The sequence below is a fragment of the Dokdonella sp. genome (assembly GCF_051958935.1).
In the GTDB taxonomy this organism is placed as follows: Bacteria; Pseudomonadota; Gammaproteobacteria; order Xanthomonadales; family Rhodanobacteraceae; genus Dokdonella_A.
The window spans coordinates 1-49,890 of record NZ_JBQCFP010000058.1 but is presented as its reverse complement, the minus strand read 5'-3'; the positions used below and the strand labels follow the sequence as shown (position 1 = coordinate 49,890).

At 70.0% G+C, this 49,890-nt stretch carries 42 protein-coding genes, 2 pseudogenes and 1 riboswitch; of the genes and pseudogenes, 21 read left to right on the top strand and 23 right to left on the bottom strand.

Translation table 11 applies throughout. The features are described 5' to 3' along the window. On the bottom strand, positions 1 to 836 hold an 836-nt coding region (pilM, locus tag ACTHK2_RS05545; protein WP_440244702.1), incomplete at its 3' end, for a type IV pilus assembly protein PilM. Positions 837 to 1,071: 235 nt separating this feature from the next. On the opposite strand from pilM, the gene ACTHK2_RS05540 reads away from it, so the two are divergent. Both ACTHK2_RS05540 and ACTHK2_RS05535 read left to right on the top strand, forming a co-directional pair. Then, a complete protein-coding gene (locus ACTHK2_RS05540; protein ID WP_440244701.1) occupies positions 1,072 to 3,558 on the top strand; it encodes a penicillin-binding protein 1A in 2,487 nt (828 codons plus the stop codon). Positions 3,559 to 3,575: 17 nt separating this feature from the next. Further along, complete coding sequence (locus ACTHK2_RS05535; protein ID WP_440244700.1) at positions 3,576 to 4,169, top strand: hypothetical protein; 594 nt, start codon at positions 3,576 to 3,578, stop codon at positions 4,167 to 4,169. A gap of 78 nt (positions 4,170 to 4,247) precedes the next feature. Here the strand turns inward: ACTHK2_RS05535 and ACTHK2_RS05530 are convergent, their stop codons facing one another. The 4 genes from ACTHK2_RS05530 to recG form a co-directional block, all read right to left on the bottom strand. Further along, positions 4,248 to 5,543: a citrate synthase gene (locus ACTHK2_RS05530; RefSeq protein ID WP_440244699.1), complete on the bottom strand. Its 1,296-nt coding sequence runs from the start codon at positions 5,541 to 5,543 to the stop codon at positions 4,248 to 4,250. A 383-nt stretch (positions 5,544 to 5,926) separates the two neighbouring features. Further along, positions 5,927 to 6,169 (bottom strand): type B 50S ribosomal protein L31, encoded by a 243-nt coding sequence (locus tag ACTHK2_RS05525; protein ID WP_440244698.1) that lies wholly within the window; start codon positions 6,167 to 6,169, stop codon positions 5,927 to 5,929. A gap of 77 nt (positions 6,170 to 6,246) precedes the next feature. Further along, complete coding sequence (locus tag ACTHK2_RS05520; protein ID WP_440244697.1) at positions 6,247 to 7,176, bottom strand: nucleoside hydrolase; 930 nt, start codon at positions 7,174 to 7,176, stop codon at positions 6,247 to 6,249. 32 nt (positions 7,177 to 7,208) lie between these two features. Then, positions 7,209 to 9,320, bottom strand: a complete 2,112-nt coding sequence (gene recG / locus ACTHK2_RS05515; RefSeq protein WP_440244696.1) for an ATP-dependent DNA helicase RecG — start codon at positions 9,318 to 9,320, stop codon at positions 7,209 to 7,211. 80 nt (positions 9,321 to 9,400) lie between these two features. On the opposite strand from recG, the gene ACTHK2_RS05510 reads away from it, so the two are divergent. After that, positions 9,401 to 9,967, top strand: a complete 567-nt coding sequence (locus ACTHK2_RS05510) for a hypothetical protein (RefSeq protein WP_440244695.1) — start codon at positions 9,401 to 9,403, stop codon at positions 9,965 to 9,967. 13 nt (positions 9,968 to 9,980) lie between these two features. On the opposite strand, the gene ACTHK2_RS05505 is transcribed toward ACTHK2_RS05510, so the two are convergent. From ACTHK2_RS05505 to rpoZ, 3 genes are all read right to left on the bottom strand, one after another. Then, positions 9,981 to 10,367, bottom strand: a complete 387-nt coding sequence (locus tag ACTHK2_RS05505) for a RidA family protein (protein ID WP_440244694.1) — start codon at positions 10,365 to 10,367, stop codon at positions 9,981 to 9,983. 79 nt (positions 10,368 to 10,446) lie between these two features. After that, the gene (locus ACTHK2_RS05500; protein ID WP_440244693.1) at positions 10,447 to 12,597 is read right to left on the bottom strand and encodes a RelA/SpoT family protein; all 2,151 of its coding nucleotides are present in this window, start codon (positions 12,595 to 12,597) and stop codon (positions 10,447 to 10,449) included. A gap of 79 nt (positions 12,598 to 12,676) precedes the next feature. Next, positions 12,677 to 12,970, bottom strand: a complete 294-nt coding sequence (gene rpoZ, locus ACTHK2_RS05495) for a DNA-directed RNA polymerase subunit omega (RefSeq protein WP_440244692.1) — start codon at positions 12,968 to 12,970, stop codon at positions 12,677 to 12,679. A gap of 214 nt (positions 12,971 to 13,184) precedes the next feature. On the opposite strand from rpoZ, the gene ACTHK2_RS05490 reads away from it, so the two are divergent. Beyond that, positions 13,185 to 14,003 carry an MlaA family lipoprotein gene (locus ACTHK2_RS05490; protein ID WP_440244691.1) on the top strand — a complete coding sequence of 273 codons (819 nt, stop codon included), beginning with the start codon at positions 13,185 to 13,187 and terminating at the stop codon, positions 14,001 to 14,003. A gap of 224 nt (positions 14,004 to 14,227) precedes the next feature. Here the strand turns inward: ACTHK2_RS05490 and ACTHK2_RS05485 are convergent, their stop codons facing one another. The 7 genes and pseudogenes from ACTHK2_RS05485 to ACTHK2_RS05455 form a co-directional block, all read right to left on the bottom strand. After that, the gene (locus tag ACTHK2_RS05485) at positions 14,228 to 14,545 is read right to left on the bottom strand and encodes an STAS domain-containing protein (RefSeq protein WP_440244690.1); all 318 of its coding nucleotides are present in this window, start codon (positions 14,543 to 14,545) and stop codon (positions 14,228 to 14,230) included. After that, complete coding sequence (locus tag ACTHK2_RS05480; protein ID WP_440244704.1) at positions 14,545 to 15,189, bottom strand: MlaC/ttg2D family ABC transporter substrate-binding protein; 645 nt, start codon at positions 15,187 to 15,189, stop codon at positions 14,545 to 14,547. Before ACTHK2_RS05480 ends, ACTHK2_RS05485 begins: the two co-directional genes overlap by 1 nt. 35 nt (positions 15,190 to 15,224) lie before the next feature. After that, positions 15,225 to 15,755 carry an outer membrane lipid asymmetry maintenance protein MlaD gene (mlaD, locus tag ACTHK2_RS05475; protein ID WP_440244689.1) on the bottom strand — a complete coding sequence of 177 codons (531 nt, stop codon included), beginning with the start codon at positions 15,753 to 15,755 and terminating at the stop codon, positions 15,225 to 15,227. Positions 15,756 to 15,847: 92 nt separating this feature from the next. Then, positions 15,848 to 16,615: a lipid asymmetry maintenance ABC transporter permease subunit MlaE gene (gene mlaE, locus ACTHK2_RS05470; protein WP_440244688.1), complete on the bottom strand. Its 768-nt coding sequence runs from the start codon at positions 16,613 to 16,615 to the stop codon at positions 15,848 to 15,850. After that, positions 16,612 to 17,448, bottom strand: a pseudogene (locus ACTHK2_RS05465) (ABC transporter ATP-binding protein). Before ACTHK2_RS05465 ends, mlaE begins: the two are co-directional and overlap by 4 nt. A 93-nt stretch (positions 17,449 to 17,541) precedes the next feature. Then, positions 17,542 to 18,159, bottom strand: coding sequence for a guanylate kinase (gmk, locus tag ACTHK2_RS05460; protein ID WP_440244687.1), 618 nt, complete (start codon positions 18,157 to 18,159; stop codon positions 17,542 to 17,544). Continuing rightward, a complete protein-coding gene (locus ACTHK2_RS05455) occupies positions 18,156 to 19,019 on the bottom strand; it encodes a YicC/YloC family endoribonuclease (RefSeq protein ID WP_440244686.1) in 864 nt (287 codons plus the stop codon). Before ACTHK2_RS05455 ends, gmk begins: the two co-directional genes overlap by 4 nt. 69 nt (positions 19,020 to 19,088) lie before the next feature. On the opposite strand from ACTHK2_RS05455, the gene rph reads away from it, so the two are divergent. The 8 genes from rph to ACTHK2_RS05415 all read left to right on the top strand — a co-directional run bounded on the left by rph (position 19,089) and on the right by ACTHK2_RS05415 (position 27,304). After that, on the top strand, positions 19,089 to 19,832 hold the full coding sequence (gene rph / locus ACTHK2_RS05450) for a ribonuclease PH (protein ID WP_440244685.1): 744 nt from the start codon (positions 19,089 to 19,091) through the stop codon (positions 19,830 to 19,832). Continuing rightward, positions 19,829 to 20,230, top strand: a complete 402-nt coding sequence (locus tag ACTHK2_RS05445) for a VOC family protein (RefSeq protein WP_440244684.1) — start codon at positions 19,829 to 19,831, stop codon at positions 20,228 to 20,230. The genes rph and ACTHK2_RS05445 overlap by 4 nt, the downstream gene beginning before the upstream one ends. 99 nt (positions 20,231 to 20,329) lie before the next feature. Further along, positions 20,330 to 20,932 carry an RdgB/HAM1 family non-canonical purine NTP pyrophosphatase gene (gene rdgB / locus ACTHK2_RS05440; protein WP_440244683.1) on the top strand — a complete coding sequence of 201 codons (603 nt, stop codon included), beginning with the start codon at positions 20,330 to 20,332 and terminating at the stop codon, positions 20,930 to 20,932. Between the two features lie 26 nt (positions 20,933 to 20,958). Beyond that, positions 20,959 to 22,134, top strand: coding sequence for a radical SAM family heme chaperone HemW (gene hemW, locus ACTHK2_RS05435; RefSeq protein WP_440244682.1), 1,176 nt, complete (start codon positions 20,959 to 20,961; stop codon positions 22,132 to 22,134). Between the two features lie 65 nt (positions 22,135 to 22,199). Next, on the top strand, positions 22,200 to 22,388 hold the full coding sequence (locus ACTHK2_RS05430; protein ID WP_440244681.1) for a CPXCG motif-containing cysteine-rich protein: 189 nt from the start codon (positions 22,200 to 22,202) through the stop codon (positions 22,386 to 22,388). A 20-nt stretch (positions 22,389 to 22,408) separates the two neighbouring features. After that, positions 22,409 to 22,623, top strand: a riboswitch (cobalamin riboswitch). A 121-nt stretch (positions 22,624 to 22,744) separates the two neighbouring features. Continuing rightward, entirely contained in the window at positions 22,745 to 24,577 is a 1,833-nt protein-coding gene (locus tag ACTHK2_RS05425) for a TonB-dependent receptor domain-containing protein (RefSeq protein WP_440244680.1), read from the top strand. Between the two features lie 139 nt (positions 24,578 to 24,716). Then, positions 24,717 to 26,960, top strand: coding sequence for a DUF1631 family protein (locus ACTHK2_RS05420; RefSeq protein WP_440244679.1), 2,244 nt, complete (start codon positions 24,717 to 24,719; stop codon positions 26,958 to 26,960). Beyond that, positions 26,957 to 27,304 carry a PilZ domain-containing protein gene (locus tag ACTHK2_RS05415; RefSeq protein ID WP_440244678.1) on the top strand — a complete coding sequence of 116 codons (348 nt, stop codon included), beginning with the start codon at positions 26,957 to 26,959 and terminating at the stop codon, positions 27,302 to 27,304. Before ACTHK2_RS05420 ends, ACTHK2_RS05415 begins: the two co-directional genes overlap by 4 nt. Positions 27,305 to 27,340: 36 nt before the next feature. Here ACTHK2_RS05415 and ACTHK2_RS05410 read toward each other — a convergent pair whose 3' ends face one another. Further along, complete coding sequence (locus tag ACTHK2_RS05410; protein WP_440244677.1) at positions 27,341 to 28,000, bottom strand: TetR/AcrR family transcriptional regulator; 660 nt, start codon at positions 27,998 to 28,000, stop codon at positions 27,341 to 27,343. A 431-nt stretch (positions 28,001 to 28,431) separates the two neighbouring features. Between ACTHK2_RS05410 and ACTHK2_RS05405 the strand changes: the two genes are divergently transcribed. From ACTHK2_RS05405 to ACTHK2_RS05395, 3 genes are all read left to right on the top strand, one after another. Then, positions 28,432 to 28,794 carry a hypothetical protein gene (locus tag ACTHK2_RS05405; protein WP_440244676.1) on the top strand — a complete coding sequence of 121 codons (363 nt, stop codon included), beginning with the start codon at positions 28,432 to 28,434 and terminating at the stop codon, positions 28,792 to 28,794. A gap of 124 nt (positions 28,795 to 28,918) precedes the next feature. Continuing rightward, complete coding sequence (locus tag ACTHK2_RS05400) at positions 28,919 to 29,578, top strand: protein-L-isoaspartate O-methyltransferase family protein (protein WP_440244675.1); 660 nt, start codon at positions 28,919 to 28,921, stop codon at positions 29,576 to 29,578. 36 nt (positions 29,579 to 29,614) lie between these two features. Beyond that, the gene (locus ACTHK2_RS05395; RefSeq protein WP_440244674.1) at positions 29,615 to 31,009 is read left to right on the top strand and encodes a TolC family outer membrane protein; all 1,395 of its coding nucleotides are present in this window, start codon (positions 29,615 to 29,617) and stop codon (positions 31,007 to 31,009) included. A gap of 33 nt (positions 31,010 to 31,042) precedes the next feature. Here the strand turns inward: ACTHK2_RS05395 and waaA are convergent, their stop codons facing one another. After that, entirely contained in the window at positions 31,043 to 32,353 is a 1,311-nt protein-coding gene (waaA, locus tag ACTHK2_RS05390; protein WP_440244673.1) for a lipid IV(A) 3-deoxy-D-manno-octulosonic acid transferase, read from the bottom strand. 182 nt (positions 32,354 to 32,535) lie between these two features. Here waaA and lpxL point away from each other — a divergent pair, with 182 nt between their 5' ends. The 4 genes from lpxL (at position 32,536) to ACTHK2_RS05370 (ending at position 38,413) form a co-directional block, all read left to right on the top strand. Then, entirely contained in the window at positions 32,536 to 33,462 is a 927-nt protein-coding gene (gene lpxL, locus ACTHK2_RS05385) for an LpxL/LpxP family Kdo(2)-lipid IV(A) lauroyl/palmitoleoyl acyltransferase (protein WP_440244672.1), read from the top strand. Positions 33,463 to 33,585: 123 nt separating this feature from the next. After that, positions 33,586 to 36,297, top strand: a complete 2,712-nt coding sequence (locus ACTHK2_RS05380; protein WP_440244671.1) for a DUF2339 domain-containing protein — start codon at positions 33,586 to 33,588, stop codon at positions 36,295 to 36,297. Beyond that, positions 36,294 to 37,655: a DUF3999 domain-containing protein gene (locus ACTHK2_RS05375; RefSeq protein WP_440244670.1), complete on the top strand. Its 1,362-nt coding sequence runs from the start codon at positions 36,294 to 36,296 to the stop codon at positions 37,653 to 37,655. The genes ACTHK2_RS05380 and ACTHK2_RS05375 overlap by 4 nt, the downstream gene beginning before the upstream one ends. Before the next feature lie 170 nt (positions 37,656 to 37,825). Beyond that, on the top strand, positions 37,826 to 38,413 hold the full coding sequence (locus ACTHK2_RS05370) for a phospholipid scramblase-related protein (protein WP_440244669.1): 588 nt from the start codon (positions 37,826 to 37,828) through the stop codon (positions 38,411 to 38,413). A 309-nt stretch (positions 38,414 to 38,722) separates the two neighbouring features. Here ACTHK2_RS05370 and ACTHK2_RS05365 read toward each other — a convergent pair whose 3' ends face one another. Genes ACTHK2_RS05365 through ACTHK2_RS05355 form a run of 3 tightly spaced genes read right to left on the bottom strand, consistent with a single transcriptional unit; the run spans position 38,723 to position 41,355 of the window. Further along, positions 38,723 to 39,964, bottom strand: coding sequence for an O-antigen ligase family protein (locus ACTHK2_RS05365; RefSeq protein ID WP_440244668.1), 1,242 nt, complete (start codon positions 39,962 to 39,964; stop codon positions 38,723 to 38,725). Between the two features lie 47 nt (positions 39,965 to 40,011). Next, positions 40,012 to 41,127 (bottom strand): glycosyltransferase, encoded by a 1,116-nt coding sequence (locus ACTHK2_RS05360; protein WP_440244667.1) that lies wholly within the window; start codon positions 41,125 to 41,127, stop codon positions 40,012 to 40,014. 18 nt (positions 41,128 to 41,145) lie between these two features. Then, complete coding sequence (locus ACTHK2_RS05355; protein ID WP_440244666.1) at positions 41,146 to 41,355, bottom strand: zinc-finger domain-containing protein; 210 nt, start codon at positions 41,353 to 41,355, stop codon at positions 41,146 to 41,148. Between the two features lie 175 nt (positions 41,356 to 41,530). Here ACTHK2_RS05355 and ACTHK2_RS05350 point away from each other — a divergent pair, with 175 nt between their 5' ends. Further along, a complete protein-coding gene (locus ACTHK2_RS05350; protein ID WP_440244665.1) occupies positions 41,531 to 42,796 on the top strand; it encodes a Yip1 family protein in 1,266 nt (421 codons plus the stop codon). Between the two features lie 212 nt (positions 42,797 to 43,008). On the opposite strand, the gene ACTHK2_RS05345 is transcribed toward ACTHK2_RS05350, so the two are convergent. Continuing rightward, complete coding sequence (locus ACTHK2_RS05345) at positions 43,009 to 43,611, bottom strand: YceI family protein (RefSeq protein ID WP_440244664.1); 603 nt, start codon at positions 43,609 to 43,611, stop codon at positions 43,009 to 43,011. Between the two features lie 222 nt (positions 43,612 to 43,833). On the opposite strand from ACTHK2_RS05345, the pseudogene ACTHK2_RS05340 reads away from it, so the two are divergent. Next, a pseudogene (locus tag ACTHK2_RS05340) lies at positions 43,834 to 44,814 on the top strand (mitochondrial fission ELM1 family protein). A 119-nt stretch (positions 44,815 to 44,933) separates the two neighbouring features. On the opposite strand, the gene ACTHK2_RS05335 reads toward ACTHK2_RS05340, so the two are convergent. Further along, positions 44,934 to 46,799, bottom strand: coding sequence for a patatin-like phospholipase family protein (locus ACTHK2_RS05335; protein ID WP_440244663.1), 1,866 nt, complete (start codon positions 46,797 to 46,799; stop codon positions 44,934 to 44,936). Positions 46,800 to 47,018: 219 nt separating this feature from the next. Beyond that, a complete protein-coding gene (glnE, locus tag ACTHK2_RS05330) occupies positions 47,019 to 49,883 on the bottom strand; it encodes a bifunctional [glutamate--ammonia ligase]-adenylyl-L-tyrosine phosphorylase/[glutamate--ammonia-ligase] adenylyltransferase (RefSeq protein WP_440244703.1) in 2,865 nt (954 codons plus the stop codon). Positions 49,884 to 49,890 lie beyond the last annotated feature (7 nt).

Below are 49,890 nucleotides of genomic sequence, written 5' to 3'. Positions count from 1 at the left end.
GCGAAGAAGAACTGCAGCAGGCGGCTGATCTGCTGGACCATCGCTTCCTTGAACGGCTCGAGCACCTCGGATTCGTACGACTCCGGCAGGCCGCCTTGGCGCTTGGCGAGGCCGGCCTCCTCGTAGCTGAGGCCGTAGCGGCGCATGACCTCGTCGGTCAGCTGCTTGCCGCCGAAGACCTGCTCGCGCGAGTAGATCGTGCGCTGGTTCTTCAGCACGATCAGCGTCGTCATCGTAGCGCCGACGTCGACGACCGCGACGACCGCGTCCTTCGGCACCGAGAGCTGGTCGGCGATGAGCTTGAACGCGTTCTCCATCGCGAACGCTTCGACGTCCATGACCTTCGCGCCGAGCCCACCGAGGTCGAGCGCGGCGACGCGCAGGTCGACGTTCTCGGTGCGCGAGGCGGCGAGCAGGACATTGACCATGTCCGGGTTGTCCTTGATCGGGCCGAGCACCTCGAAGTCGAGGCTGACTTCCTCGATCGGGTACGGGATGTACTGGTTCGCCTCGACCTGGATCTGCGATTCCATGTCCTCGTCGGACAGGTCGCCCGGCATCGGGATCACCTTGGTGATCACCGCCGAACCGGCCACCGCCGCAGCCGCGAACTTCGTGCGCGCGCCCGAGCGGTTGAAGGCGCGGCGAATCGCTTCGCCCACAGCCTCGACCTCGACGATGTTCTTTTCGACGACCGCGTTGGGTGGCAACGGTTCGACCGCGTAGTGTTCGACGCGGTAACGGCCGCCCGACTGCCCCAGCTGAAGGAGCTTCACGGCGGTGGAGCTGATGTCGACGCCGATCAGTGGCGGCGCTTTGGGTGTGAACAGGCCCACACTTTTTCCCCTTCCCACGCGCTCTTACGAGCGAAAGATGCGCCGTTACATTAAATACGATGATTAACGGTTTTTCAACAGCTGTCCAGCCCTGTGGCAAACTTGAGGCGAGACAGTGGCTTATCCGAGATTTCCCCAGTAGTGCCGGTTCCGACGCCTGTCCGGCAATACAGCATACGCTCTATACTCTGACACTTACCGCACATACTTTGACTGGCATCACAAGTCCCGCCGCATGACGATCTTTCTCCGCCTGCTGCGCTATGCGCTGTATCTGGCGCTGGCCGGTGTCCTCCTCGGCGGACTCGCGCTCGGCACCGCCTATTGGCTCATCGCGCCCCGTCTTCCATCGGTCGACACGCTCAAGGACGTGCGCCTGCAGGTGCCCCTGCGCATCGACAGCGCCGACGGCAAGTTGATCGCCACGTTCGGCGAGACCAAGCGCACGCCGGTGCGCATCGAGAACGTGCCGGCGCAGCTCAAGCAGGCGTTCCTCGCCGCCGAGGATGCCGACTTCTACAGCCATCGCGGCATCGACCTCGGCGGCATCGCCCGCGCGGTCTGGCTCACCGTGACGACGGGCAGCAAGCACGTCGCCGGCGGGAGCACGATCACGCAGCAGGTCGCGCGCATGTTCTTCCTGAGCCCGGAAGTCAGCTATACGCGCAAGCTGTCGGAGATCTTCCTCGCCTTCCGCATCGAGAACGCGCTGAGCAAGGACGAGATCCTCGAGCTCTACCTCAACAAGAGCTTCTTCGGTCACCGCTCGTACGGCGTCGCCGCCGCCGCCGAGTTCTACTACGGCAAGACGCTCGACCAGCTGAGCCTCGCCGAGTGCGCGATGCTCGCCTCGATCCCGAAGTTCCCTTCGACCGGCAATCCACTCAGCCGGCCGCAGCGCGCGCGCGAGCGCCGCGGCTACGTGCTCGGCCGCATGCTGGAGAACCGCTTCATCGACCAGGCCGCGTACGACGCGGCGATCAACGAACCCGATGTCGCGCAACCCCACGAGGCGCCGGTCGAGGTCGATGCCTCCTACTTCGCCGAACTCGTGCGCCTGGAGGCGATCGAGCGCCTCGGCAACAACGCACTGACCGACGGCTACCGCGTCAGGACCACGCTCGATGCGACCCTGCAGGAAGCGGCCAACAGCGCGCTGCGCAACGGCCTCATGATTTACGACGAGCGCCACGGCTGGCGCGGTGCCGAGGGCCACAAGGACCTCCCGGCCGATGCCGGCAAGGACGCGTGGAGCGAGGCGCTCGACGAGTACCGCCCGATCGGGGGCCTGCCGCCCGCGCTCGTCATCGACGTCGACCGCGAAGCGGCCACGCTCTATCTCGCCGACGGTCAGAGCATCTCGCTCGAGTTGCCCGCCGTTGCCTGGGCGCGCCCGCGCATCGACGAGGACCGCCGCGGCGGCGCGCCGAAGTCGGTCGCCGACGTGCTCAAGCGCGGCGACATCGTGCGCGTCGCGCGCAACGCCGAGGGCGCGTGGCGCCTGGCACAGCTGCCCGGCGCCGAGGCCGCGCTCGTCGCGCTCGATCCGCAGGACGGCGCGGTGCGCAGCCTCGTCGGCGGCTTCAGCTTCCAGCGCAGCAAGTTCAACCGCGCGACGCAGAGTGCGCGCCAGCCGGGATCCGGCTTCAAGCCGTTCCTCTATTCGGCGGCGTTCGACCACGGCTTCACGCCCGCGTCGGTGCTCAACGACGCGCCGGTGCAGTTCCCCGATCCGTCCAAGCCCGACGGCGTCTGGACGCCGAAGAACGACGACGACACGTTCCAGGGCCCGATCCGCCTGCGCGAGGCGCTCGTGAAGTCGGTGAACCTCGTCTCGGTCCGGCTGCTCGACGCGATCGGCGTGCGCTACGCGCGCGAATACATCACGCGCTTCGGCCTCGCGCCGGAACAGATCCCGGAGAACCTGTCGATGGCGCTCGGTACCGCGTCGGTCGCGCCGATCGCGATGGCGCGCGGCTACGCGGTGTTCGCGAACGGCGGCTACCTCGTCGACCCGTACCTGATCAGCGAGATCGCCGACCGCGACGGCAAGGTCGTCTACCGCGCCGATCCCGCCGTCGTCTGCGCCACCTGCCCGGAGCACGCACTCGCCGATGCGCCGGCAACGCCGGTCGCGGATGGCGCGGCGGCGACGAGCGCGCTCAATCCACTCGGCGACGCGCACGCCGCGGCACCCGCCGCCGCCCACGACGGCGGCAACGACACGCACAGCGCGCCGCGTGCGATCGATGCGCGCAATGCCTACCTCGTCACCTCGCTCATGCGCGACGTGGTCCGGCGCGGCACCGGCTCGGCCGCGATGACCCTCAAGCGCAACGACCTCGCCGGAAAGACCGGCACGACCAACGACCACCGCGACGCGTGGTTCTCCGGCTTCAATGCGAGGCTCGTCGCCAGCTGCTGGGTCGGCTTCGACGACTTCGGCTCGCTCGGTCGCGGCGAGTTCGGTGCCAAGGCCGCCCTGCCGATCTGGATCGACTTCATGCGCGTCGCGCTCAAGGACGTGCCCGAGCAGCCGTTCGACATGCCGCCCGGCATCGCGCGCGTGCGCATCGATGCCGCCACCGGGCTGCTCGCCGCGGCAGGTGACCCCGGCGCGATCCTCGAGGTCATGAAGACCGAGGACGCGACGCGCCTCGCTTCCCAGCCGCCGCCGACCGACGAAACCAGCGAGCAGCACGAAGCCTACGACGTGTTCTGATGGGTGGTCGCGGTGCCATGCGTACGCAGGAAGCACGTCGTCGCATCGCGCTCGAAGCGGCGCGCCTGATCAGCGAAACGGGGCTGCGCGATTACCGCCAGGCTAAGGAAAAGGCGGCCGCTCGCCTCGGCATCTTCGACGAAACCTGCCTGCCGAAGAACATCGAGATCGAGGACGCGCTGCGCGAATACCAGCGCCTGTTCCATGCCGAAGACCAGCCGCGCATCCTGCGCGAGCGCCGCGAGGCCGCGCGCGAGGCGATGCGGTTCTTCGCGGGCTTCGAGCCGCGACTCGTCGGTGCCGTGCTCGAAGGCACCGCCGACGAGCACTCGGCCGTGTGCCTGCACCTGTACACCGACCAGCCGAATGCAGTGATGGGCCTGCTGCAGGAACGGCGCATCGCCTACGACGAGGAGTCGCGCCGCATCCGTGTCGACCGCGATACCGCGCGCGAGTATCCGGCGCTGCGCTTCAACGCGGGCGACACGCCGATCGACCTCACGGTGCTGCCTTACGACCTGCTGCGCCAGGCGCCGCTCGATCGCGTCAGCGAGAAACCGATGCGCCGCGCGACGGCGGCGATGCTGGAGGCATTGCTGCAGGAGCCATGAGCGAGGCCGCCGCTGCACGATGCGGCGGCGTGGACTCGCGCGGAGCGGGCTGCGCCGGCGCGAGCGCCGCCTGCAGGGTCAGCGCCCGGCGATCGCCACGTAGTCGCGCTTGGCCGAGCCCGTGTAGATCTGCCGCGGACGGCCGATCTTCGTCTCGGCGTCGTTGTGCTGCTCGAGCCAGTGCGCGACCCAGCCTGCGGTGCGCGCGATCGCGAACATCACGGTGAACATCTCGGTCGGGATCTTCAGCGCCTTGTAGATGATGCCCGAGTAGAAATCGACGTTCGGATACAGCTTGCGTTCGACGAAGTAGGAATCCTTGAGCGCCGCCTGCTCGAGCTCCATCGCGACGTCGAGCAGCGGATCGCTGACGTTGAGGTCCTTGAGCACCTTGTGGCACATCTCGCGGATGATCGTCGCGCGCGGATCGAAGTTCTTGTAGACGCGGTGGCCGAAGCCCATGAGGCGGAAGCCGGAATTCTTGTCCTTCGCCTTCTCGACCGCCTTGCCGACGTTCTTCGCGTCGCCGATCTCGCCGAGCATCTTCAGCACGGCCTCGTTCGCCCCACCGTGGGCAGGGCCCCACAGCGCGGCGATGCCCGCGGCGACGCACGCGTACGGGTTCGCACCGGTCGAGCCGACCAGGCGCACGGTCGAGGTCGACGCGTTCTGTTCGTGGTCGGCATGCAGGATGAACAGCAGGTCGAGCGCCTTCGCCGCCACCGGGTTGAGGTCGAGCGGTTCGCTCGGCACCTCGAACATCATGTGCAGGAAGCGCGTGACGTAGTCGAGGTTGTTGCGCGGGTAGCGGATCGGCCAGCCGATCGAGTAGCGGTACGCGGCCGCGGCGATCGTCGGCATCTTGGCGATCAGGCGGATCGCAGCGAGGCGACGCTGCTCCGGATCGTTGAGGTCGAGCGTGTCGTGGTAGAACGCCGACAGCGACGCGATCGAGGCGCACAGCATCGCCATCGGATGCGCGTCGTAATGGAACCCGTGCAGGAAGTTCTTCAGCGCCTCGTGCATCATCGTGTGATGCGTGATCTCGTGCTCGAACGCGGCGTTCTGCGCCGCATTCGGCAGTTCGCCGTTGATCAGCAGGTAGGCGACCTCGAGGAAGTTCGACTGCTTGGCCAGCTGGTCGATCGGATAGCCGCGATAGAGCAGCACGCCGGCGTCGCCGTCGATGAAGGTGACCGCGCTGCGCGTCGCCGCGGTCGACATGAAGCCGGGGTCGAACGTGAAGTAGCCGGTTTCCTTGTTGAGCTTGCCGATGTCGAACGCGGGATCGCCGAGCGTACCGGTGACGACCGGCAGGCTGACGGCTTTGTTGGTCGCGGGATCGGTGAGCTGGACGGTCTTGGTGTCTGGCATGGGGAGCTCCTGCTGGCGCCGCAGGCGCGGCCGGCCGATGCGGCGCCACGTCCTGCACGATGGATGCATTCGGTGATCACGATGATGGACCGCGATCAACACGCAATTATTGCATGGAGCACCCACGAGGGTACGCCGCGTACGGCAAACGAGGCGTAAACGATGGTCGTACGACAGGCATGCACGAGGCGCACGAACGCGAACGCCGGCACGAGGCCGGCGTTCGGAACGGATCGAGACATGTCCGGCCGCGCATCAGCGCGTCGTCGGGACACCGGTGCCGGGTGGAGCCGGGCCCCGGATCAACGTGCGGGACAAGGTCGTCCTGGCTGGACCCCGGATCAACGTACATCCAGTACTGTGGGGATAAGGCCATCCTGACCTTACTTGGCGTAGCGGCGGCGGAACTTGTCGACGCGGCCCGCGGTATCCACGATCTTCTGCTTGCCCGTGAAGAACGGGTGCGAGTGGCTGGAGATTTCCACCTTGATCAGCGGATATTCCTCGCCGTCCTCCCACTTGATCGTTTCCTTGCTGCTCATCGTCGACTTCGTGAGGAACGAGAAATCGCTCGAGATGTCCTGGAACACGACCGGCTTGTAGTTCGGATGGATGTCGGCTTTCATGGGCTGGCTCCGCGGTTCGGCCGCGATAAAAGAGCGGTAGTTTAGCCCGCTTCCGCGCGCCGGCGCAAGCCGCGGGCTCAGCCTTGCCCTTCCGCGCCGAGGGCCGCCGCGACCAGCGCCTCGAACCGGCCCTGGTCCACCTCGAGCACGATGTTCGCGTTCGGCCGGCCGCCGAGGCGGTCATGCCAGTCGACGACGGTCGCGCCCCGACCGAGCCCGGATGCGAGTTCGATCGCGACGTGATGGCGCTCGGACTGCACGACGATCGAAGGATCCAGCGCGACCGCCATCGCGAGCGCGTCGGCCGCGATCATGCCGCGGCCACGCGAGCGGTTGAACGCGCGCGCCTTGCGCGAGATCGCCGCGTAGAACCTCGCACGCTCAGCACCGGCATCGAGCATGCGCTCGAACGCATCGAACGTCATCGCGTGGCGCAGGCACGCTTCCCAGTCGACGAGGTCCAACTGCGGCCACTCGGAGAACACGACGTGCGCGGCTTCAGGATCGAAGCCGATGTTGAACTCGACCGGCGCGAGATGGATGTTCCCGCGCCCGGTCACCGCGCCGCCCATGACGACGAGGCGCGCGAAGCGCGACGGCAAGTCCGGATCGAGCCTCAGCGCGAGCGCGAGATTCGTCAATGGCGCGAGCGCGACGAGGGTGAGTTCGCCCGGCCGTTCGCGCGCGAGGCGCACGATCGCCGCCGCCGCATGTTCGTCCGCCGCGCGGCGCGTCGCCGGAAGGTAGGCGGTGTCGCCGAATCCGTCCTCGCCGTGCACGAAACCCGCTCCCGGCGCCGGCACCACGAGCGGCGACGGGCAGCCCGCGAACACCGGGATGTCCACGCCGAGCGTCTCGACCAGCTTGAGCGCATTGCGGGCCGTGTGCGCGAGGCCGACGTTGCCCGCGGCGATGCACAGGCCCGCGATACGCGCGTGCGCATGCGCCATGAGGATCGCGAGCGCGTCGTCGACGCCCGGGTCGGTATCGATCAGCAGTGTCGACATCGCGGCATTATCGGTACGCGCGTGCTCAGCCGCTAGGCCCCGGCGTAGCGCGCGGCTCCGCCGATCCAGCGTGCGACGAGCCGCTCCGCGGCCGGCGCATGGTCGCGCAGCATCGCTTCGCCGACGCGCTGTACCTGCGGCAGGAGGTGTGCGTCGCGCGCGAGGTCGGCGACGCGGAACATGAGCTGGCCGGTCTGGCGCGTTCCGAGCAGTTCACCGGGCCCGCGCAGCTCCAGGTCCTTCTCGGCGATGCGGAAGCCGTCCGCGGTTTCGCGCATCACCTCGAGCCGCGCACGCGCGGTCGGCGACAGCGGCGTGCGATACAGCAGTACGCAGCTCGACACCGCGCTGCCGCGGCCGACGCGGCCGCGCAGCTGGTGCAGCTGGGCGAGGCCCAGTCGCTCGGCGTTCTCGATCACCATGAGGCTCGCGTTCGGCACGTCGACGCCGACTTCGATCACCGTCGTCGCGACGAGCAGGCGCGTGTCGCCGCGCTTGAACGCGTCCATCGTCGCCTGCTTGTCCTTGGCCTTGAGGCGACCGTGCACGAGGCCGATCCGCAGGCCCGGCAGTGCCGCCGTGAGTTCGGCGAACGCCACCTCGGCGGCCTGCGCCTCGAGCTGGTCGGATTCCTCGATCAGCGTGCAGACCCAGTACGCCTGGCGCCCTTCCGCGCAGGCCGCGCGGATCCGCTCGATCACTTCGCCACGCCGCGAAGTGGAAATCGCGACCGTCTGCACCGGCGTGCGCCCGGGTGGCAGCTCGTCGATGACGGACACGTCGAGGTCGGCGTAGGCGGTCATCGCGAGCGTGCGCGGGATCGGCGTCGCGGTAAGCACGAGCTGGTGCGGCACGCGATCGCCGTCGCGGCCCTTGTCGCGCAGCGCGAGGCGCTGGTGCACGCCGAAACGGTGCTGCTCGTCGATGATAGCGAGTCCAAGTTTGCGGAACGCGACGCCTTCCTGCAGCAGCGCGTGCGTGCCGATCACCAGCGGCGCGCCGTCGGCGACCGCGGCGAGTGCGGCGGTGCGCGCGCGACCGAGCACCTTGCCGGCGAGCCAGACCGGCTCGATGCCGAGCGGCTGCAGCCATGTGCGGAACGTGTTGCAGTGCTGCTCGGCGAGCAGTTCGGTCGGTGCGACGAGCGCGGCCTGCGCGCCGGCTTCGGCGGCGGCGAGCGCGGCGAGCGCGGCGACCACGGTCTTGCCGGAACCGACGTCGCCCTGCACGAGCCGCAGCATCGGCTTGCCGCGCGCGAGGTCGCGTTCGATCTCCGCACCGACGCGCTCCTGCGCGCGCGTGAGCGCGTACGGCAGGTTCCCGCGCAGCGCCGCGCGCAGCCGGCCGTCGCCGACGAGCGGCGGCGCACCATGTCGCCGCACCTGCGCGCGCAGGCGCTTGAGGCTCAGGTGGTGGGTCAGCAGTTCCTCGAACGCAAGGCGCTGCTGCGCAGGATGGCGACGGGCGAGCAGCGCGGCGACGTCGGCGTCGGGCGGCGGGCGATGCAGCAGCAGCAACGACGCGCGCAGCGAATCGAGGCCGAGCTGCCCGCGCAGGTCGGCGGGGATCAGTTCGAGCACGTCGTCGCCGGGCAGGCGTTCGAGCGCACGCGCGATCACGCCGGCAAGGCGTTTCTGGCCGAGCCCTTCCGTGCTCGGATAGACCGGCGTCAGCGCCTGCTCCGCCGTCGCGACCGCGTCGGCGGCGAGGCGACGGTATTCGGGATGCACGATCTCCGGGCCGTGCGCGCCGTGGCGCACTTCGCCGTAACAGAGGATCCGTGCGCCGGGCGTGAACTGCTCGGCCTGCGCACGGTTGAAATGGAAGAAGCGCAGCGTGAGCGTCGCCTGCGACGTGTCGACCAGTGCGACGCGCAGCTGCGGGCGATAGCGGAAACCGCGCTCGACCGCATCCACCACGCCCTCGACCTGCGCACTTTCGCCGACGGAAAGCTCGCGGATCGGCGTGATGTGCGTGCGGTCCTCGTAGCGCAGCGGCAGGTGGAACCAGAGGTCCTGCACGCGCGCGAGACCGAGCCGGCCAAGCGCCTGCGCGAGTGCGGGACCGACGCCCGGCAGCGTCGTCAGCGGCGCGAGGCCGCTGTCGGCGAGGGCGACGGAGGAACGGGCGGCGCGCGGCGACATGCGCCTAGGTTAGCAAGGCGTGTCGTGCGCCTGCGCCGGCGCGTGTAGGATCGGCGCGCTTCCCGGTGGCGGAGATCGGCGTGGACGAGTTCGAATACATCTCGGTGTTGCTGTCGATCCTGATCGGCCTCGGCGTCACGCAACTCCTGTCGGGCATCGCACGCCTGATCCGCGATGGACGCGCGCTGCGGCCGGCCTGGTGGATCTTCGTCATCACCGCGACCCTCCTGCTCGGCAATTTCCAGGTGTGGTGGATCGCGTTCTTCTGGCGCGGCGTGGAGGAGTGGACGTTCTTCTCCTACGTGACCTTCATGATCCAGCCGGTGCTGCTCTACCTGCTCGCATACCTCGTCTTGCCGGCCGACCTCCACCTCGACGGCGACGCGCTCGCGCGCGCCTTCATCGCCAAGCGCAAGCCGTTCTACGTGATCGTCGCACTGGTGCCGCCAGCGACGTTCCTGCAGCAGTGGATGCTCGCCCACTCGGCGCCGCAACCGGACCTCGACACCGGCCTGCGCCTCGCCTGGTTCGCGCTCGCGCTACCCGGTTACCTGTCGGAACGGGTGCGCGTGCAGGCCGCGGTCGCGACTGCCTCGTTCTTGCTGCTGTTCGTTTACATCAGCCTCTTGTTCCTGCGCATCCACTGACGCGAGCGAGGCTTCAGCCGCCGAGCACCATGACCGCGTCAACCTCGACATGCGCGCCGCGCGGCAGCGCCGTCACCTGGATGGTGGAGCGCGCCGGATAGGGCTGCTGGCAGTACTCGGCCATGACCGAGTTCACCGCGGCGAAATCGCCGAGGTCGGTGAGGTAGATGCCGACGCGCACGACATCGGCGAGTGATCCGCCCGCGGCCGCGCACACGGCGGAAAGGTTCTCGAACACGCGCCGCGCCTGCCGGCTGATGTCGCCACCGACGAGCTCGCCGGTCGCCGGATCGAGCGGGATCTGCCCGGACAGGTAAACGGTGTCGCCCGCGCGCACGGCCTGCGAGTACGGGCCGATCGCCTTCGGTGCCTGGTCGGTGTGGATGATGGTGCGCGACATGGGGGCTCCGGCTGCAACGAACCGGAAAAGCTTGCGCGAGCGCGCTGCGCGGCGCAAGGGCGCGCGCGGCACGCGACGCTCAGACCGGGTGGCGCTTGACCGCGGTCACGACCTGCAGGCGGCGCACGCGACGCATCACGTCGGCGAGGTGCTTGCGGTTCTTCACTTCGATCGTGAACAGCATCGTTGCGGTGGTGAGGTCGCGCTCCTTGTACTCGACGTTCTCGATGTTCGAGCCCGCCTCGGCGATCGCCGCCGCGACCTGGGCGAGCACGCCGGGGCGATTGGCGACCTCGATGCGCAGTTCGACCTTGTAGTCGCCCTGCACCGCGGTATCCCAGGCGATCTCGATGCAGCGTTCGGGCGACTTGCGCAGCTCCGGCACGTTCGGGCATTCGAGCCGGTGCACGACGATGCCCTTGCCCGCCGAGAGATAACCCATGATCTCGTCGCCGGGCAGCGGGTGGCAGCAGTTGCCGAAGCTCAGCACACCGCGTTCGCTGCCGTTGATGAGGATCTTCTCGCTGCTGCCGCTGCGCGCCACGTGGGGGTGCTCGCCCTGCGCGGCGAGCAGCGCCTGCGCGATCGTCTCCGCAGCGCGGTTGCCGAGCGCGATGTCGGCGAGCAGTTCCTCCAGCCGCTTGTACTTCTGTTCGCCGAGGTAGCGCTCGAGCGCGGCATGCGGAATCGCCTCGAGCGAGGCATCGAGCGCGCTGAACGCGCGGTCGAGCATGCGATGGCCGAACTCGACCGCGTCCTCGTGCTGCAGGCGCTTCAAGTGATGGCGGATCGCCGTGCGCGCGCGACCGGACACGACCCATTCGAGCCATTGCGGACTGGGCGCCGCCGATGGCGCGGTGACGATCTCGACGGTCTGGCCGCTCGCGAGCGGCGTGCGCAACGGCACAAGCCGCTTGTCGACGCGCGCCGCGACCGCGTGGTCGCCGACGTCGGTATGCACGAAATAGGCGAAATCGAGTGCGGTCGCGTTGCGCGGCAGCGCGAGGATCTGCCCTTTCGGCGTGAACAGGTAGACCTCGTCCGGGAACAGGTCGACCTTGACGTTCTCGATGAACTCGAGCGGCGAAGGCATCTCGGTCTGCCGGTCGACGAGGTTGGACAGCCATTCGCGCGCGCGCGACTGCGCGCTGTTCGCCGGCGCGGCATCGGTCTTGTAGGCCCAGTGCGCGGCGACCCCGCGCTCGGCGACGGCGTCCATCTCCTCGGTGCGGATCTGGATCTCGATCGGCGCGCCGAACGGCCCGAACAGGACGGTGTGCAGCGACTGGTAGCCGTTCGCCTTCGGGATCGCGATGAAATCGCGGAAGCGGCCGTCGAGCGGCTTGTACAACGCGTGCACCGCGCCGAGCGCCTGGTAACAGTGCGCGACGCTGTCGACGACGACGCGAAAGCCGTACACGTCCATCACCTGGGTGAACGATTTGTGTTCGGCGCGCATCTTCGAATAGATGCTGTAGGGCGACTTGATCCGGCTCACCACGCGATGGGCGATCTGCTCCGCGCCCAGGCGCGTATGCACCGCTTCCTCGATGCGTGCCATCGCCTCGCGCCGGTTGCCGAACACGGCGCGGATGCGCTCGGCGATCACGCGATGGCGGTCCGGATGGAACATGCGGAAACCGAGGTCCTGGAGTTCCGCCTTGAAGCGATTCATGCCCAGGCGCTGGGCAATCGGCGCGTAGATCTCCAGCGTTTCGCGCGCGATGCGCCGGCGTGATTCCGCTTCCATCGCGCCGAGCGTGCGCATGTTGTGCAGGCGATCGGCGAGTTTGATCAGGATCACGCGCAGGTCGCGCGCCATCGCGAGCAGCATCTTGCGGAAGCTCTCCGCGGCGGCCTCCTGGCGGCTGCGGAAGCGCACCTTGTCGAGCTTGGTGACGCCGTCGACGAGCGCCATCACGGACTGGCCGAACTCGGCCGTGATCTGCTCGGAGGTGAGCGCGGTGTCCTCGAGCGTGTCGTGGAGGATCGCCGCGATGATCGTCTCCGCATCCATGCCGAGCTCGGCAAGGATGCCGGCGACCGCGACCGGATGGGTGATGTACGGCTCGCCGCTGCGCCGCGTCTGGCCCGCGTGCGCGAGCGCGCCGATCTCGTAGGCGCGGCGCACGCGTTCGACCTGCTCGGGCGGCAGGTAGGCGGCTAGTTGCTGTTCGAGTGCCCGCATGTCGGCCGGAGGCCGGTTCGCCTCCGGCGCCTTCGCGCGCATGGACGTGGTCGTGACCATGGCGCCGGCGCAGCCCGTCAGGCTACCCCGTGGTATCGGCTACTCCTGCAGGCAGGTTCCATCAGAGGTCGTCGCCGCCCTTGCTGAGATCGTCGTCGACTTCGGCCGCGGCCCATTCGAGCGCCTCGCGCTCCTTGCGCTCGCGTTCCTGCTTGTCGATCTCGTCGATCATGGTCTGGTCGACCTTGCGGTCGGCGATCTCGCGCAGCGCGAGCACGGTGGGCTTGTCGTTGTGTCCGTCGACGGCCGCCGTCGCGCCCTTCGCGAGCTGGCGCGCGCGACGCGTCGCCATCAGCACCAGCTCGAAGCGGTTGTCGACCACCTCGAGGCAATCTTCCACGGTGATCCGTGCCATTCTTGCTCTCCGCCAAAATTGAAGCCAATTCATGGCTTTACGATCAGTCATTGTAGCGCCACGGATTGCTGCGGTGCAATCTCCCGCTGAACGGTGCGCAAATCGCCCGGCGCGCGCACGGGTTCATGGCAGCAGTGAATTCGCGTAGCCTTGCATCGTGGAAAGGAATACCCACGTGCTGCGGAGCCCTGCGTCCGCGCCCAAGAGACCCGTGATGTCCCCGACTCCGACCCCTGCCCATCTGCGTGCGGGCCTGACGGCCTTGTGCGTCGCCCTCCTCGCCGGCTGCACGATCGCCAAGCCCCGTACGGACGATCCGTGGGAGGGCTTCAACCGCAAGATGTACGCGTTCAACGACGCCGCGGACAAGGCGGTGATCCGCCCGACGGCGATGGCCTACCGCAAGGTCACGAGCGCGAACATGCGGCGCGTGATCGCGAACTTCTTCGCGAACATCCGCATGCCGATCACGATCGTCAACGACCTCCTCCAGGTCGAGCCGAAGCTCGCGCTGCGCAATACCGGCCGCTTCGCGATCAACACCACGCTCGGCTTCGTCGGCCTGTTCGACCCGGCCAGCGAGATGCGGCTGCCGCCGCAGGAGACCGACTTCGGCGTGACTCTCGCCAAGTGGGGGGTGCCGGAGGGTCCCTACCTCGTGCTGCCCCTGGTGGGCTCGACCTCGGCACGCGACGTCTGGCGCTTGCCGGCCGACCACTACGCCGATCCACTCGGCTGGTACGCCGACCATCGCGACCTCAGGTTCCACGCCGAGCAACTGCCGAGCCTGATGTACCTCGTCACCCTGCGCGCACGCGGCATCGAGGCCGAAGGCCTGCTCGAGGGCGTGTACGACCCGTACGTGTTCTACCGCGACGCCTATCGCCAGCGCCGGCTCTACGACATCTACGACGGCCAACCGCCGGCCGAGGTGATCGAGCTGATGCAGGGCACGGACGACGTCGACGTCGACCAGCTGCTCGAGGAGCAGCAGCAGTACGAGAAGAAGAACGGCGGCGGCAACCCGCCGTGAAGCGCGTCCGCCGGGCCCCAAAGAGCCCCGTTGGCCGGTAGGGCGGATCAAGCCGCGCAGCGGCGGATCCGCCTTTGCACCCTCGACGTCTCGCTCCGGCCTTCGGCCTTGGGGCGCGCCATCCCGGACGGTGGCTCCCATGGAAACCGTGCGTGGGAGCAGCTTCAGTCGCGATGCCTTTCGACGAAGGCGCCTTCGCCGCATCGCTCGCTGCGCGCGGCGCCTCAAGCCTTGCGTGAATGCTCGAGGCCGAGCAGCCCTTCCGTGTCGCTGAGGTGCGCGAGCGCGACGAGCCCGGCCGGCACGCCGGTGAGCTTGAGGCGTGCGCCCGTCCGGCGCTCCTGCGCGGCCCAGTCGAGCAGCACCGCGAGCGTGGCGCTGTCGACCTCCTGCAGGCCGGCGAGATCGAGTTCGACGTCGCCACCGTCCGCGGCGAATTCCCGCCAGCGTCCGGCGACGGCCGCGGCTTCGTGGAAGCCGAGGCGGCCGCCGATCCGCACGCGACCCGCGCCGACGCGTTCGATGCTCGATGTGGTCGACATCAGCCGCCCTTCTGGTCCTTCTCCATCGACTCGAGCACCTTCTCGCCCTGCGTCTCGAGGCGGGCGATGAGCGCGTCGAGGCTCGACTTCTGGATCTCGGCGCCGACCTGGTTGCGGTAGTTGGTGATGTAGGAGATGCCTTCGATGATCACGTCGTAGGCCTTCCAGCCGCCTTCCTTGGTCTGGCGGAATGCGTAATCGACCGCGAGCGTCTTGCCGTCGTCGAGCACGACCTCGGTGCGCACGATGGAGCGCTTCTCGCTGAGCTCGCCCTTGGTCGGCAGCACGCGCACGCGGCCGCGCGTGTAGTTGAGCAGGCCTTCCGCGTAGCGGTGCGCGATCGAGTTGTAGAATGCCTTGGCGAAGCGCGAGCGCTGCTCCGGCGTCGAACTGCGCGCGTACTGGCCGAGCACGAGGATCGAGGCGTAGTCGATGTCGAAGCGCGGCAGCAGGATGCCGTCGATGACCTTGATCAGCTTCTCATGGTCGTTCTTGAGTTCGGCCTGGTGGCCTTCGATCGCCTTGCCGAGGTCGTCGGCGATGCCCTGCACGACCGCGTCCGGCGTCGGCGCGTCGGCGCGCGCGGGCGTCACCGCGGCAACGCCGAGCAGGCAGGCGAAAGCAAGACCGAGCGTGCGTAGCAACATGGTGGAACTCCTGGGTGTGGATCAGAACGTTGTCAGGGCTTGGGCGGCTGCGCGGTGCCGCTCTTGTCGTCGGCCGGAGCGTCCTGGCCGCTGGCGGGCTTCTGCGGCGAACCGCTGACGAGGAACTTGCCGATAAGGTCTTCGAGCTGCATCGACGACTGCGTGAGCACGAATTCGTCGCCATCCTTCAGCATGTCGGGCGAGCCGCCCGGCTGGATGCCAACGTACTGGTCACCCAGTAAACCGCTGGTGAATATCGCAGCCGCCGAATCATCCGGGATCTCCGCGTAATGCTTGTCGACCGAGATTCGCACGATCGCATCGAGCTTGGCCGGGTCGAGCGTGATTGAATCGACCGAGCCGATGCGCACGCCCGCGAGCTTCACCGGGGCGCGCAGCTTGAGCTGGCCGATGTTGGTGAAGCGCGCCTTGAGCGCGTAACTCTCGCCCTGGCTGAAGTTCGCCACCGAGGTCGTCTGCGTCGCGAGATAGGCGAGCGCGGCGAAGCCGAGCAGGATGAACAGGCCGGTGCCGATCTGGTACGAACGTCGTTGCTGGGTCATCTGTAGCGTCCTGTCTGTCCCTGTAGGAGCGGCTTCAGCCGCGATTTCCCGGGCGCTTCGCGTGCGCGGTTGCATCGCGGCTGAAGCCGCTCCTACATCAAGAATGCGGTCATGACGAAATCGAGTGCGAGCACGGTAATCGAGGAGAACACGACCGTGCGCGTGGTCGCGTAGGCGACGCCCTCGCTGGTCGGTGCGGTGGTGTAGCCGTTGAATGTCGCGATCAGCGTGCATACCGCGCCGAATGCGACCGCCTTCCAGACGCCATTGATCACGTCGGTGTGCACATCGACCGCGGCCGTCATGTTCGACCAGAAAGTGCCGTTGTCGAGCCCGAGCCAGCTCACGCAGACGACGTGCGCGCCGAGGATCGCCAGCGCGTTGAACACGCACACGAGCAGGGGCACGGCGACGATGCCGGCGAGGAAGCGCGGCGCGACCACGTAGGCGAGCGGGTCGACCGCCATCATCTCCATCGCGGCGAGCTGGTCGGTGGCGCGCATGAGGCCGATTTCCGCGGTGATCGACGTGCCGGCGCGTCCGGCGAACAGCAATGCGGTGACCACCGGCCCGAGTTCCCGATACAGCGCGAGCGCGACGACCGTGCCGCTCATCGCCGCGCTGCCGAAGCGCGACAGCACGTCGTAGAGCTGCAGGCCGAGCACGGCGCCGACAAACAGGCCGCAGGTCATGATGATGACGAGGCTCATCGCGCCGACGAACCAGACCTGGCGCACCGTCTCGCCGAAATGGCGCACGCTGCGCGGCAGCGTTCCGAGTACCTGCAGCAGGAACAGCCCGCACGCGCCGACCTGTGCGAGCGCGTCGGCGGCCATCGACCGCTTGCGCACGGAACTCATGCGGCACCGCCGGCAGGGAAACCGAGATCGAGCGCGAGATCGCGCGCGGGATACTGGAACGGCACCGGGCCATCCGCTTCGCCGCCGAAGAACTGCCGCGTCCACGGCGACTCGCCGCGCGTGAGTTCCGCCGGCGTGCCGCGCGCGACGACCCGGCCGCCGGCGATGAGGTAGACGAGGTCGGCCGCGCGCGCGACCGCGGCGAACTCGTGCGCGACGAGGATGCTCGTGATGCCGAGCGTGTCGTTGAGCGTGCGGATCAGCTTGAGCACCTGGTTCAGCGCGATCGGATCGAGGCCGACTAACGGCTCGTCTTAAAGGATCAGCATCGGGTCGCGCACGATCGCCCGCGCGAGCGCGACGCGGCGCGCCATGCCGCCCGACAATTCGCTCGGCATGAGCCCGGCCGCACCGCGCAGGCCGACCGCCTGCAGCTTGGTCAGGACGATGTTGCGCACGAGTTCCTCGGGAAGCCTGAGGTGCTGGCGCAGCGGGAACGCGACGTTCTCGAACACGCTGAAGTCGGTCAGCAGCGCCGAGTTCTGGAACAGGTAGCCGATCTTCTCGCGCAGTTCGAACAGCTGCGGGCGCGTCAGGCGCGGCACGTCCTCGCCGTCGACACGGATCGTGCCCGCATCGGGCGCGAGCTGGCCGGTGATGTGGCGCAGCAAGGTCGTCTTGCCGGTGCCGCTCGGGCCCATGATCGCGGTGATGCGGCCCCGCGGGATGTCCAGTTCGAGCCCGTCGAAGATCGTCTTGCCGGACAGCACCGTACGCAGGCCGCGCACCTCGACGAGGGCGGCACCGGCAGCGCTGGCGGATGGGATGTTCACGTGGGGGAACCCGGTTCGACGGCGCGGCGATGCCGCGCGGCGCGCTACCTTAGCCGAAGAAGCCCTCGCCGCGCAGCCGGCCGCGGCGCGCGTTCAATCGGCCTTCAGCAGGTCCGCGATGAGCGCCGCGTGGCGCACCGCCTGCGCTTCACGGCGCAGGCGCTGGCAGGCGACGATCGCGCGCAGGTCGGCCAGTGCGTCGGCGAACTGGTCGTTGACGACGATGTAGTCGAAGTCGCCGGCGTGGGCAACCTCGTCGCGCGACTCGGCGAGCCGCCGCGCGATGGTCGGCGCATCGTCGGACGCGCGATTGCGCAGGCGCCGCTCGAGTTCCGCGCGCGACGGCGGCAGGATGAAGACGCTGACGCACCCCGGCATCGCCGCGCGCACCTGGCGCGCGCCCTGCCAGTCGATCTCCAGCAACACGTCGCGCCCCTGTGCGAGCAACGGCTCGACCGCCGCGCGCGAGGTGCCGTAACCATTGCCGAACACTTCCGCGTGCTCGAGGAACAGGCCGTCGGCGACCATCCGCTCGAACACGCCGCGATTGACGAAGTGGTAGTGCTCGCCGTCGCGATCGTTCGGTCGCGGCGGCCGGGTCGTGTGTGAAATCGACAGCGCGATGCCCGGCTCGCGCTCGAGCAGCGCGTTGACGAGGCTCGACTTGCCCGCACCCGACGGCGCCGCGACGATGTAGAGGCAGCCGCTCATTCGAGGTTCTGCACCTGCTCGCGCATCTGCTCGATCAACACCTTGAGCTCGACCGCGGCATTGGTGGTGCGCGGGTCGGCGGCCTTGGAGCCGAGCGTGTTCGCCTCGCGGTTGAACTCCTGCATGAGGAAGTCGAGTCGCCGTCCGACCGCTTCCTTGAGGCCGAACACGCGACGCGCCTCGGCGACGTGCGCGGTGAGCCGGTCGAGTTCCTCGTCGACGTCGATGCGCTGCATCTGCAGCACGACTTCCTGTTCGATGCGACCGGGGTCGAGCGGCAGCTTGAGTTCCGCGAGGCGCGTGTCGAAGCGCGTGCGCAGTGCGTTGCGCACGTCGGGCATGTGAGCGCGCACGTCGGCGACGATGCGCTCGATCGCGTCGAGGCGCTCGCGCAGGAAACCGCCGAGGCGCTCGCCTTCGCGCCCGCGCGCGGCGACCATCTCGTCGAGCGCCGTGTCGAGCAGGCGCAACGCCGCTTGGCGCAGCGATTCCTGGTCGGCGCCGCGGTCGAGCAGCACGCCGGGCCAGCCGAGCAGCGAGGCGAAGTCGACGTGCAGCTGCGGGAATTTCGCGGCGAGCATCTGCGCGGTGTCGGCCAGGCGCGTGACCAGCGCCTCGTCGACCGCGATCTCGGCGGCGCTCGCCGCCGCGGGCTTCCAGCGCAGGCCGAGGTCGACCTTGCCGCGCGCGAGCCTGGCGGCGACGCGCTCGCGCACCGCGGGCTCCAGCGCGCGCAGCTCTTCGGGCAGGCGCAGGCCGAGTTCGAGATAGCGGTGGTTGACCGAGCGCAGCTCGATCGCCAGCGAGCCCTGGCCGGTGTCGGCTTCGGCGCTGGCAAAGGCGGTCATGCTACGCAGCATCGGCGGAACCCGCAGGACGAAAGGGGCGCAATGGTAAACTCCACGGCCCAATTGCCAAAGCGCCCCCGCATGACGGCTCCCGCCCCCACGTCCACGCGCCCGTCCGGCCGCGCCCCCGACCAGTTGCGCCGGGTGGTCATCGAGCGGCACTACACGCGCCATGCCGAGGGCTCGGTACTGGTCGCGTTCGGCGATACGCGCGTGCTGTGCACGGCGAGCATCGAGGAAAAGGCGCCGCCTTTCCTGCGCGGCAAGGGCGAGGGCTGGGTCACGGCCGAGTACGGCATGCTGCCGCGCGCGACCGGCCAGCGTACGCAGCGCGAGGCCGCCCGCGGCGGCCAGGGCGGCCGCACGATGGAGATCCAGCGGCTGATCGGCCGCAGCCTGCGCGCGTGCATCGACCGCCACGCGCTCGGCGAACGCACGATCACGCTCGATTGCGACGTGTTGCAGGCCGACGGCGGCACGCGCACGGCGGCGATCACCGGCGCCTACGTCGCGCTCGCCGACGCGATCGGCTGGCTCAAGGCGCGCCACCTGCTCAAGCGCGACCCGCTGTTCGGCGCGGTCGCCGCAGTGTCGGTCGGCATCGTCGGCGGCACGCCCGTGCTCGACCTCGACTACGCCGAGGACTCCGCCTGCGACACCGACATGAACGTCGTCATGAACGACGGCGGCGGCTTCATCGAACTGCAGGGCACCGCCGAGGGCCACGCGTTCCGCCGCGAGGAACTCGATGCGCTGCTCGCGCTCGCCGCCAAGGGCATCGCGGAGCTGTGCGCGCTGCAGCGCGAGGCGCTGGCGCGCGCATGAGCCGGCGCGTCGCGCAGGTCGCACTCCTCGTGCGCGACTACGACGAGGCGATCGCGTGGTACGCCGACGCGCTCGGCTTCGTCCTGCTGGAGGACACCGATCTCGGCGGCGGCAAGCGCTGGGTGCGCATCGCGCCCTTCGACGATGCCGCGTTCGCGCTGCTGCTCGCGAAGGCCGCGGACGAGCGCCAGCTCGCCGCCGTCGGCAACCAGCACGGCGGCCGCGTCGGCTGGTTCCTGCACACCGACGATTTCGCGCGCGACCATGCGCGCCTCACCGCCGCGGGCGCGCGCTTCGACGGACGGCCTCGCCACGAGGGGTACGGCACCGTCATCGTGTTCACCGACCTCTACGGCAACCGCTGGGACCTGATCGGGCCCCGCACAGGCACCGCCTGAGTCACGCCACGAGGAAGGCTTCCTGGCCCGTCATCCGGGCGCAGGACCGGTATCGGGCGTCCTTGAACCATTCACCACGGACAACCACCCCGCAAGCGCATGAAACCAGCACTCCCGAAGCTCGTCCTCGCCAGCGGCAACCGCGGCAAGCTCGCCGAGATGCGCGAAATCCTCGCCGATCTCGGCACCGAACTCGTCGCGCAGCCTGAACTGCGCATCGAAGACATCCCGGAAACCGGCAGCACCTTCGTCGAGAACGCGCTGCTCAAGGCGCGCCACGCCGCGCGCATGTCCGGCCTGCCCGCGCTCGGCGACGATTCGGGCCTGTGCGTGGATGCGCTCGATGGCGCGCCCGGCCTCTACTCCGCGCGGTACGCCGGCGCGCACGGCGACGCCGCGGCGAACATCGCAAAGCTGCTCGATGCCTTGAGCGACGTCCCCGACGACGCGCGCGGCGCATGTTTCCATTGCACGATCGTGCTGCTGCGCTCGGCCGACGACCCGGCGCCGCTGATCGCCGAAGGCCGCTGGCACGGCCGCATCCTGCACGCACCACGCGGCGGCGGCGGCTTCGGCTACGATCCGGTGTTCTTCGATCCCACGCAGGGCGCCGCAGCGGCCGAGCTCGATCCGGCGACGAAAAATCGCGTCAGCCACCGCGGCCTCGCGCTCGCGCGCCTGCGCGAACTGCTGCGCGGCTGAACGCCGCCGAAGCCTACAATGCGCGCATGCCGCTGATCGCGCCGCCGCTGTCGTTGTATGTGCACATTCCGTGGTGCGTGCGCAAATGCCCGTATTGCGATTTCAATTCGCATGCGCAAAGCGGCGCGTTGCCGGTCGACGAGTACGTGCGCGCGCTGCTCGCCGACCTCGACCGCGACCTCGCCGCCTTCGGCCCCGCGGTCACCGGGCGTCCGCTGCACAGCGTGTTCTTCGGTGGCGGCACGCCGAGCCTGTTCTCGCCGGAGGCGATCGCGCACGTGCTCGACGGCGTCGCCGCGCGGCTCGAACTGCCGCGGGACGCCGAAGTCACCCTCGAGACCAATCCCGGCACGGTCGAGCATGGTCGTTTCGACGGCTATCTCGCCGCCGGGGTCAACCGCCTCAGCCTCGGCGTGCAGAGCTTCGACGACGACAAGCTGCGCCGGCTCGGCCGCATCCACTCCGCCGGCGATGCCGAGCGCGCGGTGAAACGGGCGCAGGACGCGGGCTACGCGAACATCAACCTCGACCTCATGTACGCATTGCCCGAACAGACGCTCGACGGCGCGCTCGACGACGTCGAACGCGCGCTCGCGCTGCGGCCGACGCACATCTCGCACTACCAGCTCACGCTCGAGCCGAACACGCTGTTCGCGGCGAAGCCGCCGCCGCTGCCCGACGAGGACGGCGCATGGGACATGCAGGAAGCGTGTCAGGTCGCGCTCGCCGACGCGGGTTACGTGCAGTACGAGGTCTCCGCCTACGCGCGCGAAGGCCGGTGCGCGGCGCACAACCTCAACTACTGGCGCTTCGGCGACTACCTCGGCATCGGAGCCGGCGCGCACGGCAAGGTCAGCGACGCCGCGCACGCGCGCGTCGTGCGCACGGCCAAGCTGAAGCTGCCGCGCAGCTACCTCGACCGCGCGGCGCGACGCGAAGCGTTCGGCACGCAGGCCGACGTCGCCGCGATCGACCTGCCGTTCGAGTTCATGATGAACGCGCTGCGCCTCGAGGAAGGCGTCGACGCGGCGCTGTTCGGCGAACGCACCGGGCTCGCGCCCGCCTCGATCGCGGTACCGCTCGCGCAGGCACGCCGGCGCGGCTGGATGGTCGAAGACCCTGCGCGCCTCGCTGCGACCGCGCTCGGTCGCCGCTACCTCAACGACGTGATCGGCGCGTTCCTGCCCGAACCGACGGCGTAGGGTGGCCCGCGCGGCGTACCGCCGCGCCACGATGCACGATCGACTACCGACACCGGGAACCCGCCATGCTCGAACCCATCGTCATCCACTGCCCCTACTGCGGCGAAACCTTCGAGACGCGGGCCGACACCTCGGCCGGTTCGCAGCGCTACGTCGAGGACTGCGCGGTCTGCTGCCGGCCGATCGAGATTTCGCTCGAGGTCGGCGACGACGGCGAGCTGCTCCATGTCGGCACCGCGACCGATCGCGATTGAAGCGGCCGCGGGGCGCGACTACACTGCGCGCCGCCTCAGGTGCCCCGCCCGCTCGTTGAGCACGGGGTGAAACGGGAAGCCGGTGTGAAGCCGGCGCTGCCCCCGCAACGGTAAGCGAGCCACGTTCCGGTCTCATGCCACTGTCGCGTCGCGACGGGAAGGCGACCGGAGCCGACGCGTCGGATTCGACGCGCCACTCGCGAGCCCGGAGACCGGCCCGGGGTTTGCGCCTCCGCGCGGAGCGGAGGCGCCTGGCTCCAGGCGTTGCGGCGGGCAACGGACGGGCATGGACGTCTGGACGTCCGTGCGTCCGCCTCGCACGACCCTGGTCACGCGGGTGTGCGAAGGAGATCACGATGTTCCGCCTTTCCCTTGTTTCTGTCGCGGTGTCCGCCGCGCTGTGCGCGAGCGCGCACGCGGACGACGCCCAATTGCAGCCGACCGTCCAGGTGACCGCCTCGCGCGTCGCCGAAACCGTCGACGAGACCCTCGCCGACGTCAGCATCGTCACGCGCCGGGACATCGACGCGAGCGGCGCGCGTGACGTCTACGACCTGCTGCGCCTCGAGGCCGGGGTCGAGCTGTACCGCACCGGCGGCGCCGGCCAGCAGACCTCGCTGTTCCTGCGCGGCAGCAATTCCAACCAGGTGCTCGTGCTCATCGACGGCGTGCGCGCGGCGGCCGCGACGACCGGCGCATTTGCGTTCGAACAACTGCCGCTGGACGCGATCGAGCGCATCGAGATCGTGCGCGGCCCGCGCGCGAGTTACTGGGGCTCCGACGCTCTCGGCGGCGTGATCCAGATCTTCACGCGCAAGCTCGACGGGCCGCGCGTCACGCTGTCCTACGGCAGCTACCGCGATGCCGACGCCAGCGCGGGCATCGGCCACTGGGCCGGCGCGAACGGCTACAGCGTGCAGGTCGGCACGCGCCACGTCGGCGGCTTCTCGGCCACCAACCCCGGCATCTGCAACGGCCCCGACGATCCGTACTGCAGCTACGACCCCGACGACGACGGCTACCGCAACAACAACCTCGTGCTGCGCGGCGCGCACGAGTTCGGCAGCCAGCTGCTGTCGGCGTCGCTGTACCGCAGCCGGGGCCAGTCGCAGTTCGACCAGGGCTACACCGACATCATCGAGCAGACCGAAGGCGTGAACCTCTCCGGTGAGTTGGCCTCCGGCTGGCACCACACGCTCGCACTCGGCCATACGCGCGAGGATCTCGCCACGCCAGCCTACGGCACCGCGTATCGCACGCGGCGCTCGACCCTGCTCTGGCAGAACGAGTTCCGCCTCGACGAAACGCAGCGCCTCGTTGCCGGCGTCGACTTCGTCCACGACGAAGGCGAGACGCGCGACACCTTCGCCGGAACCGCCCGCTACGACGAAAGCCGCAACAACAGCGCGCTGTTCGGCGGCTGGCGCGCGACCTTCGGCGCGTTCGACGCGGAACTGTCGGCGCGCCACGACCACAACAGCGACTTCGGCGGCTCGAACACCGGCTCGCTCGCGCTCGGCTGGCGCGCGAGCGACGCGTGGCGCGCCTATGCGAGCTTCGGCCAGGGTTTCCGCAGCCCGACCATGAACGACCTCTACGATCCCGGCTACGGCGGCTACTTCGCCGGCAATCCGGACCTCGACCCCGAACGCTCGCGCAGCACCGAGCTCGGCCTCGAGTTCACGCCCGCGGCGAACCAGCGCCTCAAGGCGAACCTGTATTCCAACCGCGTCGATGATCTCATCAGCTTCACCGGCCCGCAGAACCAGGCGATCAACATCGCGCACGCGAAGATCGACGGCGCCGAACTCGCCTGGGACGCGAGCTTCGGCGACTGGTCCGCACGCGCGACCTACACGTGGGAAGACGCGCGCGATGGCGACACCAACGCGCGGCTGCTGCGCCGCGCGCGCAACAAGGCCTCGGCCATCGTCGAACGCGCGTTCGGCACGCGTTTCAGCGTCGGTGCGGAGGTGCAGTACGCGAGCCGCCGCGAGGACATCGCCGAGGTCCAGCTGCCTGCCTACACGCTGCTCAACCTGCGCGCGCGCTATGCGCTCGACGATGCGTGGACGCTCGGCGCCCGCGCCGAGAACGTGACCGATCGCCGTTACGAACTCGTGCACGGCTACAACATTGCGGGCCGCTCCGGCTGGATCGAGGTGACCTGGCAACCGCCCGTGCGCTGAACCCGCGCCCCTGTTCGCGCGCACGCACGACGTGCAAGAATGCCCGCGATGCCGGCGCCGCAGCGCCGGCGACCGGGGGAGCCGACCCGCGTCGGCTCGACGCGCGAGGCGCGGCGCAGGCGATGGGGACGTTCGGCGGATGACGAGCGGCGGGCGAGCGCCAGGCAACAAGGTCGGCACGGGCGAGCGGCTGCCCGTCCTCGGGCGGCGTTCGGACCTGCCACCGCGCGTACGCAACCTGCTCGAAGGATTGCAGCAGCATGCGGCGGGCTGGTTCCAGCCGGCGCTCGCGCGCACGATGACCGAAATCGACGGCAGCCTGTTCCGCATGGCGGAGCGCTCCGGCAACAGCGCCGAGCAGCAACGTCGCTTCGAGGCCCTGCGCGCGTTCAAGCAGGGCGGCACGAGCGTCCAGCAACGCTTCCACGATCATCTCGAAGCCGATCTCGCGCGCACGCGCGAGCCGGCGCCGACCCCCGCCGCTGCGGCCGCGTGGGCCCCTGCCTCGCTCGAACTCGTCGATGCCGCCGTGCTCGAGGAAGACCTCGGCCTGCGCGAGATCGCCGGCAAGGCCGATATCCGCAACGGCCAGGCGCTGCATGCCTACACGCATCGCTTCGCGGTCATCGCCGGCAGCCCGGTTCCATCGATCGAAGAGGTGCCCCTCGGGCCGACACGCATCACCGAGGCGTTCCGTCACGCCGTGCGCGACCTCGACCTCGACCTCGAGCATCGCCTGTTCGCCTACCGCCAGTTCGACCGTGCCGTGATGGCGACGCTGGCGCCGTTTTACGATCGCATCAATACCTGGCTCGGCAGCCAGCGCGTGCTGCCGAACCTGCAGCACCCGACCTTCCGCCGACCCGATGTCGCGCCACCGGCCGACGATGCGGCGCCCCCGGCCGATGGCAGTCGCGCGGAGGAAACGGCAGCGCCGGCACCGGCGGCGGAGCAACCGGACAGCGAACTGTTCGGCACGCTGCGCGACCTGCTCGGCGCGAAACGGCGCGCCGAAGGCACCGCCGGGGCGGCATCGGCGTCCTGCACGCCGGCGAGCCGCGACGACCTGCAGAGCGTGCTCGCGACCCTGCAGCGCGCGCCGAGCACGCCCGCGCAGCAGGCGCGCTACGACAGCGAGCATTTCAAGAACACGTTGCTGGTGAAGCTGCGCCGGGCGAGCCCTGAGGGGCGTCCGCTCGGCCTCGGCGACGAGGATCTCGACACCGTCGACCTCGTCGGCATGCTGTTCGACTACGTCGTGCGAAACGTGCGCGAAGGCAGCGGCGCGCGCTCGCTGCTCACGCGGCTGCACGTGCCGGTGCTGCGCGTCGCGCTCGGCGACAAAAGCTTCTTCACGCGCCGCGACCATCCCGCGCGCGAACTGCTCAACACCATCGCGGAAACCGGTACGCACTGGTTCGACGAGTCCGACGCCGACCCCGACCTCTCGCGCAAGATGCAGATGGTCGTCGATCACGTCAGCGCGAATTTCGACGGCGACGTCGGCGTGTTCGACCACCTGCTCGGCGACCTCAGCAAGCACATGCAGTTGCTGGCGCGGCGCGCGGAAGTGGTCGAGCGGCGCAACATCGACGCCGCGCGGGGTCGCGATCGCCTCGAGATCGCGCGCGAAGCGGCGCGCGCCGCGGTGATCCGCATCCTCCAGGCGACCATCCCCGCGCCACGCGTGCGCTCGCTGCTCGAGCAGGCGTGGACGGACGCGCTCGCCCTGAGCGCACTGCGCGAGGGCCCCGAAGGCAGCGAGTTCAAGCGACGCGTCGAAATCGCCGAGAACATCGCCCGGCGCGGCGTGGCGCCACTCGCCGACACGCCGGACGACGAGGCGGTCCGGCAGGAACTGGAAGGCGGCCTGCGCCAGGTCGGGCTGCACGGCGACGACGTGCGCGGCCTCGTCGACAATTTGTTCACGCGCGCCCCGACGCCCGCGGCGACGGCGCAGTTGCAGCGCATCGACGAGGCGCTCAAGGACAAGCCGCGCCTCGGTGGCGAGGCCGCGCCGATCACGCCGCCGCGGGCGGCGCCTGCGCCGCTGACGCCCGCGGAAACCGAGATGCTGCAACAACTCAAGCGCACGCCGTTCGGCACCTGGTTCGAGTTCGTGCGCAACCAGCAGGGCGACACGGTGCGACGCAAGCTCGCCTGGTTCTCGCCGGTGACGGGGCACTGCCTGTTCGTCAACCAGCGTGGTGCGCGCGTCGACGATCACACGCTCGAGCAGGTCGCGCGCGACATGGCGCGCGGCCAGATCCGCCCGGTCGTGATGGAACAGGGTTCGCTGATCGATCGCGCGTGGAAGGCAATCGTCGGCCTGCTGCGCGCGCCCGGCGAAGCGGCGCAGGCCGGCGCGGGAGCACGTCCATGAACGAGAAGCGCAGGCTGCCGCGCAAGCGGCCCGACGTCGCCCTGCACGTTACCGATGCGATGACCGGCGAGGTGGTCGGCCACCTCGGCAACCTGTCGCTCGAAGGCATGCTGCTGCTCGCGCAGCGGCCGATCGCCGACGACGCGCTCTACCAGTTTTCGTTCCACCTGCCCGACGCCCACGGGCGCCTGCATCCGATCGAAGTGGGCGTGCACGAGCAGTGGAGCGCGCCCGGGACGATGCGCGGCCAGAGCTGGGTCGGCTTCCGTTTCATCGACGTCGCGCCCGACGACGCGGGCGTGCTGCGCGAATGGCTGATGCACGCGCAGGATTTCATCGAGTGATGCGTGCGCCGCGCCGGACGCGTGGGCGCCGCCGGGTCAGAGCGCGACGACGCGCTCCGGATGGGCCGCGTAGGCGCGCAGGAAGAACTCGACCGTCGCGCGGATGTGCGTCTCGATGTCCTGTTCGGTGAACGGCCCCGGGCAGCCGCACATGAGGCGTGCATGCAGTTCGCCCTTGAGCAGTGCGAAGAACTGCGACGCCGCGCGCGGGATGTCGCCGATGACGAGCTGGCCGGCTTCGACCTCGTGGCGCAGGAACTGCTGGAACCCCGATTGCACCCGCTGCGGGCCGGCTTCCCAGAACATCTGCACGAGCTTGTCCGACATCGCGGTGCCGGAATTGAGCAGGCGGTGCAGCGAAATCGATTCCGGCGCCGTGACCAGCGCGAAGAACGCACGCGCGATCGCCTCGAGCTGGCGCCGCACCGGGCCCTCGACGTCGATCTCGAACAGGGTCGCCGGCATCTGCTCCTCGCACCGCGCGCGGATCGCGGCGAAGAAGAGCGTCTCCTTGTCGGTGAAATGACTGTAGACCGTCAGCTTCGACACGCCAGCTTCGGCCGCGATCGCGTCCATGCTCGTGCCTTCGAAACCGGTCGAGGGGAACAACCGCTTCGCAGCGCAGAGGATCGCCGCACGTTTCTCGAGGTCTTTGGGACGGCCGGGGCCGCACGTCTTGGCGATGGCTGCGTTCATGTCGACGAATACCAGCTGGACTACCGAGTACAGATTCGATACTATACCCGCAAGTTTATGAATGGTGGCGATCGCCTCGGTTTTCCAGTCCGGAAACGCCCTCGTCGATCCCGCCGCTCCGCTCCCCGCCGGATTATGCCGCCTGACGCCTGTCAGGCGTAGGCCATGACGGGTCGGACATGCTTGTTTTCGTTCGTTTTGAAAGTCTCTCGCCGCACCGTCCGGGTCTCTCTCCCTCCCCCGCGACCGGACGGTGCGGTCGGGAGCTCTTGTGGCGGCGCGGTTCGCCCACATGACGGGGCGGGGTTTTCGTCGTCCGGCAGCGATTCCATGGCATGCGTCTTGCTGAGGTGCGACGCCATGCAACCTTTTCCTTCGTCAGTGCATCAGAAGGCCGCGACGAGCCGTGGCCGAACGATCGGAGTACAGCGATGAACTCTGCAGGATCGACGGTCGCCGGCGCGAACGCTGCGGCACATGAAGCCAGTCTTGCCTTGCGCATCGCGCAGCGCGCGTTCGCACCGCTGCTCGAATGCGACATGCGGCTCACGACGTTCCGGTTCGCGCAGATGCGCAGCGCTGCGCGACGCGTGCTGTCCGCGTTGTCCGCGGACGACCGCGGCCGTCTCGCGCGCTGGCTGGCGCTGCTGTGCGCGGCCGCCGCGATGGATGCGCGCGAGGTCGCCGAATTGCGTCTCGCACGCATCGACGCCGCGCTCGCGGCGAGCGTCGCGGCGGCGCAGGCGGCATGGGGCGAACGCCTGGTCGCGCCCCAGGGCGCCGTCGCCGCCTGAAGGCCGTGGTTCCGGTGACTTCCGGCACTTCGGTCCACGGCGGGGGATCGCCAACGATGGATTTGCCGCCGCAGCGGCGAGTGCCTATGCTCTTGACCCTTTTTTCTTGCAACGGCAGGACGCGATGTTGACCACCACAGAGCAGGCCCGGCAGAACATGGTCGAGAACCAGGTGCGAACCTGGGAGGTGCTCGACGCGCGCGTCCTCGACGTACTGCGCGACGTCCGACGCGAAGATTTCGTGCCGGCGCGCCATCGCAATCTCGCCTTCGCCGACATCGCGCTGCCGATCGGCCACGACGAAGTCATGCTCAAGCCCGTGGTCGAAGGCCGCCTGCTGCAGGCGCTCGCGCTGCAGCCCGGCGAAAAGGTGCTCGAGGTCGGGACGGGCACGGGTTTCCTGACCGCATGCATCGCGCGGCTCGCCGGCAGCGTCGTCAGCGTGGAGCTGCATGCGGATTTCGCGGAAGCTGCGCGCGCGAAGCTCGCCGCGGCGCAGGTGCGCAATGCCAAGGTCGAAACCGCCGATGCGCTGCGCGACTTCGACGTGCACGAGCCGTTCGATGCGGTCGTCCTCGGCGGCGCCGTCTGGTCGCTGCCCGAGCGCGCGCGCGACTGGGGCCGGCACGGTGGGCGCCTGCTCGCGATCGTCGGCGAATCGCCGGCGCAGCAGGCCACCCTTTACACGCGCTCCGCCGATTCACGCTGGAGCAGCAACAGCCTGTTCGAAACCGACGTCCCGTACCTGCGCAATGCCGAACCGCCGCGGCGCTTCACGCTGTGATCGGCCTGGAAGAACAACACTCCCGAGGATGAACCGATGATCCGCTTTCGTTCCCTGCCGCTGGCCTTGGCGCTGAGCTTCACCGCCGGCGCTGCGCACGCCGACGACCTGCTGCAGGTCTACCAGGAAGCCCGCGCCTCCGATCCGACGCTCGCCGGCGCCGAGGCGACCAAGCTCGCGACCGACGAGTACGTCGACCAGGCACGCGCGCTGCTACTGCCGCAGATCGGCGTGAACCTCGACTTCACGCGTTCGCGCGGCGGCGAGAACGGCACGACGCTCGTGCCCAACCCCGCCAACCCGAACGACCCGAACGACCTCGTGCCGGTCGACGGCGTGACCACGACGAGCTACACGCGCTCGACCAGCGCGACGCTGACGCAGAGCATCCTCGACATCAGCAAGTGGACCGCGCTGAAGGCAAGCCATTACACCGCCGACGCCGGCGCCGCGACCTACGACGCTGCACAGCAGCAGCTGCTCATCAACGTCGCACGCGCCTACTTCGACGTGCTCAGCGCGGTCGACACGCTGAAGTTCTCCGACGCCAACGAGAAGGCGCTCGCGCGCCAGCTCGAGCAGGCGCAGCAGCGCTTCGAAGTCGGCCTCGCCGCGATCACCGACGTCAACGACGCCAAGGCGCAGCACGACCAGGCCGTCGCGAGCGTGATCAGCAACCAGAATGCAGTCGACACCGCACGCGAAGCGGTGCGCCAGCTCACCAACAAGGAGCCGGGCGAATTCAAGCGCCTGCGCGAGGCGCTGCCGCTCGACCATCCCACGCCCGACGACCCGTCCGCATGGGTCGAGGTCGCGCTCAAGAACAACCCGGCGTTGAAGTCGTCCGCGCTGCAGGTCGACGCCGCCAATGCGAACATCAACACCGCGCGTGCAGGCCACCTGCCGACGATCACCGGCAGCCTCAGCTACGGCCGCTCGCCGAGCTGGTCCGATTCGCACTACGGCGGCCTCGGCAGCGTGCACGACTTCGCCGGCGATCCGCGCTGGGGCAACACCGTGCAGCTGCAGCTCAACGTACCGATCTTCAGCGGCGGCGCGACCCAGTCGCGCGTGCGCCAGGCGATCTACAACCGCGACTTCGCGCAGGACCAGTACGAGTTCAACCGCCGGCAGGTCGAAGCCGCGACGCGCAACGACTACCGCTCGGTCATCGCCGGCGCGAGCGAGGTCGAGGCGACCAAGGCCGCCGTCGTGTCCGCGCAGAGTTCGGTCGAGGCGACCCAGGCCGGCTACGAAGTCGGCACGCGCACGATCGTCGACGTGCTGATCAGCCAGCAGACGCTGCTGCAGGCGCAGAGCGCCTATTCGACCGCGCGCCACAACTTCGTGATCAACGGCCTGCTGCTGAAGCAGGCGGCGGGCGTGATCGAAGTGAAGGACCTCGAGGCGATCAACGCGCTGCTCGAATGATGTCGCCCGCGGCACGCGCGAGCCGCGTGCCGCCTACCGCGCGCGCCGGCCGCGGGCCGGTTCGCGCGTTACCTCGTGTGCCAACACCCTTTCGACGATCGCCATCGTGCGGTCGACCGCGCCGCGTTCGCGCTCCATCACGGCGCGCGCCGCTTCGCCCATGCTGCGCCGCTCGACGTCGCGCGCGAGCAGGCGCACGACCGCCGGGCCCAGTTCGTCGCCTTCGCCGATGCGCAGCACCGCGCCGGCGGCGATGAGGTCTTCGGTGACTTCGGCGAAATTGAACGTCTGCGGGCCGACCACGACCGGCCGCGCGAGCGCCGCGGGTTCGAGCAGGTTGTGGCCGCCGACCGGCACGAGGCTGCCACCGACGAACGCGACGTCGGCCGCCGCGTAGAACTCGATCAGCTCGCCCATCGAGTCGACGACGAAGCACTGGCAGGCGGGGTCGGCACCGCCGTCCTCGCTGCGCGTGGCGGTGTGGAAGCCGAACGCGCGGCACGCGGTGGCGACCGGCTTGAAGCGCTCCGGGTGGCGCGGCGCGAGCAGCAACAGCGCGTCGGGAAAGCGGCGCAGCACTTCCGCATGCGCCTTCAGCACAATCATCTCCTCGCCTTCGTGCGTGCTCGCCGCGATCCACACCGGCCGTGCGCCGCCCGCGGTGACGCGGAACGCCGCGCCGCGCTCGCGCACGCCCGCCGGTACCGCGAGATCGAACTTGAGGTTGCCGACGGTCGCGAGGCGCGATGGGTCGGCGCCGAGCCGGCTCAGGCGCTCGTAGTCGGACGCGGACTGCGCCGCGACGAAGCTCGCGCAACGGATCGCGCGCCGCGCGAGCGGCTGGATCGGCCAGTACCCGCGCAGGGACTTCTCCGACAGGCGCGCGTTCGCGATCACGATCGAGATGTCGCGTTCGGCACAGGTCATGAACAGGTTTGGCCAGATCTCCGTTTCCATGATCACCGCGAGGCGCGGGCGCACGCGATCGAGGAAGCGCTTCACCGCCGTGGTGAGGTCGTACGGCAGGTAGACGTGGAACACGCGGTCGCCGAACAGGCGCAACACGCGGTCCGAACCGGTCGGCGTCACCGTCGTGATGACGAACTGCGAATCGCTGTAGCGGCGCATGAGCGCCTCGATCAGCGGGATCGCCGCATTCACCTCGCCGAGCGACACCGCGTGGATCCAGATGCTGTCGCTGATGCCGGGGTCGGGGAAGAAGCCGAAGCGCTCGCGCCAGCGCGCGAAATAGCCGTGGTACTTGATGCCACGCGCGGCCAACCGGTACACGACGAACGGCGTGAGCAGGTAGAGCGTGAGGGTGTAGATGAAGCGCTGGAACACGGGCGCGTGGCGTTTGGAGGTGGGGCAGTATAGCGATGCGAGGGCTGAGGGCTGCGGGTCCGGAGGCTGAAATGATCGAGGTACGAGGTGCGACGGCTGAGGGCTCGGATGCTCGCGGGACGCGACGCTTTCGCCTTGCAGCCACCAGCCACCAGCCACCAGCCCTCAAGCATAATTCCCGGATGCCACAGTCCCCGCCGCGCTTCCGCCCTGCCCTGCTCTCTCCGCGACACTGGCCTGCCTGGATCGGACTCGGCCTGATCCGCCTCGTCGCGCTGCTGCCGCACGGACTGTTGCTGCGTATCGGCCGCGTGCTCGGCGGGCTCACGGCGCGCGTGCTCGGCGAGCGTCGCCGCGTCGCCGCGCGCAACATCGAGTTGTGCTTCCCCGAACTCGACCCCGCCGCGCGCGCGCGCCTGGTGCGGGAGAACCTGCGTGACTCCGGCACCCTGCTGGTCGAGTTCGCGCTCGCCTGGATGGGTTCGCGCCGCGCGATCGAACGCATCCCCGTCGAATTCGAAGGCCTCCATCACCTCGAGCAGGCGCGCGCCAGGGGCCATGGCATCCTGCTCGTCGGCGCGCACTTCTCGCACCTGGAGTTGTGCGCGCGCCTCGTCTCGCAGCGCATCGCGATCGCGGGCATGTATCGCGAGCACGCCGACGCCGCGTTCGAGTGGGCGATCAAGCGCGCGCGACTGCGCTATGCCGATGCGATGTTCGAGAAGAACGAATTGCGCCAGACCGTGCGCTACCTCAAGGGTGGCGGCACCGTCTGGTACGCGCCGGACCAGGACATGCGCGGCAAGGACGCCGTGTTCGCGCCGTTCTTCGGCGTGCCGGCCGCGACGATCACCGCGACGCATCACCTGGCCCGGCTGTCGGGCGCGAAGGTGATCCCGTTCTTCCATCGCCGCACGGCCGCAGGCGGCTACGCGATCCGCCTCGAGGCGGCGCTCGACGCATTCCCCGGCGATGACGTCGTCGCCGACACCACGCGCGTGAATGCCTGCATCGAACGCATGGTGCGCGAGGCCCCGGAGCAGTACCTCTGGCTGCACAAGCGCTTCAAGACACGGCCGCCCGGGGACGCGCCGCTGTACGATCGATAGCGCGCCGCACGCCATCCTCGCAAGGCCGCTTTCATGCCAGTATGCGCGGGCGTGCGCAGGGGCGCGCAAGCCTGGGGCACGTGCGGCCCGGCTCGCAGCATCGGCCTGACTGGGGAGGGAGGCATGGGTTTCCTGATCGTCGTGGCCGCCTGCATCGGCGGCCTGTTCGTCGGCGGCGTCTTCGGCAACAACGTCGGTTTCGGTTTCTTCGGCGGACTCGCGATCGGCCTCGCGTTCGCCCGGCTGCGCGCCTTGGCCGAGCGCGTCGACGCACTCGACAGGCAGCTCGATGCCTTGCAGCGCATGCCGGCTGCACTGCGCCCGGATGCGCCACCGCGCGCCGAATCCATCAACGCAGCAGCGTCCGTTCGAGCACCTTCGCCGGTACCGACCGCGAGCGCGCCCGTCGCGCCCGTCGTCGATCCGCTGCCCGCGCCGCCGCCGATCGCGCCGGCCCCCGCTGCGCGGCCGACAGCGCCGGCGCCCGCACCGCACGTCGCGACGCGCCCGCCGCGCAGCAGCGGACCCGACCCGCTGCAACGCTTCGCGAGCGGGCTCAAGCGCTGGTTCAGCGAGGGCAACGTGCCGGTCAAGGTCGGCATGCTCGTGCTGTTCGCCGGCGTCGCCGCGCTGCTCAAGTACGCGGCCGACGAAGGCTGGCTGAGCCTGCCGATCGAGCTGCGCCTCGCCGGCGTCGCGCTCGCCGCGATCGCAGCGCTCGCATTCGGCTGGCGCGAACGCGCGCGCCGGCCCTCGTTCGGCCTCGCCCTCCAGGGCGGCGCAATCGGCGTGCTGCTGCTCACCGTGTTCGCCGCGTTCCGCTTCTATCACCTGATCCCCGCGGGCGCCGCGTTCGCGCTGATGCTCGTGCTGGTCGCCGGCGCGGGCGTGCTCGCCGTGCTGCAGGATGCGCTCGCGCTCGCCGTGCTCGGCCTCCTCGCCGGCTTCGCCGCACCGATCCTCATTTCCACCGGCAGCGGCGACCATGTCGTGCTGTTCTCGTACTACGCGCTGCTCAACCTCGCGATCTTCGCGATCGCGTGGGCGCGCGCATGGCGCGTGCTGAACCTGCTCGGCTTCTTCTCCACCTATGCGATCGGCACCGCATGGGGCGTGCTGCGCTACGAGCACGCGCTGTTCGGCAGCACCGAGCCGTTCCTGCTCGTGTTCTTCGCGATCTACCTCGCGATCCCGGTCCTCGACGGCCTGCGGCGGGAGCCCGCGGCGCGCGGCGTCATCGACGGCACGCTCGTGTTCGGCAACCCGCTCGTCGCGTTCGCGTTGCAGGCGGCGCTGCTTGACGGAGAACGCATGCCGCTCGCCTGGTCGGCGCTCGGGCTCGCGCTCGTGTACGCGGTGCTCGCGGCGACGCTGATCAAGCGCCGGCGCGTGCTCGGCGAGTCCTTCGCGGTGCTCGCGGTCGGCTTCGCCACGCTCGCGGTCCCGCTCGCGCTCAGCGCACGCAGCACGGCTTCGACGTTCGCCCTCGAGGGTGCCGCGCTGGTATGGCTCGGGCTGCGCGAACAGCGCCGCCTGCCGCGCTTGGGCGGCCTCGCCCTGCAGGCGCTCGCGGCGTTCGCGTTCGCCTTCGCGCTCGCCGACGGCGCGGCCGCGGGCGAGACGACCGCGATCGCGAACGGCACCTGCATCAGCGCGTTGCTGATCGCGCTCGCCGCATTCACGAGCGCATGGCTCTACCATCGCCGCGAAGACGCGCGCCGCGAACTGGCCGTGCTGCTCTACCTCTGGGGCCTCGCCTGGTGGCTCGGCGCGGGCTTGCGCGAGATCGATCGCTTCGTCGTCGCAACGCGGCGTCCGGCCGCGGTGCTCGTGCTGCTCGCCGTCACCGCCGCCGGCGCGGCGCTCGCGACGCGGCGCACGCGCGCGTTCGCGCCCGCGCTCACGACCGCGCTCGCACTCGCCGCCGGCGTTCTCGTCGCGCTCGCGTTCGGCGACGCGAACCTGCGCCCGTTCGCCGGCTGGGGCCTGGCCGCGTTCGCGACTTATGCGATCGCGGGCGTGTTCGCGCTCGTGTCGCTCGGAGAGCGTCGCGACCTCACGCCCGCCCTTGCGCAGATCGGCTGGCTCTGGACCTGGACCTGCGCCGCGACCGTCGCACTGAGCCTGCTGGCGCTCGACCTGCAGCTCGGCGCCGGCTGGCGCATCGCGCTCACCGCTGCGCCCGTGCTCGCGGCGTGGGCGCTCGCCCTGCTGCGCCCGGCCTGGATCGCCGCACCGCTCGCGCAGCGCTTCGCCGAATGGCGCGCGGCGCTGTTGCTGCTGCAGGCGATCGCCGCGACGTGCATCCTGTTCGCGCTGTTCCGGCAAGCCGGCGACAGCGCATCGCTGCCGTACCTGCCGGTTTTCAATCCCGTCGAACTGGTGCAGCTTGGCGTACTGCTGCTCGGCGCGCGCTGGCTGGCCGATGCGGACTCGCCGCGCGATCTCGCCGCGCGCCGCGCGCCGCTGCTCGCCGCGGGCGGCTTCCTGTTCGTGACCGCGGCGACCCTGCGTGCGACGCACCAGCTCGGCGGCATTCCGTGGGACGAACACCTGTGGTCGTCGAACCTCGCCCAGACCGCGCTCACCGTCGTCTGGAGTGCACTCGGCGTGCTCGGCTGGGTGCTCGGCTCGCGCCGCGGCCAGCGCGCGCTGTGGCTCGCCGGTGCGCTGCTCATGGGCGTCGTGCTGGCCAAGCTGCTGCTGGTCGACCGCACGCACCTCGGCAACCTGTTCGGCATCGCTTCGTTCATCGCCTACGGCCTCCTCTGCACCGTGATCGGTTACTTCGCGCCGGCGCCGCCGCGGGCGGCGACCGAAGGAGCATCGACATGAAACGCGTGCTCGCCGCATCGCTTGCGCTCGGCTGCGCATGCGCCTCCGCAGCGGACCTGCGCGACTACGCATACGCGTTCACGATCGAAACGCCGGCCGGGGTCGAGAGCAGCGCCTGGCGCGTCGACCTCGATCCGTCGGTCTATGCATGGCTGCGCGATCCGGCGCTGCGCGACGTCGCGATCTTCAACGCCGAAGGCGAACCCGTGCCGTGCGCGCGCGTCGCCGCCGAGACGCTCGCCTCGGTACACGAGCGCACCGAGTCGCTGCCGCTGCTCGCGCTGCCGGCCGGCAGCGCCGCCACGGGCGGCGACCTGCGCCTGCTGATCGAACGCGACGCGCACGGCCGCCTGCGCCGTCTCGATGCCGGTGACGGTGCGACGACGAAGAGCAGCGAGCGCGCGTGGGTCGTCGATGCGAGCGACGTGGACGGCGCGATGGAGCGCCTCATCCTCGCCTGGGACACGCCGGCGAGCGGCGTCGTCGCACGCTTCGACGTCGCGGCGGGCGACGACCTCGAACACTGGCGGCACGTCGGCGACGGCAGCGTGCTGTCGCTGCGCGAAGGCGACGCGCACCTCGACCGCAACGACATCGCGCTGCCCGGCGTGCGCGCGAAGTACCTGCGCCTGAACCGCCTCGACGACGGCGACGCACTGGTCGGCCTCGCCGCATCGGCGCGGGTCGTGCAGCACACCGCCGCGACGCCGGTGCGCCGCTGGATCGACGCGCATCCGGACGGACGCGCCGCCGATGCCGACGGCACGGCCGCGGCGAGCTTCGCCTACACGCTGCCCGCGGCGCTGCCGGTCGAGCAGGCGCGCATCGAACTGGCCAGCGACAACGCACTCGCGGCCCTCGCGCTGTCGGGGCGCGACGGGAGTGCATGGACCGAACTCGCGCGCTTGACCGCATTCCGCGTGCGATCGGGCGACGACGCCTTGCGCAATGGCGACGTCGATCTCGCCGGCGCACGCCGCTACGGCGCATTCCGCCTCGACGCTCGCACGCCGCTCGCCACCCCGCCACGCCTCGCGTTCGCATTCCGCCCCGACCGCTTCGTTTTCCTCGCCGAGGGCGCCGGGCCATATCGCCTCGCCGTCGGCAGCGCGACCGCGCGCCGCCCCGACTATCCGCTCGACGCCGCACTCGCCAGCCTGCGAGAGAGCCACGGCAGGGACTGGCAGCCGCCGCAGGCGACGATCGGCGCAGGCCACGCGAGCGGCGGCGACGCTGCCCTGCAGCCACCACCGGCACCGAGACCATGGCGGCAGTGGCTGCTCTGGACCGTGCTCGCGCTCGGCGCGGCGCTCGTCGGTGGATTCGCAGTGAGCCTGCTGCGCGAACGCAAGCCATAGCCCCGATGGTCCTGCACGGGCGTTCCGCGTAGGATGCGTGCCGCGCTCGCCGCAACGGCGCGCGCGATCGCCCGGGGGGACATCCGCACGACGACACGGGCCGCGACGCGGCCGCGTTGCGCGCGCTCGCGACCTCGGCGCCCCCGCTCTCTCCAACGACGGAACGCCCCATGCACGCAGCACTGCGCGAGAATCTCTATCTCGTCAAGGAACACGTCGGCCTGTTCAAGGCCGCCAACAATTTCGACATCTTCGACCCGGCGAGCGGCCGCAAGGTGCTCGAATGCCGCGAACCGAACCTCGGTTTCTTCACCAAGCTGCTGCGCTTCACCGACTACAAGCGCATGACGCCATTCGACGTGCGCATCACGACGCCGGAAGGGCGCAAGGTGCTCACCGTGAAGCGCGGCGTGTCGCTGTTCCTGTCGAAGGTCGAGGTGCTCGACGAAACCGATCGCGTGATCGGCCTGTTCAAGCAGAAGTTCTTCTCGATCGGCGGCGCGTTCGACGTGTTCGATGCCCACGAGAAGCTGCTCTGCACGCTGGTCGGCAAGTGGACGAGTTGGGAGTTCAAGTTCAAGGCGGGCGAACGCGAGCTCGCGAGCGTGACGAAGAAGTGGTCCGGACTCGGCAAGGAGCTGTTCACGACCGCCGACACCTACATGCTGTCGATCGACCGAAGCGTCGCTGCCGACGACAAGGTACGCCAGTTGATCATGGCCGCCGTCATGTGCATCGACATGGTGCTCAAGGAGTAGGGCGCGCCCCGGCCCACCGCACTCGCGCGGCGAGCATCCGGCTACACGCGCAAGGTCGGTACGTTCGCAGGGCGGTACGCGCACGGCGCGTGCCGCCGCACCGCCCCGATCATCGCGCTCCCGCCCCGCGCGCGCCCAGCGCCGCGCAATACAACGCGAGCCACCCGTAGGGCGGTACGCGCACAGCGCGCGCCGCCGCACCGCCCCGATCAGCGCGCTCCCGCCCCACGCGCGCCCAGCGCCGCGCAATACAACGCGAGCAACCCGTAGGGCGGTACGCGCACAGCGCGTGCCGCCGCACCGCCCCGATCAGCGCGCTCCAGCCCCACGCGCGCCCAGCGCCGCGCAATACAACGCGAGCAACCACCAGAACAACAACCCCCACCACGCCGAATAGAACGCGAGGTGGGTATTGAGCGGGAAACACATCGAGACCAGCGCAAGCCCCGGTGCGAGCGCGCGCTCGCGCGCGGCCGCGTCGGCACCGCGCCATGCGCGCAATGCCGCGTACGCGCCCGCCAGCCAGAGCAGCAGGCCGATGATCCCCGTTTCGCTGAGGACTTCGAGCACGATCTGGTGCGCGTGCGAGGCGCCCGTGTCGCTCGCGGTGTCGACGAACTGGTCGCCCGCTGCGGCGTAATCGGGATAGGCGTAGCGGAAGCCGCGCACGCCGACGCCGGTGAGCGGATGCGCGGCGCTCATCGCGAGCGCGGTGCGCCAGATGCGCAGGCGCCCCGCGGACGCCTCGTCGACGGCCGCCTCGGTGCCCTGCAGCGCGCGCAGGCTGCGTTCGATGCGCGCGCCGAAGCGCGTGGAATCATGCAGCGCCACGGCGCCGACCGCGCCGAGGCCGAGCGCGAACACCCCGCACACGGCGAGGAAGCGGCTCGGGCGGCGCGTCTCGTGCCAGGCGAGCAGCACGCCGACCAGTGCGTACGACAGCCAGGCCGCGCGCGAACCCGCGAGCAGGATCGGCGGGGCGAGGAACATGTACGCCACGACGAGCCCGCGCATGCCCCACTGCGCACGCGCGGCGAGCAGTACGAACGGCGCGAGCGTGGCGAGCACGGGACCGAGCTTGAGGTTGCCGGCACCGAAGATGCCCGACACGCGCTCGCGCTCGGCCGCGCCGCCGAGGCTGTAGCCGGTCGCCATCTGCACCCAGGCGTCGAGCGCCCACAGCGCGACCACGCCCGCGGCCGCGGCGACGAGGGCAGGCCAGCGCCCCGCGTCGCGCAGCGCCCACATGGCGAACAACGCGAACGGCAGGAAACGCACCGTCGTCGCGACCGTCGACCAGGTCTTGCCCGGCGCAGTCGCGCCGGCGCCCGAGGCGAGCGCGGCGAGCCAGTACGCAGCGAACAACACGAGCGCGAGCCGCACGCCGGTATCGTCGATGCTCACGCGGCCACGCACGAGCAGCACGAGGCCGCCGATGGCGCCGAGCGCGAGCGGTACCTCGGCGCTGCGGCCAATCGGCAGCAGCACGAGCACGGCGAGCACGAGCAGGGCGGCCCAGGCGGGCGCTCGATCGGTGGCGTTCGGGTTCACGGCGGGTCCGATGCGGAACGCGTGCATCTTATCCGCGCCGCAGCGATTCAGGCGGCGCCGGTGATCTCACCATACAGCGCGAGCGTGGCCGCCTGCATGTCGGCGAGGCGGTAACGCTGCAGCGGCGCGATCGGCGGCGCCGCGCGCAGCAGTTCGGCAGCACGCTCGGTCAGGCGTTCGCGATCCAGCGGCGGCACGCGTCCGGCCGGGTACAGGTCGGCGAGCAGTTCGCCGACGCCGCCGTGGTCGTAACCGAGCACGGGCCGGCACAACGCGAGCGCCTCGATCACCGTGCGGCCGAAGGATTCCGGCTTGTTCGACAGCTGCAGCACGAGCGCGGAGGCGGCGAACACGTCGCGCGCGTCGTCGCGCTGCGCGCTGATCGCGAGCTGGTCGGCGACGCCGCGCTCGGCCGCGAGGCGCTCGAGTTCGGCCACGTACGCCTCGCGTCCTTCCTGGCGCGCGCCCAGCAGCAGCAGGCGCGTCGGGATGCCGCGCGCCTTGAGGTCGGACACGAGCTCGATCGCGTCGGCATGGCCCTTGAGGCGCGTGCCACGCCCCGGCAGGGTCAGCAACGGCGCGCCGGCGAGCTGCGGGAACTCGGCGAAGAACCACTCGCGCCACGAATTGTCCGCGAGGTAGCCGAACGGGTAATCGGCCGGATCGACCCCGCGCGGGATCACCACGAGCTTGTTCGGGTCGGTGCGCGGGTAGTTGCGCAGGAGGTAGTCGCGCACCGTGTTCGACACGCAGATGACGCGCTCGCCGCGGGTCATCACCGCGCTGTAGATGCCCGGACTGTTCAATCCGTGCGCGGTTGTGACGAAATGCGGCCGCGGCTTCAGGCCGCGCACGGCGAGCCAGCCGACCCACGCCGGCATGCGCGAACGCGCATGGACGACGTCGGCATGGACCTCGCGCAGCAGCGCGTGCAGCCTCGGCACCTGCGCCAGCGCGCGCAGCGACTTCGCCCCGATCGGCAGCGTCACGTGCTCGCTGCCCTCGCGCACGGCGCGCTCGACCATGCGACCGCCGGCCGACACGATGATCGAGCGGTGGCCGGCTTCCACCAGCGCGCGCGCGATCTCCAGCGCCGAACGCTCGGCACCGCCAGCCTCGAAAGCAGGCAGCAGCTGTACGATGGTCAGGCGGCGCTCGGCCATGCGGCTCCGTATCGACTCTTAGGCTTCGAGGTCGTATTCGGCGCCGCAGTACGGGCACTTCGCGTGCCCGCCCTGCTCGGCGATCGGCAGATACACCTTCGGATGCGAGTTCCACAGCGACATGCCGGGCATCGGGCAGCTCAAAGGCAGGTCGGTGCCGGACACCCGGTAGCGGTTCTCGGCATTGGCGGGAATCGTCCTTTCCGCCGCGGGATTGGGTCGCGACATGCTCTACTCCATGGACAGAGCTTTGCAGTTTACCAGCACAAGACATGCCAACCAGTATGTGAAACGCTTCACGGCACCGCCGTGACCCGCGCGCCGGCACGTCCACCGGCCGCGTAGCCTAGAATGCCGCGGCTTCGTTCGATACCCCCATCGACCAGCAACCGGGAGGGACTACGTGGACATCAACAAAATGATTGCGCGCGTGAAGGCGATCCTGCTCACGCCGAAGACCGAATGGCCGGTCATCGCGGCCGAGCCGGCGACGGTGCCGGACCTGTACAAGAACTGGATCGCGATCCTCGCCGCGATCCCGCCGGTCGCGGGCTTCATCAAGGGCAGCATCATCGGCACGAGCTTCCTCGGCGTGACCTATCGCGCCGGCATGGGTGCCGGCATCACCGGCGCGATCGTCGGCTATGCGCTGGCCCTCGCGATGGCCTACGTGATGGCGCTGATCATCGACGCGCTCGCACCGAGCTTCGGTGGCGAGAAGAACCCGGTGCAGGCGCTCAAGACCGTCGCCTATGCGTGGACGGCGAGTTGGGTCGCCGGCGCGGCGCAGATCGTCCCGATCATCGGCTGGCTGGTCGCTCTCGCGGGCGCCATCTACGGCATCTACCTGCTCTACCTCGGCCTGCCGCATACGATGAAGGCGCCGCAAGACAAGGCGGCCGGCTATACGGCCGTCAGCGTCATCATCGCGATCGTGCTGGGCTGGATCTGCGGTCTCGTCGTTGCGGGCATCATCGGCACCGGCGCGATGATGGGTGCGGGCGCGGGCGGCGTGCGCCTCGGCGATGCCGGCGGCAACGTCACGATCGACGCCGACAGCGCGCTCGGCAAGCTCGCCGCCGCCGGCCAGAAGATGGAAGCGGCGAGCAAGCGGCTCGAAGCCGCGCAGAAATCGGGCGACGCCGACGCGCAGGCGAAGGCAATGGGCGCGGTGATGGGTGCCGCGCTCGGCGGCGGTGACCAGGTGGAGGCGCTGTCGCCCGACCTGCTCAAGCCGTTCGTGCCCGCCACGCTCGCCGGCCTCGCGCGCACCGACTTCTCGGCCGAGAAGAACGGTGCGCTCGGCATGCAGGTGTCGGAAGCGCACGCGACCTATTCGGATGATGCTTCGGGGCGCTCGCTGCGCCTCGAAGTCACCGACATGGGATCGGCCAAGGGCCTGATGGCAATGGCCGGCTGGGCCGCGCTGCAGCAGGAGCGCGAGACCGAACACGGCTACGAGAAGACCTACAAGGTCGACGGCCGCCTCGTGCACGAGGAGTGGAACAACCAGGACAAGCACGGCGAGTACGGCATCGTGCTCGGCGACCGCTTCTCGGTGAAGCTCAGCGGCGAGGCGGAGAGCATGGACCAGCTCAAGGCCGCGATGGCGAGCGTCAACCTCGCCGGCCTCGAAGCGCTCAAGGCGCAGGGCGTAAAGGAAGGCTGACCCGCCGCTCCTTCACCGGAGCGTTCCAAGATGCGTAGGCGCGGCTCCAGCCGCGATGCTCTCCGCCTCGGTGGGCAAAGGCCGTCCAGCAGCGCACGAGCGGCTTCTTGTGGGAGCGGCGGCACCGCGACGCTTTTGCGTTGGGTCCTCAGCCCCAACAAAAAGCATCGCGACTTCCGCCACTCCCGCGGAAGCAGCCTCGGCGGACGCGATCAGCCCTTCGGCTTGAGGCTCTCCGCGTAGGCCTTCGCCTCGATCGCCTCGGTGGTGATGCGCAGCGTGATGTCGTCGCTCACCGCGGGGACGTACTTGGTGATGCCGAAATCGGAGCGCTTGATGGTCGCGCTCGCGTCGAACCCGGCCGCCTGCGCCTTGCGCATCGGATGTTCGCCGGCCTTGTTGACCGTCACGTCGAGCACGACCGGCTTCGTCACGCCGTGCAGGGTGAGGTCGCCAGTGACCTTGAGGTGGCCCTCGGCGGTGCCCTTCTCGACCTTGGTGCTCTTGAACGTCGCTTCCGGATACTTCGCGGAATCGAAGAAGTCGGGCGACTGCAGGTGCTCGTCAAGCTTGGCGACGTTGGTGTTGACGCTCGCGAGCGGGATCTTCACGCTGACGCTGCCCTTGGTCGGATCGGCCGCATCGAAATCGAGCGTACCCTCGACCGATCCGAACTGCGCGGTCGGGTTCGAGAAGCCGAAGTGGTTCCAGCTGAACACGATCTGGGTGTGCCCCGGATCGAGCGTGTACGTCGCGGCGAATACGGGGGAAGCGGCGAGCGCGAGCGCGCTGGCGAGGGCGATGCGGCGGAACATGGATGGACTCCTTGTGCGCGGGAAAACGATGGGAACCGGCGATGGCGGAATCGGCCATGAACGCGAGGCCGCCACCGTCCGGCACGGAAAGACCAGGATGACCCACCAAAGAATGTGGCATGGCCCGTCCATCGACAAGGCTCGCGGCGTCGATACAGCGTTTCCACAGGCGAACGATCGCAGGCGTTCGCACGGGCGTCCGCGGTCGGCTAGGCTCGGGCGATGAACGCGGCGACGACGACCTGCTGGGCGATCAGCGACGGCGCCGCCGGTAACGCGCGCCAGGCGCTCGCGCTCGGGCGTGCACTCGGCGTCGCGGCGGAGCCGGTCGAGGTCGTGTTGCGCGAACCATGGAACACCTTCGCACCGCGCCTCGCCCTCGGCGCGATGCACGCGGCGCGGCGCCGTGATGGCCGGCCGCTGCGACCGCCCTGGCCTGATCTCGCGATCGGTTGCGGCAGGCGTGCGGCGCTCGTCACGCGCGCGTTGCGTGACTGGAGCCATGGACGCACCTACACCGTGCAGATCCTCGATCCGCGCATCGCGACGGACGCGTTCGACCTCGTGATCGCCCCGCAGCACGATCGAGTGAAAGGGGAAAACGTGATCGGCAGCATCGGCGCGCTCAATCCGGTCGATCCCGCCTGACTCGCCGAGGGGCGCACGCGCTTCGCCGATATCGCCGCGTTGTCCTCACCACGCACCGCGGTGCTCGTCGGCGGCTCGAACCGCGCGCAGGTGCTCGATGCGGCGTATTTCGACGGCCTCGTCGAACGGCTCGCCGACATGCACGAGGTCGACGGCGGCAGTTTCCTCGTCAGCGTATCGCGGCGCACGCCCTCAGCGACCGCGGCGCGCCTGCGTGCTCGCTTCGCGGCGATGCCGGGTCGCTTCTGGAGCGGCGAAGGCGACAATCCGTACGCGGGATTCCTCGCCCATGCCGATCGCATCGTCGTCACGCCGGATTCGGTCAACATGCTGTCGGAAGCCTGCGCGACCGGGAAGCCCGTCTACACCTGGCCCGCGCGGCCGATCCGCGGCAAGCTCGCCGCATTCCACGACGAACTCGTCGCGAGCGGCCACTTGCGCCGCCTCGGCGATATCGATTCGCGGCCGCAACCGCCGCCACTCGCCGAAACCGCTGCGATCGCCGAGCTCGTGCGCGCACGCTGGCACGCCGCCCGCCCCACCGCCCCGCCGTAGGGCCGGACACGGCGACGCGACCGCCATGAATGCGAAGCGCTTCACCGCGAGTCCCACCGCATGCGCGGACGGCGCGGCGGCGTGCGGTGAGACTCGCCGCTGCGCGGCTGCGCCCCGCCCTACAGGGGCGGGCGGATGCGCAATTCGGGGCGTGGCCGCGGGCCGTCGTGCGGGCCGTGGTCGAACGGCGGGTAGCCGAGTTCCTCGCGCATCGCGGCATAGCGATCGGCAAGCGCGAGCAGTTCGCGATATGCATGCAACGCCGCGTCGCGCTGCCGCTCGGAAGCGAAATCGTAGCTCGGCGGATCCGCGTGCATCGGCTGCAGCGCGGCGTCGCCGTCCGCGGTGAGCGCTTCGGCCTCGCGCAGTGCCGCGAAGGCTTCGCCGAGCACGCGCATCGCGACGCGGTAGCGCACCCAGCGATGGTTGCGCCAGCCGGTCACGCTGCCCTCCGGTGGGTCGCGACGTGCATAGTGCGCGAGCAGCAGGTCGCCCGCACTCGCGCCACGCGCCGCGATGCGATGGATCAGCGCGGGCGCCATGCGCAGGTTGAGCCCGCCCTCGCTCGCGCGCAGGCGCACGGCGACGACGCGATCGCGGTAGCCCGGGATTGCCAGCTGCATGCTGTCGGTCCACCCCTGCATCGTCGAGACGATCGCCCCGAGGAAGCCGCGCAGGCCCGCACGCTCGACCGCCACCGTGCGCGTCGTCGCGCCGCTGCCGTTGTGGTCGGGCATCCAGACGAAGTCGCCCGGATCCTGCGGCTGCCCGGGCAGGTATTCGGCATCGACGAGATTGATGCCGAACGTCGGCCGCGACGGTACCAGCGCATCGAAGTAGTGGATCGGGAAGTTGCTGCAGATGCCACCGTCGGAGAACCACACGCGCTCGGCCGTGCCGATCCAGCGACCGGGTCGCGCGGGGTCCGGCCCCATGCGCGTGCGCCAGAGCGGCACCGCGGTCAGCAGGAGCGGGAATGCGAGGCTCATGCGCACCGGCACGATGACCGGCAGGTCCTCCATCGCCGGCAGGCGGTAGCGTCCGCGCAATTCGCCGTGCTCGATGCGCTCGGGCGAGTTCGCGACGAGGACGTCGACGACGCTACCCGGAAACAGCGCGCGCATCTCGTCGGCGTCGAAGCAGAACGCCTCGCTGTCGAGCGGAAAGCTGTACGGCCGGCCATGGCTGAGCGCGGTCGTCATGAGGCGCAGGTCGATAGCGCGTTCGTGCGCGTACAGGCGCGCCGAAGCGGCGACATAGTCGGGCGCGGGGGCGTGGCCGCGCCAGACATCGCCGAAGCGCAAGGGCTGTTCGGGCGGGAGTCCGGCGAGCGATTGCAGCGTCGCGTGCAGCCACGGCGTCAGCGCGTCCGCGTCGCCGAGGCCGGAGCACAGGCCGTAGCCATTCGCGGGAATCGCGCGCAGCGCGTGGACGACGATGCACGCGGCGAGCGCGAGCGTGAATGCGAGCAGCCCGAGCGCGAACGCGGCCGCGAACGCGAGCCACGGCAACACACCGCCGGCCGCAGGATCGATGCGCAGGGCGAGCGGCGCGAGCACGAGCGCTGCAGCGAAGAATGAACCGAGCGCGGCGAACGGGAAGTTGCGCACCGCGGCGCAGAACCAGCGCACGAGCGCGAGCGACCAGCGCGGCTGCTCGGGCATGAGCCCGGCGACAAGCAGGCGGTACAGGCGCGCGGTCTTCGCCTGCGGACGAAACAGGCGGAACAGCCGCGTCGCACCGTGCTCGGTGCCGTCGTCGGTCTGTGCGAGGAGATCGGGCAGCACTTCGAGCCGCTCGAAGCCGCCACGATCGCGGCCATATTCGGCGGCGGCCGCCGCGGCGGCCGCGATCGCGCCGGCCGACGCACCGCCGACGCTGCGCAGGCGATAGTGCGCGGCGAGCCGCGCGATCGCGCGCGGATAGACGATGCCGCTCGCGATGCCGCCCTTCATCACGAGATCGCATTCGGGACGTTCGCTCATCGTGCAGTTCCTTGCAGCAGGCTCACCCGGGCATTTTTACACTTCCGGCCAGGAAGCATCGCGCCTGAAGGTCGCTCACACGCATGCGAGCAGCGCTTCCATCGTGGGAGGACCTGTCCACCGCAGGGCGGCTCGCGGCCGAAGGCCGGAGCCGCCCCCATGCGGAACGGTGAAGGCGGACCCGCCGCTGCGCGGCTGATCGGCCCTCGCTCCCGCACCTCACGAAAACCCGAAACCCGCCGCCCGACACGCCTCGGCCACCGCCGACGCATCGCGCTCGACACCCGCGTCGCGCGCGACCACGCGCGGACGCGCATCGAGCGTGCACCGGATTGCGCGCGCGAGCAGGCCGGCATGCGCGTGCGCGAGCGTGGCCGCAGCGGCGTCGCCGAGGATGCGCGCACTTCGCAGCGCATCGATGAGCGCCGCGTTGGCGCCGTTCACGAGCAGCGCCGGATGGCGGGTCGCATGCTGCAGCACGAGGCCCTGCAGCAGGAACTCGAGGTCGACGAGGCCGCCGCCGCCCTGCTTGAGATCGAATTCCATCGCGCTCGACCGGTCGCGTTCGGCACGCCAGCGCGCGCGCATCGAGACCACCTCTTCGCGCAGCTTCGCCGCATCGCGCGGCTGCGCGAGCAGGTCGACGCGCAGCTCGGCGTAGCGACGCGCGAGCACGGCGTCGCCGGCGACGGCACGCGCACGCACGAGTGCCTGCAGTTCCCAGGTCCAGGCGCGCTCGCGCTGGTACGCGGCGTAGCCGTCGAGGCTCTGCACGAGCATGCCCTTGCTGCCGTCCGGGCGCAGGCGCACGTCGACTTCGTAAAGCCGGCCGGCGCGCGTCAGCGTACCGAGCAGGTGCACGACGCGCTGCGCGAGGCGCGCGTAATAGCGCGCGCCATCGAGTGGTTTGACGCCGTCCGATTCGCGCTGCGCGCGCGCGCCGTCGTAGAGGAAGACGAGGTCGAGGTCGGAGCCGAAGCCGAGCTCGCGTCCGCCGAAGCTGCCGTAGGCGACGACGATGAGGCCGCTCCCCTCGCCGCCGCTCCCACCGTCGATGCGGCCATGCGCCGCGGCCATGTCGCGCTCGGCGATGTGCAGCACCGCGCCGACGACGGCCTCGGCGACGTCGGCGAGCGCGGATGCCGCGCTGCGCGCATCTAGACGGCCGCCGAGGAAGGCGAGGCCGATGCGGAACAACGCGGACTGGCGCTGTTCCTGGATCGCCTCGATCTCGGCTTCGGGATCGGCTTCGGCGATCATGCCGAGGCGCCGCGCGAGTTCGTCGCGGATCGCGGTCGCATCCGGCGTGTCGCCATCCACGCGGTCGTCGAACAGGTCGTCGAGCAGCAGCGGATGGGCGATCACGCGCTCGGCGAGGAACGCGCTCGCCGCGAACACCGCGCTGAGCCGGCGCAACGCGGCCGGCTGCTCCTCGAGCAGTGCGAGATAAACGGAACGACGCAGGGTCGCCTGCACCAGGCGCAGCAGGCGCGCGAGGCAACGCGCGGGATGCTCCTGCGCGCAGGCGGCGGCGAACACCGCCGGCATGACGGCGTCGAGGCGCTCGCGCGCGCGCGCCGACATCGTGCGCAGCGCGGCGCCGCCGAGCAACGCCTCGAGCTCGGTCACGACCTCGTCCGGGGGCTCGAAGCCCGAGGCCGCGACCGCGCCGGCGTCCACGCCGTCGGCGAGCAGCGCGCGCCAGAACTCGGGCCAGCGCGCCTGCGCCTGCTGCGCATCGTTGCGCGCGTCGACCGCCATCAGCGCGGCGAACTCCTCGGCGACCGCGGCCCGGTGCACGCGCAGTTCCGCATCGAGCGCATCCCAGCCGGACCGGCCGAGCGCGAGCGCGAGGCGTTCGCGCAGCTCGCGGTCGGCGGGAATCTCGTGCGTCTGCTCGTCGGCGAACATCTGCACGCGGTTTTCGAGCCGGCGCAGGAAGCGGTACGCGTCGCGCAGGCGCTGCGCCCGCGCCGACGGGATGAAGCCGAGTTGCTCGCAGGCGGCGAGCGCGGGCAGCAGCCCGCGCGCGCGCAGGGTCGGCTCGCGCCCGCCGCGGATCAACTGCACGAGCTGCACGATGAACTCGATCTCGCGGATACCGCCGGGGCCGAGCTTGAGATGGTCGGCGAGGTCCTTGCGCGCGACCTCGGCGTCGATCAGCGCCTTCATTTCGCGCAGGCCCGCGAATGCGCTGTAGTCGAGATAGCGGCGGAACACGAATGGACGCAAGGTGTCGAGCAGGCGCGCGCCACCGACGCGATCGCCGGCGACCGGGCGCGCCTTGATCCAGGCGTAACGCTCCCCGTCGCGACCTTCGCGCTGGAAGTACTGTTCCATCGCATTGAACGACAGTGCGAGCCGGCCGGCCGTGCCGAACGGCCGCAGGCGCAGGTCGACGCGGTAGACGTAGCCGTCGACGCTGTGGTCGGCGAGCAGGCCGACCAGCGCCTGGCCGATGCGCGTGTAGTAGGCGGTCGCGTCGAGCGGACGCGCGCCATCGCTGTCGCCGTGCCCGGCGAATGCGAACACGAGGTCGATGTCGGACGAGAAATTGAGTTCGCCGCCGCCGAGCTTGCCGAGGCCGAGCACGACCATGCGTTGCGGCTGGCCGCGCGCGTCGCGGATCACGCCGTGGCGCTCGCCGACCTGGCGTTCGGCACCGCGCAACGCGGCCTCGAGGCAGCTCTCGGCGAGCACCGACGCGCCGGCGAGCGTCGTCTCGATCGCGTCCGCGCCGGTGACATCGCGCCAGATCAGGCGCAGCGCCTCGCGCAGGCGGAATCGCCGCAGGAGGCGGCGCAGTTCGCCCGTGTCGTGCACCTCGTTGAACACGCCCGCGCGCGCGTCGGCGTGGCGCGGGTCGCTCATCAGCTGCAGGAAGTCGGGACCGAGCAGTTGCGGGTCGCGCAGGAGGTTCTGGTAGGCGAAGTCGCTCGCCAGCAGCACGCTCGACAGGTGGTCGTCGACGCCGGCGTCGGCGTGGAACGGCACGCTCGCCACGCGGCACCCCACCTCCAGGCGGGACAGGCGTTGGTTGAGGAAGGCCGCGGTCGGGCGCGGCCACCGGGGGGGTTCGAGCAAGCCCGCA

Bases quoted from the DNA above. Each gene is read 5' to 3' on its own strand.
- ACTHK2_RS05445 (WP_440244684.1), top strand. From the start codon at position 19,829: ATGAGCCGGCGCGTCGCGCAGGTCGCACTCCTCGTGCGCGACTACGAC.
- ACTHK2_RS05430 (WP_440244681.1), top strand. From the start codon at position 22,200: ATGCTCGAACCCATCGTCATCCACTGCCCCTACTGCGGCGAAACCTTC.
- ACTHK2_RS05490 (WP_440244691.1), top strand. From the start codon at position 13,185: ATGTCCCCGACTCCGACCCCTGCCCATCTGCGTGCGGGCCTGACGGCC.
- gmk (WP_440244687.1), bottom strand. From the start codon at position 18,159: ATGAGCGGCTGCCTCTACATCGTCGCGGCGCCGTCGGGTGCGGGCAAG.
- rph (WP_440244685.1), top strand. From the start codon at position 19,089: ATGACGGCTCCCGCCCCCACGTCCACGCGCCCGTCCGGCCGCGCCCCC.
- mlaE (WP_440244688.1), bottom strand. From the start codon at position 16,615: ATGAGTTCCGTGCGCAAGCGGTCGATGGCCGCCGACGCGCTCGCACAG.
- ACTHK2_RS05530 (WP_440244699.1), bottom strand. From the start codon at position 5,543: ATGCCAGACACCAAGACCGTCCAGCTCACCGATCCCGCGACCAACAAA.
- ACTHK2_RS05525 (WP_440244698.1), bottom strand. From the start codon at position 6,169: ATGAAAGCCGACATCCATCCGAACTACAAGCCGGTCGTGTTCCAGGAC.
- ACTHK2_RS05410 (WP_440244677.1), bottom strand. From the start codon at position 28,000: ATGAACGCAGCCATCGCCAAGACGTGCGGCCCCGGCCGTCCCAAAGAC.
- ACTHK2_RS05520 (WP_440244697.1), bottom strand. From the start codon at position 7,176: ATGTCGACACTGCTGATCGATACCGACCCGGGCGTCGACGACGCGCTC.
- ACTHK2_RS05360 (WP_440244667.1), bottom strand. From the start codon at position 41,127: ATGGCCGAGCGCCGCCTGACCATCGTACAGCTGCTGCCTGCTTTCGAG.
- ACTHK2_RS05405 (WP_440244676.1), top strand. From the start codon at position 28,432: ATGAACTCTGCAGGATCGACGGTCGCCGGCGCGAACGCTGCGGCACAT.
- ACTHK2_RS05455 (WP_440244686.1), bottom strand. From the start codon at position 19,019: ATGCTGCGTAGCATGACCGCCTTTGCCAGCGCCGAAGCCGACACCGGC.
- recG (WP_440244696.1), bottom strand. From the start codon at position 9,320: ATGTCGCCGCGCGCCGCCCGTTCCTCCGTCGCCCTCGCCGACAGCGGC.
- ACTHK2_RS05535 (WP_440244700.1), top strand. From the start codon at position 3,576: ATGCGTACGCAGGAAGCACGTCGTCGCATCGCGCTCGAAGCGGCGCGC.
- ACTHK2_RS05380 (WP_440244671.1), top strand. From the start codon at position 33,586: ATGGGTTTCCTGATCGTCGTGGCCGCCTGCATCGGCGGCCTGTTCGTC.
- ACTHK2_RS05420 (WP_440244679.1), top strand. From the start codon at position 24,717: ATGACGAGCGGCGGGCGAGCGCCAGGCAACAAGGTCGGCACGGGCGAG.
- ACTHK2_RS05335 (WP_440244663.1), bottom strand. From the start codon at position 46,799: ATGAGCGAACGTCCCGAATGCGATCTCGTGATGAAGGGCGGCATCGCG.
- ACTHK2_RS05375 (WP_440244670.1), top strand. From the start codon at position 36,294: ATGAAACGCGTGCTCGCCGCATCGCTTGCGCTCGGCTGCGCATGCGCC.
- ACTHK2_RS05505 (WP_440244694.1), bottom strand. From the start codon at position 10,367: ATGTCGCGCACCATCATCCACACCGACCAGGCACCGAAGGCGATCGGC.
- mlaD (WP_440244689.1), bottom strand. From the start codon at position 15,755: ATGACCCAGCAACGACGTTCGTACCAGATCGGCACCGGCCTGTTCATC.
- ACTHK2_RS05500 (WP_440244693.1), bottom strand. From the start codon at position 12,597: ATGCGCGCGAAGGCGCCGGAGGCGAACCGGCCTCCGGCCGACATGCGG.
- ACTHK2_RS05415 (WP_440244678.1), top strand. From the start codon at position 26,957: ATGAACGAGAAGCGCAGGCTGCCGCGCAAGCGGCCCGACGTCGCCCTG.
- ACTHK2_RS05370 (WP_440244669.1), top strand. From the start codon at position 37,826: ATGCACGCAGCACTGCGCGAGAATCTCTATCTCGTCAAGGAACACGTC.
- ACTHK2_RS05345 (WP_440244664.1), bottom strand. From the start codon at position 43,611: ATGTTCCGCCGCATCGCCCTCGCCAGCGCGCTCGCGCTCGCCGCTTCC.
- lpxL (WP_440244672.1), top strand. From the start codon at position 32,536: ATGCCACAGTCCCCGCCGCGCTTCCGCCCTGCCCTGCTCTCTCCGCGA.
- ACTHK2_RS05400 (WP_440244675.1), top strand. From the start codon at position 28,919: ATGTTGACCACCACAGAGCAGGCCCGGCAGAACATGGTCGAGAACCAG.
- ACTHK2_RS05395 (WP_440244674.1), top strand. From the start codon at position 29,615: ATGATCCGCTTTCGTTCCCTGCCGCTGGCCTTGGCGCTGAGCTTCACC.
- rdgB (WP_440244683.1), top strand. From the start codon at position 20,330: ATGAAACCAGCACTCCCGAAGCTCGTCCTCGCCAGCGGCAACCGCGGC.
- ACTHK2_RS05485 (WP_440244690.1), bottom strand. From the start codon at position 14,545: ATGTCGACCACATCGAGCATCGAACGCGTCGGCGCGGGTCGCGTGCGG.
- ACTHK2_RS05540 (WP_440244701.1), top strand. From the start codon at position 1,072: ATGACGATCTTTCTCCGCCTGCTGCGCTATGCGCTGTATCTGGCGCTG.
- ACTHK2_RS05355 (WP_440244666.1), bottom strand. From the start codon at position 41,355: ATGTCGCGACCCAATCCCGCGGCGGAAAGGACGATTCCCGCCAATGCC.
- rpoZ (WP_440244692.1), bottom strand. From the start codon at position 12,970: ATGGCACGGATCACCGTGGAAGATTGCCTCGAGGTGGTCGACAACCGC.
- ACTHK2_RS05425 (WP_440244680.1), top strand. From the start codon at position 22,745: ATGTTCCGCCTTTCCCTTGTTTCTGTCGCGGTGTCCGCCGCGCTGTGC.
- hemW (WP_440244682.1), top strand. From the start codon at position 20,959: ATGCCGCTGATCGCGCCGCCGCTGTCGTTGTATGTGCACATTCCGTGG.